The sequence below is a fragment of the Bacteroidia bacterium genome (assembly GCA_019695265.1).
Classification (GTDB): Bacteria; Bacteroidota; Bacteroidia; order JAIBAJ01; family JAIBAJ01; genus JAIBAJ01.
This window is the reverse complement of the sequence record JAIBAJ010000001.1, coordinates 1-57,671: the sequence shown is the minus strand read 5'-3', so window position 1 is coordinate 57,671 and position 57,671 is coordinate 1. Positions and strand designations below refer to the sequence as shown.

45 protein-coding genes and 1 tRNA gene are annotated in these 57,671 nt (G+C 40.4%); 19 read left to right on the top strand and 27 right to left on the bottom strand.

Annotated features, from left to right (window positions below):
- Nucleotides 1-381: 381 nt before the first annotated feature.
- From K1X82_00230 to K1X82_00220, 3 genes are all read right to left on the bottom strand, one after another.
- The gene (locus tag K1X82_00230; GenBank protein MBX7180510.1) at nt 382-1,530 is read right to left on the bottom strand and encodes a geranylgeranyl reductase family protein; all 1,149 of its coding nucleotides are present in this window, start codon (nt 1,528-1,530) and stop codon (nt 382-384) included.
- Between the two features lie 78 nt (nt 1,531-1,608).
- On the bottom strand, nt 1,609-2,952 hold the full coding sequence (locus K1X82_00225) for a hypothetical protein (protein ID MBX7180509.1): 1,344 nt from the start codon (nt 2,950-2,952) through the stop codon (nt 1,609-1,611).
- A gap of 44 nt (nt 2,953-2,996) precedes the next feature.
- Nucleotides 2,997-3,668 carry a TetR/AcrR family transcriptional regulator gene (locus tag K1X82_00220; protein MBX7180508.1) on the bottom strand — a complete coding sequence of 224 codons (672 nt, stop codon included), beginning with the start codon at nt 3,666-3,668 and terminating at the stop codon, nt 2,997-2,999.
- A gap of 121 nt (nt 3,669-3,789) precedes the next feature.
- Here K1X82_00220 and K1X82_00215 point away from each other — a divergent pair, with 121 nt between their 5' ends.
- Both K1X82_00215 and K1X82_00210 read left to right on the top strand, forming a co-directional pair.
- Nucleotides 3,790-6,087, top strand: coding sequence for a biotin/lipoyl-binding protein (locus K1X82_00215; protein MBX7180507.1), 2,298 nt, complete (start codon nt 3,790-3,792; stop codon nt 6,085-6,087).
- On the top strand, nt 6,077-7,462 hold the full coding sequence (locus K1X82_00210; GenBank protein ID MBX7180506.1) for a TolC family protein: 1,386 nt from the start codon (nt 6,077-6,079) through the stop codon (nt 7,460-7,462). The genes K1X82_00215 and K1X82_00210 overlap by 11 nt, the downstream gene beginning before the upstream one ends.
- Before the next feature lie 418 nt (nt 7,463-7,880).
- On the opposite strand, the gene dut is transcribed toward K1X82_00210, so the two are convergent.
- Both dut and K1X82_00200 read right to left on the bottom strand, forming a co-directional pair.
- Nucleotides 7,881-8,312 (bottom strand): dUTP diphosphatase, encoded by a 432-nt coding sequence (dut, locus tag K1X82_00205; GenBank protein ID MBX7180505.1) that lies wholly within the window; start codon nt 8,310-8,312, stop codon nt 7,881-7,883.
- Nucleotides 8,309-9,838: an oligosaccharide flippase family protein gene (locus tag K1X82_00200; protein MBX7180504.1), complete on the bottom strand. Its 1,530-nt coding sequence runs from the start codon at nt 9,836-9,838 to the stop codon at nt 8,309-8,311. Before K1X82_00200 ends, dut begins: the two co-directional genes overlap by 4 nt.
- A gap of 300 nt (nt 9,839-10,138) precedes the next feature.
- Between K1X82_00200 and K1X82_00195 the strand changes: the two genes are divergently transcribed.
- Both K1X82_00195 and K1X82_00190 read left to right on the top strand, forming a co-directional pair.
- Complete coding sequence (locus K1X82_00195) at nt 10,139-10,654, top strand: GNAT family N-acetyltransferase (protein ID MBX7180503.1); 516 nt, start codon at nt 10,139-10,141, stop codon at nt 10,652-10,654.
- Between the two features lie 169 nt (nt 10,655-10,823).
- Nucleotides 10,824-13,208, top strand: coding sequence for an MMPL family transporter (locus K1X82_00190; GenBank protein ID MBX7180502.1), 2,385 nt, complete (start codon nt 10,824-10,826; stop codon nt 13,206-13,208).
- Here the strand turns inward: K1X82_00190 and K1X82_00185 are convergent.
- The gene (locus tag K1X82_00185; GenBank protein MBX7180501.1) at nt 13,205-14,338 is read right to left on the bottom strand and encodes an FAD-binding oxidoreductase; all 1,134 of its coding nucleotides are present in this window, start codon (nt 14,336-14,338) and stop codon (nt 13,205-13,207) included. The genes K1X82_00190 and K1X82_00185 overlap by 4 nt on opposite strands.
- Before the next feature lie 81 nt (nt 14,339-14,419).
- On the opposite strand from K1X82_00185, the gene K1X82_00180 reads away from it, so the two are divergent.
- A complete protein-coding gene (locus K1X82_00180; protein MBX7180500.1) occupies nt 14,420-18,193 on the top strand; it encodes a hypothetical protein in 3,774 nt (1,257 codons plus the stop codon).
- A 492-nt stretch (nt 18,194-18,685) separates the two neighbouring features.
- Here the strand turns inward: K1X82_00180 and K1X82_00175 are convergent, their stop codons facing one another.
- Nucleotides 18,686-19,003: a hypothetical protein gene (locus K1X82_00175; GenBank protein MBX7180499.1), complete on the bottom strand. Its 318-nt coding sequence runs from the start codon at nt 19,001-19,003 to the stop codon at nt 18,686-18,688.
- Complete coding sequence (surE, locus tag K1X82_00170) at nt 18,993-19,769, bottom strand: 5'/3'-nucleotidase SurE (GenBank protein MBX7180498.1); 777 nt, start codon at nt 19,767-19,769, stop codon at nt 18,993-18,995. The genes K1X82_00175 and surE overlap by 11 nt, the downstream gene beginning before the upstream one ends.
- Before the next feature lie 164 nt (nt 19,770-19,933).
- Between surE and K1X82_00165 the strand changes: the two genes are divergently transcribed.
- From K1X82_00165 to K1X82_00155, 3 genes are all read left to right on the top strand, one after another.
- On the top strand, nt 19,934-21,622 hold the full coding sequence (locus K1X82_00165) for a metallophosphoesterase family protein (protein MBX7180497.1): 1,689 nt from the start codon (nt 19,934-19,936) through the stop codon (nt 21,620-21,622).
- Between the two features lie 60 nt (nt 21,623-21,682).
- Nucleotides 21,683-22,978 (top strand): aminopeptidase P family protein, encoded by a 1,296-nt coding sequence (locus K1X82_00160; GenBank protein ID MBX7180496.1) that lies wholly within the window; start codon nt 21,683-21,685, stop codon nt 22,976-22,978.
- A 69-nt stretch (nt 22,979-23,047) separates the two neighbouring features.
- Nucleotides 23,048-24,286, top strand: a complete 1,239-nt coding sequence (locus K1X82_00155) for a right-handed parallel beta-helix repeat-containing protein (GenBank protein ID MBX7180495.1) — start codon at nt 23,048-23,050, stop codon at nt 24,284-24,286.
- A gap of 258 nt (nt 24,287-24,544) precedes the next feature.
- Here K1X82_00155 and K1X82_00150 read toward each other — a convergent pair whose 3' ends face one another.
- The 4 genes from K1X82_00150 to K1X82_00135 are packed head-to-tail and all read right to left on the bottom strand — an operon-like array spanning nt 24,545 to nt 28,013.
- The gene (locus tag K1X82_00150; GenBank protein ID MBX7180494.1) at nt 24,545-25,393 is read right to left on the bottom strand and encodes an SDR family NAD(P)-dependent oxidoreductase; all 849 of its coding nucleotides are present in this window, start codon (nt 25,391-25,393) and stop codon (nt 24,545-24,547) included.
- 1 nt (nt 25,394) lies between these two features.
- Nucleotides 25,395-26,540, bottom strand: coding sequence for a glycosyltransferase (locus K1X82_00145; GenBank protein ID MBX7180493.1), 1,146 nt, complete (start codon nt 26,538-26,540; stop codon nt 25,395-25,397).
- Nucleotides 26,521-27,549, bottom strand: a complete 1,029-nt coding sequence (locus K1X82_00140; GenBank protein MBX7180492.1) for a glycosyltransferase family 2 protein — start codon at nt 27,547-27,549, stop codon at nt 26,521-26,523. Before K1X82_00140 ends, K1X82_00145 begins: the two co-directional genes overlap by 20 nt.
- A gap of 5 nt (nt 27,550-27,554) precedes the next feature.
- Nucleotides 27,555-28,013 (bottom strand): hypothetical protein, encoded by a 459-nt coding sequence (locus tag K1X82_00135; GenBank protein MBX7180491.1) that lies wholly within the window; start codon nt 28,011-28,013, stop codon nt 27,555-27,557.
- Nucleotides 28,014-28,171: 158 nt separating this feature from the next.
- Between K1X82_00135 and yidC the strand changes: the two genes are divergently transcribed.
- Both yidC and K1X82_00125 read left to right on the top strand, forming a co-directional pair.
- Complete coding sequence (yidC, locus tag K1X82_00130) at nt 28,172-30,031, top strand: membrane protein insertase YidC (protein MBX7180490.1); 1,860 nt, start codon at nt 28,172-28,174, stop codon at nt 30,029-30,031.
- A gap of 26 nt (nt 30,032-30,057) precedes the next feature.
- Nucleotides 30,058-30,849: a TIGR00266 family protein gene (locus tag K1X82_00125; GenBank protein ID MBX7180489.1), complete on the top strand. Its 792-nt coding sequence runs from the start codon at nt 30,058-30,060 to the stop codon at nt 30,847-30,849.
- Nucleotides 30,850-31,755: 906 nt separating this feature from the next.
- Here K1X82_00125 and murD read toward each other — a convergent pair.
- From murD to K1X82_00090, 7 genes are read right to left on the bottom strand one after another with little or no spacing between them, the layout of a single operon-like run.
- A complete protein-coding gene (gene murD, locus K1X82_00120) occupies nt 31,756-33,099 on the bottom strand; it encodes a UDP-N-acetylmuramoyl-L-alanine--D-glutamate ligase (GenBank protein ID MBX7180488.1) in 1,344 nt (447 codons plus the stop codon).
- A gap of 1 nt (nt 33,100) precedes the next feature.
- On the bottom strand, nt 33,101-34,363 hold the full coding sequence (mraY, locus tag K1X82_00115) for a phospho-N-acetylmuramoyl-pentapeptide-transferase (protein MBX7180487.1): 1,263 nt from the start codon (nt 34,361-34,363) through the stop codon (nt 33,101-33,103).
- 10 nt (nt 34,364-34,373) lie between these two features.
- Nucleotides 34,374-35,834 carry a UDP-N-acetylmuramoyl-L-alanyl-D-glutamate--2,6-diaminopimelate ligase gene (locus K1X82_00110; GenBank protein ID MBX7180486.1) on the bottom strand — a complete coding sequence of 487 codons (1,461 nt, stop codon included), beginning with the start codon at nt 35,832-35,834 and terminating at the stop codon, nt 34,374-34,376.
- Between the two features lies 1 nt (nt 35,835).
- Nucleotides 35,836-37,977 (bottom strand): transpeptidase family protein, encoded by a 2,142-nt coding sequence (locus K1X82_00105; GenBank protein MBX7180485.1) that lies wholly within the window; start codon nt 37,975-37,977, stop codon nt 35,836-35,838.
- The gene (locus K1X82_00100) at nt 37,977-38,306 is read right to left on the bottom strand and encodes an S-adenosyl-methyltransferase (protein MBX7180484.1); all 330 of its coding nucleotides are present in this window, start codon (nt 38,304-38,306) and stop codon (nt 37,977-37,979) included. The genes K1X82_00105 and K1X82_00100 overlap by 1 nt, the downstream gene beginning before the upstream one ends.
- Nucleotide 38,307: 1 nt before the next feature.
- Nucleotides 38,308-39,204 (bottom strand): 16S rRNA (cytosine(1402)-N(4))-methyltransferase RsmH, encoded by an 897-nt coding sequence (gene rsmH / locus K1X82_00095; protein ID MBX7180483.1) that lies wholly within the window; start codon nt 39,202-39,204, stop codon nt 38,308-38,310.
- Nucleotides 39,204-39,677, bottom strand: a complete 474-nt coding sequence (locus K1X82_00090; GenBank protein ID MBX7180482.1) for a division/cell wall cluster transcriptional repressor MraZ — start codon at nt 39,675-39,677, stop codon at nt 39,204-39,206. Before K1X82_00090 ends, rsmH begins: the two co-directional genes overlap by 1 nt.
- A gap of 235 nt (nt 39,678-39,912) precedes the next feature.
- Between K1X82_00090 and K1X82_00085 the strand changes: the two genes are divergently transcribed.
- From K1X82_00085 to K1X82_00075, 3 genes are all read left to right on the top strand, one after another.
- Nucleotides 39,913-40,275: a hypothetical protein gene (locus K1X82_00085; GenBank protein ID MBX7180481.1), complete on the top strand. Its 363-nt coding sequence runs from the start codon at nt 39,913-39,915 to the stop codon at nt 40,273-40,275.
- 20 nt (nt 40,276-40,295) lie between these two features.
- The gene (locus K1X82_00080; GenBank protein MBX7180480.1) at nt 40,296-45,119 is read left to right on the top strand and encodes a T9SS type A sorting domain-containing protein; all 4,824 of its coding nucleotides are present in this window, start codon (nt 40,296-40,298) and stop codon (nt 45,117-45,119) included.
- 338 nt (nt 45,120-45,457) lie between these two features.
- Complete coding sequence (locus tag K1X82_00075) at nt 45,458-46,153, top strand: ABC transporter ATP-binding protein (protein ID MBX7180479.1); 696 nt, start codon at nt 45,458-45,460, stop codon at nt 46,151-46,153.
- Here the strand turns inward: K1X82_00075 and K1X82_00070 are convergent.
- From K1X82_00070 to K1X82_00060, 3 genes are read right to left on the bottom strand one after another with little or no spacing between them, the layout of a single operon-like run.
- The gene (locus tag K1X82_00070; protein ID MBX7180478.1) at nt 46,150-46,521 is read right to left on the bottom strand and encodes a hypothetical protein; all 372 of its coding nucleotides are present in this window, start codon (nt 46,519-46,521) and stop codon (nt 46,150-46,152) included. The two genes, K1X82_00075 and K1X82_00070, sit on opposite strands and share 4 nt — an antisense overlap.
- Before the next feature lie 3 nt (nt 46,522-46,524).
- Entirely contained in the window at nt 46,525-47,253 is a 729-nt protein-coding gene (locus K1X82_00065; GenBank protein MBX7180477.1) for an FkbM family methyltransferase, read from the bottom strand.
- A 36-nt stretch (nt 47,254-47,289) separates the two neighbouring features.
- Nucleotides 47,290-47,979: a phospholipase gene (locus K1X82_00060; protein ID MBX7180476.1), complete on the bottom strand. Its 690-nt coding sequence runs from the start codon at nt 47,977-47,979 to the stop codon at nt 47,290-47,292.
- A gap of 73 nt (nt 47,980-48,052) precedes the next feature.
- Between K1X82_00060 and K1X82_00055 the strand changes: the two genes are divergently transcribed.
- The gene (locus K1X82_00055) at nt 48,053-49,717 is read left to right on the top strand and encodes a glycerol-3-phosphate dehydrogenase/oxidase (protein ID MBX7180475.1); all 1,665 of its coding nucleotides are present in this window, start codon (nt 48,053-48,055) and stop codon (nt 49,715-49,717) included.
- A gap of 411 nt (nt 49,718-50,128) precedes the next feature.
- On the opposite strand, the gene K1X82_00050 is transcribed toward K1X82_00055, so the two are convergent.
- From K1X82_00050 to K1X82_00030, 5 genes are all read right to left on the bottom strand, one after another.
- The gene (locus tag K1X82_00050; GenBank protein MBX7180474.1) at nt 50,129-50,500 is read right to left on the bottom strand and encodes an SRPBCC domain-containing protein; all 372 of its coding nucleotides are present in this window, start codon (nt 50,498-50,500) and stop codon (nt 50,129-50,131) included.
- A gap of 79 nt (nt 50,501-50,579) precedes the next feature.
- Nucleotides 50,580-51,044 (bottom strand): DUF4920 domain-containing protein, encoded by a 465-nt coding sequence (locus K1X82_00045; GenBank protein MBX7180473.1) that lies wholly within the window; start codon nt 51,042-51,044, stop codon nt 50,580-50,582.
- 24 nt (nt 51,045-51,068) lie between these two features.
- The gene (locus tag K1X82_00040) at nt 51,069-51,512 is read right to left on the bottom strand and encodes a nucleoside deaminase (GenBank protein MBX7180472.1); all 444 of its coding nucleotides are present in this window, start codon (nt 51,510-51,512) and stop codon (nt 51,069-51,071) included.
- Nucleotides 51,509-52,978, bottom strand: a complete 1,470-nt coding sequence (gene crtI / locus K1X82_00035) for a phytoene desaturase (GenBank protein ID MBX7180471.1) — start codon at nt 52,976-52,978, stop codon at nt 51,509-51,511. The genes K1X82_00040 and crtI overlap by 4 nt, the downstream gene beginning before the upstream one ends.
- Before the next feature lie 68 nt (nt 52,979-53,046).
- Entirely contained in the window at nt 53,047-53,424 is a 378-nt protein-coding gene (locus tag K1X82_00030; GenBank protein ID MBX7180470.1) for a hypothetical protein, read from the bottom strand.
- A 121-nt stretch (nt 53,425-53,545) separates the two neighbouring features.
- On the opposite strand from K1X82_00030, the gene K1X82_00025 reads away from it, so the two are divergent.
- The 5 genes from K1X82_00025 to K1X82_00005 all read left to right on the top strand — a co-directional run bounded on the left by K1X82_00025 (nt 53,546) and on the right by K1X82_00005 (nt 57,270).
- Nucleotides 53,546-53,956 (top strand): OsmC family protein, encoded by a 411-nt coding sequence (locus K1X82_00025; protein MBX7180469.1) that lies wholly within the window; start codon nt 53,546-53,548, stop codon nt 53,954-53,956.
- Nucleotide 53,957: 1 nt separating this feature from the next.
- Nucleotides 53,958-55,130 (top strand): amidohydrolase family protein, encoded by a 1,173-nt coding sequence (locus K1X82_00020; protein MBX7180468.1) that lies wholly within the window; start codon nt 53,958-53,960, stop codon nt 55,128-55,130.
- Nucleotides 55,131-55,134: 4 nt separating this feature from the next.
- Nucleotides 55,135-56,040 (top strand): deoxyribose-phosphate aldolase, encoded by a 906-nt coding sequence (gene deoC / locus K1X82_00015; protein ID MBX7180467.1) that lies wholly within the window; start codon nt 55,135-55,137, stop codon nt 56,038-56,040.
- Between the two features lie 102 nt (nt 56,041-56,142).
- Nucleotides 56,143-56,215: transfer RNA gene (locus tag K1X82_00010), tRNA-Phe, on the top strand.
- Between the two features lie 107 nt (nt 56,216-56,322).
- On the top strand, nt 56,323-57,270 hold the full coding sequence (locus K1X82_00005; protein ID MBX7180466.1) for a hypothetical protein: 948 nt from the start codon (nt 56,323-56,325) through the stop codon (nt 57,268-57,270).
- Nucleotides 57,271-57,671: the final 401 nt, after the last annotated feature.

Below are 57,671 nucleotides of genomic sequence, written 5' to 3'. Positions count from 1 at the left end.
ACCACTGTGATTTTCAAAATAGTTCACTATTTCTTTACCCAAAAATTACCTTGAAGCCCCTGTCTTTGTTGTATTTGAAAGCCTCATCACGATTTCTAATGCAGAATTTTGGGTTTAAATAACATTGGTGTTACAAAGACAAGTTGGGTTAGAAACTACCGGTTGAGGTTTCGCATCGGGCAACGATAGAGGCAAGTAGCTCCAAGCCAACGCAGCGTTTAGCGGAGTGGGCTTGGACTACAGCCGAAAGCGTGACCCGAACGCCCATGCAAGCATTTTGGGGTTTAGCAAAGTTAGGGTAAGGCGGAGGGGGCCCGCATAAAACGTATTTTAAAATCTAGCCGATTCGTCATTTGACTTTTTGGCAATCTTTAGGTAGAATTAAATTTTGAAAAACCTAATGAACCAATTCACTACCCATTGTGGTGGTTTGAGCCATGAAATTAGTTTGAACAGAACCGGGAAATGAATTAAAATCCAATAAAAAAAGTAATTGCGTCTGAGTTCCTTACCCAGAGTTTGGTTGATTTTATGGTCATAATTCTGCATAAATGCACTATCAAATCTATTCAATTCCATGCACTTTTGAATATGTTTGGAAGCAAAATATCCACTCCAAATCGCTTTGTCAATGCCATGTCCTTGAAGGGGGTCAATTAAATTGGCAGCATCACCGGTCAACAGAAAGCGATTGCCTGAAATGGATTGTTTCTTAGTCCATAAGGGCAAACCATGTCCGTTTACTGCTCCTTGAATTTCCGCCTTTGCAAATCGTTCTTTAAATGTAGGTAATTGAATAATTTCTTCCAGTTTTTTCCTCACATTGATTGGACTTTCTGCTGATTTTCCTTTCTTATTTAATAATCCAAAGCCTACATTATACCAACCTTGCGGTAATGGAAATATCCAAAAATACCCATCCACACCGGGTATATAATGAAATTCATTTTCACCTTCCTTGCAACCTGTAATCCCGGTATAATAAGCTCTGACTGCTGCAAATACCCCGGCTTTTTCGTTCAACTCCTTTTGTAAACAGCGCTTAACAACCGATTTTGCCCCATCACTTCCTACCACACATCGAGTGGTAATTCGATTTCCATTTTTATCGGTTAAAACCAAATGATTTTCTTCCTCAACAATGGAACTTATGGAGGTGTTTTCAAATATTTGGGTTTGGGTTTCCTTCTTAACTAACTGAAAAATAAAGTCGTCAAAGACCAATCGTTTGCAATTGTAGGCAAACAACTTCCATTCATACCTGAAGGTGGTTTGAAATGGAAAAACGGCACTGGATGATTGAACTGCTGTGCTATTGCTTAATTCTCTTACTTTTTTGCCCCAATCCGGGTTGATTAAATCCAAGGCTTGGAAACTTGGACCGGGAATGGCGTCGCCACAAACCTTGTCACGAGGGAAGCTGAACTTGTCAACCAAGGCCACTTTGAAGCCTTTCCCATGAAGACCCAAAACTGTTGCACATCCTGCCGGACCGCCTCCCACAACTACCACATCAAATTCAGGTTCCATTGCCGGCCAAAATTAAGGTTTTTACTTTTCTAAGGTTTGTCTGCAAAATTTAAGCATACTCTTTTGAGCGCCAATGGTCTACTTGGTTTTTTCTTTTGCCAATTGAATGGCTTTTTCCATGCAAGGATCTAAATCCGAAACTGGCGTTTGCACATCCTGAAGGCAAGGATAGTCCAAAAGGTCGTTTGTAAAGGAGGTTTGATCCATGGATTTTTGGTCCAATACCAATACCGTGGTTGGGATTTCAACCTGAATTTTGGAATGAGGTAAAACAATGGTTTTTGCAAATCCTGAAAATACGTATGGATTTCCTCCGCTTTCGGACCCAATAAAAGTGGCGCGGTTGGCTCTTTTCATAGCTTTTGAAACAATTACTGAATTGGAAAAGCTTCCGCCATTAATCAAAACTATTACTTGTCCTCGAAAGGCGTTTTTTTTGGGTTGGTGATATCCCATCTGTGGGCCAATAGTCTTTCCCCAGTTCTTTTTCCGGTAACTACAAACCATTTCAAAGGGTGTGGTCATCAGATAGGAGAGTAATTCAACCCCGTTTTTTATATCTCCACCTTGGTTGTCGCGTAAATCCAAAATCACATTGTCCAATCTTTGAAGTCGGACGGAATCGAAAAATTGTTTGACTTCTTTCTTAAAATGTTGGTGGTAGGTGGAGCGATAATTGGAGGAATGGAAATCCTTAATTTTTAAATAGGCATACCCTTTCTTAGGCCAAAAGTTCATTTCAATTCCTTTCTCTTGTTGTTTTTCCGGTCCGCATTGCCGAATGGTGCTGATTTGTTGCATGCTCAATCCCTGGCAAAGGATTTTGGATGGAACCTTGTTGGTTTCAAGTTCTACTTCAAACTGGGGTTGAGAACCAAAAAAGAACTGATAATACATTCGAAAGTAGGTATGAATAACCCAATCGGCATAAGCAAAACTGTTTCCATCTCTGCTTAATCTTTTTCGCATTTCCTGGATTATTTGTTGGGTGGGAACTCCGTTAATGGATTTGACCAAAGCAGGTGTTGATATAGTAATTGCCTTATTGTCGTTCCTGGTGATATAAAGTTGATTGTTTTGAAATGCAAAATGAAAGGGAAGGTATACATTGCTTTCTTTTATTTCGGGTAGAAAAAGGGTGTGACCATCCTTTATTTCTTGCTGCAAAACACAAATAGTGGAATAAAACTGCTGATCGGTGAGTGACTGATTGAAGGAATTCATCAAGCTGTCAAAAACAAAATCCAATCTTTCCCTGGAGGTGTACAAATACAATCCGGGATGGGTTTTCTCTAATTGTTGTCTCAAATGCTGAAAATCAGATTTCAACCCTTCTGCCGATATTGTCTGTGCTTTCGGTGTTATGCATGCCAACAGTTGAATGGCCAGGCATATAATAAAAGGTTGAAGTGATAATTTCATGGTTGGCAAACCCAAGAAAAGGCTAGTTATTGCCTCAAACTTACTTAATTCAATAAAGCAGAAAACACCAAATGTTCCAAATAACGGATCAATGGTGTTTTATCGCTTTGTTTTCCAAAATCAGTGAGGGAGGGTAGGTTCTCCATGAAGTAATTCTGGAGGTGAGAAGTTTCAACCAAGGTGCTGGATAAGGATAAGGCAAATGGAAAGTTGGGTTTGAGCTCCAGCATGATCTCCGAAATGTCCTTACACAAGTCTTTATAGGGTTTGAAAAACTGATTGCCGTTGTCCAATCCAACATCCTTGGTTAAATATGTTTTATTTCCTTCTGAAATTGCAATATGATACAAGCCTCTTTGTATAGGGTCTTCCATTAGCGGTTCTGTGCCCCAATCAACCAGCAGTTGAATGACTAATTTCAACTTCTTTTCCGCATTGTCCAGGTTGTTTAGTCTTACCCTGATCTGATACCGAAGTACTGTCCAATACCAATCCACCAGATACACCAAAAGCTTATGTTTGTTTTCAAAATACCTGTAAATGCCGGCCTCCGTAGTTTTGATTATGGTTGCCAGTTTCTTAAAGGTAAATTGCTCAAAACCTATTTCCTGAATTAAAAGCAAACCTTGGCGCACAATCCTTCTGCCTAATTCGGTAGACTCCGGATCACGAACAAATAGCTTGTCGTTCATTCTAACCTTCAATTCTAATTCCATGGTTCTGAAAACGCAGCAAAATTAAAAGAAAATAGTAGTGAATATATAAAAGATGATATATTAACATTTATTTATGATAGCAATACTATCATTTTCAAATCCGTGTGTACTTTTGCAAACCATGATTGAATTAAACAGACTCCTGCAATTGCTCCAACCCCTTCGGGCAAATATTCGTCGAATTTATCTCCTTTCGGCCCTGCAAAGCCTTTTTTATGTAGCGGTTCCTCTCGGAATTCAAGCCGTTGTAACCTATACCATGACCGGTAAGTTATCGTCGTCCTTGTTCTTACTCTGCACACTCACTATTCTTTGTCTGGTTTTTGTTTCTGCATTCCAGCTTTGGCAAATGAGAATAAATGAGACCATTCAGCAAAGTATTTTGGTGTTTTTTGGAGTAAAATTTGCCGAAAAAGTAGCCCACCTTAAATCGGATCTTTACCTCAATGAATACATCCCAAGTAAAATAAACCAGTTTTTCGATGTATTAACCCTTCAAAAAGGACTTACTAAAATTCTCATTGATATTTCATTTGCCGCTATAAGTATCGCCTTTTGTTTACTGATTCTATCGGCATACAGCCCTCTTTTTTTGTCTTTTACCCTTGTAGTTTCGGTGTTGTATTATTTTTTGCTTCGATACTATGGACAACGTTCTATGGAGGCTAGCTTGAATGAATCAAAACGAAAATACCAGTTTGTTGATTGGTTGCAAAATGTTTTTATTGGTTTAAAGAACCAGGATAAAACCATGGATGCTCCCTTTATTTTTCATGAAACCGAAGAAAAATTGAGCCATTACCTGGAAACCAAAACCAAAAATTTTCAAATTCTGGAATTGCAGTTCAAAAGCATTCTCCTATTTAAGGTATTGTTTACTTCACTCATTCTTCTGGTTGGTGTGCTTTTCGTTCAATGGGGTTTGCTTAATATCGGCCAATTTGTGGCTTCTGAAATTTTGGTGGTTCTCATTATTAATGGTGTCGAGAAAATTGTTGTGGAGCTTCGTACCATTTATGATGTTCTAACCGCTACGGAAAAGCTATACCAAGTGCTGGAATTAGATCAACAGGAAGATTATCAAACCCACCTGAAGTACGATGGACTTTACAAACGTTTTCTCGATAGAATTTATAACCACACCTATTCAAAGAAAATTAAAACCATACTTTATACAATCGGTGGAATTTCCATCATAACCCTCTTTCTGCCTTGGAACCAAACCATTCAGTCGGAAGGTGCAGTTACCACCTTGAATCCTACCGATCGCCCCCAAAACATTACCTCCCGTATTTCGGGTCGTATCGAACGTTGGTTTATTAAGGAAGGTGATTTCCTTAAAAAAGGAGATACCATTGCCTTGATTTCAGAAATTAAAGAGGATTATATGGATCCTAAATTGGTGGAAAGAACCCAGGCTCAGGTCAATTCAAAAGAATCTTCCATCCATTCCTATGAAAGTAAAATTAATTCCATCGATGCGCAAATAGATGCCATCAACAAGGCTTATCCGCTTAAAATGCAGCAGGTTAAAAACAAAGTAACCCAAATGCAGGGTAAAGTAAAATCCGATAGTGCAAACTATGCTTCCATCGCCAATAATTACACCATTACTTCGGAACAATTTCAACGTTTTGAATCCCTCCTGAGCAAAGGGGTAATTTCAAAAACTGATTTTGAAAACCGTAAAGCTAAATTGCAAGATAGCCATGCCAAAGTAATTGAGGCTGAAAACAAATTTATGATTTCTAAAAATGACCTTACCAATGCTTACATTGAACTGAATGCCATTAAACAGGAATACAACGAAAAGCTGATGAAGGCCGAATCTGAAAAGTTCTCCACTTTATCAACGCTCTATGATGCCGAAGCGGGATTAACAAAAATGCAAAACCAATTGTCAAACTATAGCATTCGAAATTCTTATTACTATGTGCTTTGCCCCCAGGATGGATTTATTACCCGTACCTTTAAACAAGGTGTTGGTGATTTAACCAAAGAAGGTGAAGCCTTGGTAAGCTTTGTTCCTAACCTGGGTAATTATTCCGTAGAGGTTTATATTGAACCCATGGATCTTCCATTAGTGGAAAAAGGACAATCCATGCAGCTTACGTTCGATGGCTGGCCGGCCTTTGTGTTTAGCGGTTGGCCCGGTATCAGTTTTGGTACCTACCAGGCTACCGTGGTGTCGGTAGATAAGGTAATTTCTCCCAATGGTAAGTTTCGAGTGCTGGCTAAAAAGGATAGTGAATCTTGGCCGGTTTCTATTCAGGTTGGTAGTGGGGTAAAAGGAATATTAATACTGAAAGAAGTTCCGGTAGTGTACGAAATTTGGCGAAAAATCAATGGTTTCCCGCCCGAATTCTATAAACCACAAACCAAAAGCCTGGATTCGAAGGAGGGTAAAAATGAAAAATAAACTCCTTCTGTTCCTGCTTTCCTTCCTGGCACTTCAAACAAAAGCTCAGGAAAACCTCGGCTTTCAAGCATTCCTGGAAAGGGTTAAGTCCAATCACCCTTTGTTTCAAAAAGCCAATAATGTTGGAGAAATGGGCCGTTTGGCTAAACGCTCAGCCCAAGGCGGGTTCGATCCATTCTTGTCGGGCGATTTCGATAACAAAACCTTCGATGGTAAAAACTACTATTCAGTCCTTAATCTCCAGGTTAAACAACCTTTGTTCGCTTCTCAATACCTTTCAGCAGGTTATGGCTTTTCACAAGGGGTTTACCTCAATCCTGAAGAGAAAACTCCCGCTGCCGGATTGCCATTTATTGGAGTGGAAACCGCCCTCGGACAAGGAATGTTCATTGACAAGCGCCGAGCCGAATTGCTGAAAGCTAAAGGCTATGAAAAGTACTACGATGCCGAGAAAAACCGTTTGCAGAACGAACTTCTCTACCAGGCTTCTGTAGCATATTTCGATTGGATTTTTACTCTTAAGGAACTTAGTCTTTCTACTTACTTTCTCGACCTGGCCGATAAACGCTTTCAAGGCATAAAATCCTTGGCCGAAATTGGCGAAAATGCCGCAATCGATTCGGTCGAAGCCTTTATTCTCCTGCAAAGCCGCCTCCTGCAAGTGCAAAGCGTAAAAATGGATTTGAATAAAGTGGAGAATTTTCTGCTTGCTCAAAATTGGTTGGCCCCCAATCAGGAATTCTCCATGCGTGGCACTTTGGCCGTGGAAGATAGTTTGGAACAAACTTATAATTGGATGAAAACCAAATATTTGCAATTGTTGGCCGCCGGACCTCAAGTGAATCCCGAAATTTCTAAGTACCAGGCCTATCAACAAGTTCTGGAGGTGGAAAAAAAGTTTAGAGCCGAAATGATTAAACCCAAGTTGGACGTGAAGTACAATTTTCTTGGTAATTCGCCTTCTTCCAACGCCCTCTTTAATACCTCCAATTACAAGTGGGGGGTGCAGTTTGCTATGCCTTTGCTGCTTCGTTCGGCCCGAAACGATTATAAAATTGCGAAGTTGAATCTCCAAAACAATGCCCTCGATTTAACCACCAAACGGAATGAATTGGACCTGAAGTTGGAGGTAATTCAAAAAAACCTGAACATCCTTAGTCAGCAATTGTCCAATGCAGAGCAAAATGCCCGCCTCAGTAAGCAACTTTTGTCGGCCGAGAAAATGAAGTTTGACTCCGGCGAAAGCAGTCTGTTTTTGCTCAACACCCGCGAAACCCGCTGGATGGATGCGGAATTAAAGCTGGCCGAGTACCGGGCCAAGTTCATCAAAGGGGTGATGGAACTTATTTATGTACGAGGCGATTTGGGCTACTAATTCGGTTGGTTTTTTGAAGATTAAGTTGGTTTTTATGCGGGCCCCCTCCGCCATCCTGGCTTTTTGCAAATCCCCATCATAAATGCATTGGCGTTCGGGTCACGCTTTCGGCTGTAGTCCTCGTCCACCTAGGCTAAAGCCGTAGGTGTCCTGTGGGCTACTTGCCTCTATCGTTGCCCGAGGGTGCAAGCCCCAATAGGACTATTTTGGATAGAACATTTCAAGTTCCTGAAGTGGGTTAAAGTTTACCAAGCTCAGGGGTACCGTCGGGTAGGGATAGAGGCAGTTACCCCACAGGACCACGCGGCGCTAGCAAGTGGGCCGAGGAGTAACGCCGAAAGCCCGACCATGAGCCCGGAAATACTTCGAAAAAGGCACAAAATTTCTGCGAATGGGACCCGCCAAAGGAAACAAAAAATTATTTTCCTGTACTGCCAAATCCTCCTGCTCCCCGATCGGTTTCGCTTAATTCATTTACTTCAACCCATTCGGCCTGAGCATGGGCCGCAATTACCAACTGCGCAATTCGTTCCCCATCGTTCACGATGAAATTTTCGTTCGAAAGATTCACTAAAATCACCTTCACCTCGCCACGGTAATCGGCGTCAACGGTACCGGGAGAATTCAAAACGGTAATTCCTTTTTTGGCCGCTAAACCGCTTCGGGGCCTCACCTGAGCTTCAAATCCCACCGGAATTTCCATATATAAACCGGTTGGCACCAAGGCTCGTTCTAAGGGTTTAAGTACGATAGGTTCATCTAAATTGGCTCGTAAATCCATGCCTGCTGCAGCAGCAGTTTCATACGAAGGCAATGGATGATGAGAGCGGTTTAGGATGCGAACTTTCATGAAATGGTAGTGTTGGAAGTGAAGTTGGGTACAAATTTAAACCAATCCTTAGAAATTATTAGGTAAGAAACCCCAAGGAAAAGTAGTAGGTAAGCGGTGTTGAGTGACATTTGCAATACCATGGAAACCGGCTGCAAACTAATGCTTAGGGCGTATAGACCAAGTGCAAAACCTGGAATGATTAAGAATTTGCCCAAATCGTATTCGATTGGAAAGTACTTCTGTCCCCAAAAATAGGAAACAACCATCATGCTGAAATAGCAGATTAAAGTGGTGTATGCCGCGCCCATGTAACCCAGCCAAGGAATGAGGATAAAGTTTAGAACCAAGGTAAGGATGGCTCCAAAAATGGAAATATAGGAACCAAACAAGGTTTTATCGGTGAGTTTAAACCAAATACCTAAATTGTAATAAATACCTAAACAGAGGTTGGCTAGGAGGAGGTAGGGCACAATGGGAAGTCCTTCGAGAAACTGACTTCCATTTCGACCAATAAAATATTGAATAGCATCCATATACAACATGGTTCCCAGGAAAACCAGGCTACAGCCAAATACAAAATAGGTCATTACCTGGGCGTAAATTTTTCGTCCTCCTCCTTCTTTGTGTCGGTTAAAAAAGAAAGGCTCGGCTGCATACCGGAAGGCTTGAACGCAAATACTCATGATAATGGAGAGTTTGTAACAAGCGCCGTAAACACCCACTTGGTGCATTTTTTCATCGTAGGGCAAGGGTAGCAGGTATTTGAGTAGCACTCGATCAAAGGTTTCATTGACCATTCCTGCCAAACCCATTATGAGAATGGGAAGTGCGTAGCGTATCATCCGATTCCACATTTTTTTTTCGATGTCACGAATGGAAAATCCAAGCTCTGGAAGGAGTAAAAGAAGGGTTAATCCACTGGAAATCAAGTTGGATATGAAGATATAATTAACCAGCTTATATTGACCTAGGTTGGAGGTAAGCCAGGGAAGACTGCCTTGTTGTTTCAGGTAAGGAATACCTAAGATGAAAAAGAGGTTAAAGAATACATAGCTGAGAATGTTGAGGGACTTAATTAATGCAAATCGTACCGGACGGTTGGTTGCACGGAGGCGGGCAAACGGAATGGAGGTAATGGCGTCGATTACCACAATCAAGGCAAACCAAACCAGGTAAACGGCATAGTTTTCGGCCATTTCACTTCCTCCGGAACCATTCAGAAAATGAGCCAATGGCCATCGGAACAACCAAGCCAGAACCAGAAAAACCAGGGAACTGGAAAGCAAGCTAAACATGGCCGTAGCAAAAACAGATTTCTTATTGTCTTCACCTGCGTAAAACCGGAAAAAGGCCGTTTCCATGCCATAGGTTAATAAAATGCTCAGAAATGAAGAGTAGGCATACATTTCGGTTACTACCCCATATTCCTTAGGTATCAGGTTGTAGGTGTAAAGCGGGGTAAGCAGGTAACTCAACATCCGCCCTACAATGCTGCTAACACCATAAATAGCTGTATCGGAAAATAGTTTTTTGAGGGTAGACATTTCGTTAGCAAAGTAAAGGCATTCTTAAACCCAAATGCATGAGGTGCCAGGATTTTTATGAAACCTTAGCACCATAAAATGAGCACTTGTTCCAAAAATAGGAAGGTTTATTATAAAAATTTGCATCGGCATTTGCCATTGCTATTTAACAAATGTTTTTTGCCTATTTCTCAAATAACATTGGTAGTTTAACACACATTAATTTTTTGGGGTTTTTGGGAAAAGGAAAAGTTGCTAAAACTCAGGTTGTAAGGAATACTATTTCCATAGAAATATGTTTAGTTTTGGGCATTAAAAGTCATGGAGATACAATTTGCACAAGGGCAGGATTTAGAAGGTATTTTAGAGATTTACAACCATGCCATTTTAAATACAACTGCGGTATATAACTATCAGGCACATAGCCTGGAAATGCGAAGGCAATGGTGGGAAGAGAAATGTAGATTGGGGCATCCGGTATTGGTGGCTTTGGAACAAGGTAGGGTAGTAGGTTTTGCTTCGTATGGCCCATTCAGAGCTTGGGCAGCCTACCAATATACTATGGAGAGTTCGGTTTATGTGCATCCTCTTCATCAAGGAAAAGGAATAGGGATTGAATTGTATTCCAAACTTATTCAGGAGGCTCAAAAAAACGAAGTACATACCTTAGTGGCCGGAATTGATGCCGAAAATCTGGTTAGCATAGCCTTACATCGGAAGTTTGGTTTTGAACCGGTGGCACATTTCAAACAGGTGGGATACAAATTTGGGAAATGGTTGGATTTGGTTTTTTATCAGCTTCTCCTGGATGGTCCTGCTAATCCTAAGGAAGGATAAGTCTGTTTACCGGCATGAAAATGTATAGTGGATTGACTGTTAAGGAAGTATAAATTAGGTGAAAGGTATATTAAACTTTCTGCCTGTTTTGTTAATCCAAGGTGAATAGGAACCAAGTTAGCTGGTTAGAACATATATTCCACTACCTTCGCGCTCCATTTATGATACCATGTGGCAGGTTATAGGAAGGTTTCTATTGCGAAAACGATTAGTTATTTTGGTGGTAACCATGGCCATCACGGTTTGGTTTGGTTGGCTTGCCTCAAAAAATGAAATTCGGTATGATTTTGCCAAATTGCTCCCAACCGACGATACTACTTACATAGAATATGAACGGTTTAAGAAAACCTTTGGTGAAGATGGAAATGTATTTGTTATTGGTATTTCCGATTCCAACATGTTCCGATTGGATCATTTTCAGAAATGGTATGATTTAAGCCAGGAATTAAAGAATTTGAATGGTGTGGAAGGGGTGGTGAGCGTTGCCAGTGTTTATAACCTGGTTCGAAACGACTCATTGAAGAAGTTTGAGTTTAAGCCTATCTTTACTAAACGTCCGGATAGTCAGGTGGAATTGGATTCGGTTAAGAACCTTGTTTTGTCTTTACCATTTTACCGCGATATTCTGTACAATCCTGAAACTCATAGTTACATGATGGCGGTAACCATGAATAGGAAATTATTGGATAGTAAAGGAAGAAATGATTTTATAGAACGTGTTCAAGAAATTGGAGATAGCTATGGTCAAACTTCAGGCATGGAAGTACACTATTCGGGTTTGCCATACATTCGAACAGTGCTTTCGGTATTGGTTCAGCGCGAATTAAGGGTTTTCATGATTTTGGCTGCTTTGGCATTGGCCTTAATTATGTATTTCTTCTTCCGATCGTTCAGTGTGGTTTTTTATTCCATGCTTACTGTAGGCATTGGGGTAATTTGGTGCATGGGACTTAATGTTTTATTCGGATATAAAATTTCGGTTCTCACTGCTATTGTTCCTACGCTATTGATTGTATTAGGTGTTCCAAACTGTGTTTTCATTCTCAATAAGTATCATTTTGAATTTAAATCACATGGTAACAAGGTTAAAGCCCTTATGCGAGTTATTCACAAAGTAGGGAATTCAACTTTTTTGACCAATGCAACCACTGCAGCCGGCTTTGTAACATTTGCCTTTACTGAAAGTCAGGTAATTATGGAATTTGGGGTGATAAGTACGATTGCAATTATGATTTTATATGTGCATAGTATAACGTTGATGCCCATTGTGCTAAGCTATTTGCCTGCTCCATCCAGCAAGGATACCGATCATTTGGAAAGCAAATACACCAATACCCTGGTAGAATGGATCAGTTATATCATCCATTTTCATCGCAACCTCATTTACATTGCTTCTTTTATCTTGGTTGGACTAGGTGGTTACTATATTTCAAAAATAAAAACCACGGGCAATATCGTGGATGATTTACCGCAAGATCACCGGGTATTAACCGATTTGCACTATTTTGAAGAGAATTATCACGGAGTGATGCCCTTTGAAATTAGTGTGGATACCAAACGTAAAAGGGGAGTTATGAATGCCTCCGTTTTTAGAAAACTGGAGAAGTTGCAAGAGGAGTTAGCTAAGTATAAAGAGTTTGCCCGGCCTTTGTCCATTAATGAAGTATTGAAGTTTTCAAAACAAGGCTTTTACTATGGAGATAGTACGATGTATAGTTTGCCTTCAAGCCAGGAGCAAGTGTTTATTTTGCAATATGTTCAGGTTGGAAAACAAAAGCAAAACATGCTGAAAAGCTTTATCGATAGCAATAGGCAGGTTACAAGAGTGAGTGCTCATATGAAGGATATCGGAACATTGGAATTGCATAGGATAAAGAAGGAATTAAGGCCGAAAATCGATAGCATTTTTGATCCTAAAAAGTACGAGGTTACAATGACAGGTACCAGTATTGTTTTTTTAAAAGGAACTGACTATTTAATTGATGATTTATACTCAAGCTTGTTTTGGGCCTTGGTATTAACTGCATTGCTGATGGCAGGAATGTTCTCGAATTTTCAAATGGTATTTGTATGCCTGGTCCCCAATTTGATTCCGCTTGTATTAACCGCAGCAATTATGGGAATGGCGGATATCGCTATAAAACCTTCTACCATTTTGGTTTTTAGTATTGCTTTTGGTATTGCAGTTGATAATACTATTCACTTTTTAGCTAAATACAGACAAGAATTGAAAAACCACGACTGGAATATTAAAAAGGCCGTAAATGCAGCCTTGAAGGAAGCAAGTATTGGTATTATTTATACCTCCGTTGTTTTGTTTTGCGGTTTTGGGATTTTTAGTTTTTCCACTTTTGGGGGAACCAAGGCCTTGGGTATTCTAACTTCTTTCACTTTGGTTGTGGCCATGTTTTCCAATTTGTTTATTCTTCCGTCCATGTTATTAAGTATCGACAAAGCCAATACCCGGAAAACCTTTGAAGATCCATGGTTACAGTATTACGATGAAGAAGAAGATGTGGATTTGGAGAAATTACACATCAAGAAGGAAAACTAATTCAAAAGTTCAGAAGCTTTTTTACCAACCAGGCTTCCCAGGGCAACACCCATTCCTCCCATTCGAACGGCAACCACTAAACCCGTTTCTAGCTTTTTCAAAATGGTGCCTTTGTTCGGACCTAATCCCATTATTCCACTCCATCGCTGTTCGATTTCGAAGTTTTTTCCGGGAAGGATAACTTGGTGCAAATATTCTTCTAATTGGTTTTGAATAATAGCGCTTAGCTGAAAGTCATAGCTTTGTTCTCCTTCAAAGTCCAAATTCCTTCCTCCTCCAAACAACACCCGGTTTCCTACATTTCGGAAATAATAATAGCCCCGGTCAAAATGGAAGGTGCCTGAAAAAGGCAAATTTTCAATTGGTGAAGTTATTAATACCTGGGCTCTTCCGGGTTGAATTTCTAATTCCGGAATTAATTGTTTGCCAAAGGCATTTGTTGCTACCACAACCTGTTCAGCATGAATGCTTAATCCTTGTTGGAGTTTTATTTCATATCCTGACTTGGATGAAATGAGTTCTAAGCATTCAAATCCATTCAATACCATAATGTTGGATTCAATACATTTTTTCCATAAGGCCACCATGGTTTTACCTGTATGAATAGAGCCTTCTAAACGGTTAAAGAGGATGGATTGTACTTGCTTGAATCCAAATTGATCAATTTTATAGCTGGGTTCAGAATAGGTGTTTTCTTGACCATGAATGCCAGCTAATTGATTATTTAGGTATTCTAATTTGGAATAGCAATTTCGAAAATGCTCAGCTTCTTCGGGTAAAAAAAGTTCATATCCGCCACAAGGACTAAATTCCATGGCTTGATCCCCCAAAGTTTCTCGAAGTAAAAGTAGTCCTTCATACCTGTTTTTTACCAATTCAAATACCTCGGTTTCCGACTGGTTTTCAAGGTCGTCTAAAAGTTCTCCGGCACTTCCAAAACAAGCAAATCCTGCATTTTTGGTACTAGCACCCATAGGTAAAAGCCCACGTTCTAAAACCAGAATCTTTGCCTTTGGAAATCTTAACCTGGCATGATAGGCGGCATTTAATCCGACTATTCCTGCTCCAATCACCAAAATGTCCGGATTAAAGAGCAAATTTTGACTTTCCCAGTAACTTAAAGTGGGAATATTTTGTAAAAGGCTGGCCAATTTTGGTTTCTAATTTGAATTGGACGATATTTGTAAACTTTTATTTGAAATCGAAAATCGATGCAGCACAAACGTAGGCTGAAATTCTTAACATCCTTGTTCCTTTTGTTCTTTTACTTACAAACATGGGGTCAAGGTTTGGATATAAAGGGAGTTGTAAAGGATGGCAAAAAGAATCTTGCCGGTGTTACAGTTAAATACATTGAAAAAGGCAAGGTAGAAGACGAATTTACCACCACCGAAACAGGGAAGTTGTTGTACAAGCTGGCTCTGAATACTGAATATATTGTTGAGTTCTCCAAAGAGGGTTATGTAACCAAAAAGTTGCAATTCATAACCAATATTCCCGATGATAGTACCGCTCGAACTTCAGACTTTTCTTTTGTGGTGGAATTGTTTAAGCCACAGGATAATACAAGTGTAGCCATTTATAACAACCCTGTTGCTAAAATTAGTTGGGATAATAAAACCCAGGATTTTAACTACGACTTGGATTATAGCATGCAATTTCAAAAGAAGCAGGAAGAGCTAGAGAAAGCTGCTGAAAGTGAGGTAGATAAGAAGGAAGCCGAAGCTGCAGCCAAGGCTCAAGCCGAAAAAAAGGCTTTGGAAGAGGCAAAGAAAAAAGAAGCAGCAGCTGCAAAGGCAAAAGCAGAGGAAGAAAAAAGACTAGCAGCAGAAGCCAAAGCCAAAGCCGATGCAGAGGCTAAAGCTAAAGCGGAGGCAGAAGCAGCTGCCAAAGCAGAAGCTGCAAAAAAAGCTGCTGAGGAAAAGGCCAAGGCAGAAGCCGCCGCCAAAGCCCAAGCAGATGAAGAAAAAAGACTAGTTGCCGAAGCCAAAGCAAAAGCCGAAGCAGAGGCCAAAGCCAAAGCGGATGCAGAAGCAGCTGCCAAAGCAGAAGCTGCAAAAAAAGCCGCGGAAGAAAAGGCCAAGGCAGAAGCCGCTGCCAAAGCCAAAGCAGAGGAAGAAAAAAGACTAGCAGCCGAAGCCAAAGCAAAAACCGAAGCTGAGGCCAAAGCCAAAGCGGAAGCAGAAGCTGCCGCAAAAGCAGAAGCTGCAAAAAAAGCTGCTGAGGAAAAGGCCAAGGCAGAAGCCGCCGCCAAAGCCCAAGCAGAAGAAGTAAAAAGACTAGCGGCCGAAGCCAAAGCTAAGGCTGAAGCAGAAGCAGCCTTAAAAGCCTCAGAAGAAAAGGCCAAATCAGAAGCAATTGCTAAAGCTAAAGCCGAAGAGGAAAAGCGACTGGCTGCTGAGGCAAAAGCCAAAGCTGAACTTGAGGCTGCTGCCAAAGAAGAGGCATTGCAAAAGGCTAAACAGGAGAAAAAAAATGCTCAACTAGCTAAAGCCAAAGAAGAAGCAGATGCAAAAAATCAAAAAGAAGCTGAACAAAAGGCGAAAGAAGAGGCCAAAAAGCGGGCAATAGAAGCTGCCAAAGCTAAAGAGGAAGAAGATAAGCGCCTGGCAGCAGAGAATGCTCAAAAAGCTGAACTTTTGTTGCAAGAAAAGGCTAAATCAGAGCAATTGGCTAAGGAAGAAGCCCAAAAACAAGCTTTGATAGCCGCTCAAGCCCAAGCAGAGGAAAGTAAAAGACAGGAAGAAGCCCGGAAAAAAGCAATTGCTGCTGCACAGGCCAAGGAAGAAGAGGATAAAAGACTAGCCGCAGAGAATAAAGCAAGGTTGGAAAAGGAACAAGCCGATAAAGCTTGGCAAATTGCTCAGGAAGAAGCTGATCGAAAAGCTTTGGAAGCCGAAAAAAGATTAAAAGCTCAACAACAAGCCAAGGAAGCCGCTGCTCAAAAGGCAAGTCAGGAAGGTGATACAAGGTTAGCAAGTCCAACGGTTATTTCTAAACCATCCCCCGGACTTACCCCGGCTGAAGAAATGAAGATTCGCCAACAGCAAGCTTGGGATGAGGCTCAGGCAAGGAAAATTAAAGCTGAAGAAAAAAGAAAACAAGAAGAAGAAGCAAGATTGGCTGCTCTTCAAAAAGCCAGAGAAGAAGCAGAAAACAGAAGAAAAGAAGAACAGGAAAAGGAACGTCAATTCCTTGAACAACAGAAAGCAAAAAAAGCCAAAGCAGATGAGGCGAACGAAGAAAGAACGGCTTTGCAAAATGAGGTTTTTGTAGAAAGTACCACCGCGGAAGAGAATAGAAAGGCTGAGGAAGCGTTAAGGGCTGAGTTGGAACGAAAAATTCGTAAAGAATTGGAAACCAAAATGCAGGAGGAGAAGAATGCCAAATTGAAAGAGGAAGAAATGGCAGAAAGGGAAAATGCTAAACTAAAATCCCAATCGGAAAAGGATGCAAGAATGGCTGAATATCAGCGTAAAAAGGAAGAATTACTGGCCACAACAGCCAATTACAGAGAAACCCAGAGAAGTTTAAAAGATAGCATCCGCACCGCTCAAAAAACTGAATTTGAGGCAGATAAGCAATTGTCGCAAGAAAAGGCATTGGCAACTAAAACCGAGCTTCAACTGAAACGCGAAAACCAATTGGCCAATGAAACCAGAATTAAAGATTCGGTGCGTACGGCACAAGCAAATGAGAAGAATCGCCAACAATTAGAGCATCAAAAAAACCTTGAAAATCTAAAACAAACTACCAATCAGTACAGGGAACAACAGAAAAGTGAAAAGGATGCCACCCGAACAGCACAAGTAGAAACATTTAACAACCAAAAGCAAATATCTAAAGAGAAATCGGAAGCTGAAAAAGCTTTGGAAAAGCAACAAAGGGAAGAACAATTGGCAAGGGAAGCCAGAATAAAGGATTCCGTTCGGACTGCACAAGCCAATGAAAAGGCCAGACAGAAGGAAGAACACCAAGTTGCATTGGAAAGCCTAAAACAAAATACCAACCAATACCGCCAGGAGCAAAAAGCAGAAAGGGATTCCAATAGAAATGCGGCCCTGCAAACCTTTAATAGCCAAAAGCAACTGTCAAAAGAAATTTCAGAAGCTGAAAAGGCAATGGAAAAGCAACAAAGGGAAAATCAACTGGCTAATGAAGCTAGAATAAGAGATTCAGTTAGGGCTGCCAATGCTGCCGAAAAGGAAAGGAAATTGAAAGAGTACCAGGAAGCTAAGGCTCAAGCTGATCAAAAGACTCAGGATTACAGGAAGGAAGTAAAAGAAAATAAAGATTCGACAAGAAATGCGCAAGTGGAAGCAAATGCAGCAGCCAAACAAACTTTCATTGAAAAATCTACTGCGGAACGGGAAGCAAATCAAAAACGAAGAGCAGATCAGCTAGCATTCGATACAAGTAAACGAGATTCAGCCAAAAATGCCCAAATGGCTGAGAAGGAAAGGCAAATGGAACTGGAGCGTCAGAGAAAAGAAGAAGCAGCACGATTGGCTGCAGAGCATAAAGAAATAGATGCCAAAGAAAAGGCTCAACGCAACGAGGATCGTTTGAAACGCAATGAGGAACAATGGCAGGCAGCATCAGAGTTTCAGGCAAAGAAAGAATTTGAGAAAAAAGCCAAGGAAATGGCAAAGCAAGACGCCTTGGATAAACAAGCTCAAATCGAAAAGGAATTAAGAGCTAAATTGGAAGCTGAATATTCAGCAAAGAACGGACAAGTTTCGGCGGCGCCTGAAGTAAAGACCAAGGCCGATTATATGGCCGAGTTGTATAAAAAATACCCGGAAGGTGTTTCGGAAGATCTTATTCAGGAAGCGAATAAAACCATTACTAGGGTTATTGTGAATAGAGGTCCTACCAACGTGAATGAATACCAAAAGGTGAAATGGAATTGGGGTGGAATTTACTATTTCAAAAATGGTGAAAATGCTTCGAAGGAGGTTTTTGACCGCGAAACAAAATGGTAGTTTGCCTGAAGGTTGCATAATCAAACTTTCAATGATCATTTTAACCCAAATTCCAAAAGAAGTTTAACTTCGTTTGGAATTTGGGTTAAACCTAGGAAAAGCTTTTCAAAATTGCCTTAAGTTGGACTCGCACCTCGGGCAACGATAGAGGCAAGTAGCCCACAGGCGCACGCGGCGTTAGCCAAGTGGGCCGAGGACTACAGCCGATAGCGTGACCCGAACGCCCTTGCAGAATTCCCGGATTTGAAACCAACTTTTGGGCGGAAGGGGGCCCGCCAAAAACTATTTATCCGTCCAAGAATTCAATAATAATTCAAAATTCTAGGATTCCTTGTCAGGAAGTAGTCGAGAATTATTCAGAATTGACAAGAAAAAGGCTTGTAGAATTGAGCTTGCAGCCTGTCTTCGGTGAAATTAATTCAGTTGCCAATTTCGGGCCGAAAACCTCGGCGGGTGAAGCCTGCAAATATTCCCGTTTCCTTGTGTAAAGTCCTAAGATCCAATAGTATCCAGTTTTAAATACAAAATAATAGCCCCATAAAAAAGCATGGCAAAAATGACTCCTTTGCCACTTTCATCGGCGTCCCATTTTTTAATAAAATAGAAAAACAATCCGGCGTTGGCAATTTGGGCTAATCCAATGAAAGGAGCTAATTGGTTTTCGTAGTACAATCGGGAAATGACCAAATCGGGAACCTTGTTTTGCAGAAGGAACAACCAATACAGAAACATGAAAACCGGCGGAAACAGAAGTCCTAGAATAAAGCCGGTTAGTTTTGAATCTCGTTTAAACTCGAATTTATTTTTCATCAAAATCCCATTGATTGAGTGTTGAAACTGCATGGTGGGCAGTCAGGTCAAACTGAACTGGAACAATGGAAACATAGCCATTTTCGAGGGCCCATTCGTCGGTATCCTCCCCTTTGTCCATATTGATAAATTTACCGGTAAGCCAGAAATAAGGTCGGCCGGTGGGATCTTTTCGTTCGTCAAATTCTTCTTTCCATTTGGCCCGGGCTTGTCTGCAAATTTTCATGCCTTTTACTTGCTCCCAAGGTAGATTTGGGATGTTTACATTGAGCAAGGTGTCTTTAGGCATACCGTTTTTTAGGACCTGTTGAACCACTCGTTTGGCCACTTCTTTGGACGCGGAAAAATCGGCATCGTGAGCATAATTCAGGAGAGAAAAGCCAATGCTTGGAATTCCTTCAATTCCTCCTTCCATGGCGGCACTCATGGTTCCGGAATAAATAATATTGATGGAAGAATTGCTTCCGTGATTGATTCCGCTTACGCACAAATCGGGTGCTTTGTGTAAAATTTGGTTAACAGCCAGTTTAACACAGTCGACCGGTGTGCCGCTGCATTGGTAACCCAAAACTTCACCATGGATTTCGGTTTTATACAATCGAAGAGGTTTGCTAATAGTAATGGCGTGACCCATAGCACTTTGTGGACTATCCGGCGCAACTACCACTACCTCTCCAATTTCTTTCATGGCTTCAACCAAAGCTCGAATTCCAGGTGCAGTTATGCCATCATCATTGGTAACTAATATGGTTGGTCTTTTTGACATGTTTTCTGATTGGTGCAAAGTAAGGCATATTTTAGTCTCCACGCAACCGGGTGGCCCTTCATCCGGCATTTTTATACGGATGTCAACTGAAATTTATACCAAAAACTTTATATTCTCTTTAACTCAATTGCCGATCATTTTCTATATTTGACCATTCCTGTGGCATGAAAAAACTGTTTACCCTTTTGGCCTTGGTTGCCAGCTCAACTCTTTATTCTCAATCCATTATCCGCGGACCTTACCTGCAAAGTCCGAATTGGAATAGCATCAAAGTGATGTGGCGAAGCGATTCGGCCACTTCTTCCAATGTTAAATATGGGTTAAGTCCCGCCGATTTGTCTAGTTCTGCATCTGTACCCGGCACTGCCACCAATCACATAGTAACAATATCGGGTTTGCAGCCATCAACAACCTATTTTTATGCTATTGCTGATTCAGCCGGAGCCATTGTTGAAGGTGGGGATAGTTTGCACCGGTTTAAAACCTGGCCAACACCAGGTACAGTTGAACCAATAAGAGTTTGGGGAATCGGCGATTTTGGAAAGGGCAACGATAAACAAGGTAAATGCCATCGGGCTTACATGAAATATCCGGGAGCAGCAGAAACAGACCTTTGGATTTGGATGGGAGATAATGCTTATGACGATGGCACTGACGAAGAATTTCAAAACAAGGTTTTTGATCCGGTTAATGGGTATGATAGCATTTTTAATTTCCTTCCTTTTATGCCTTCTCCCGGAAACCACGATTACAATTCTGTTTCACCGGTTACTAATGCTCAACCTCCCCTCGAACATAGCGGCCCCTATTTTGATTTGGCCGAAGTGCCTAGAAATGGAGAAAGCGGCGGTGTTGCTTCAGGCCATGAATTATACTATTCGTATGATTATGGAAATGCTCACTTCCTCTCCCTTAATTCGGAAATTGGCTCTTTGTTTGTTCCTTCTGATGACTGGATTGGTGTTAATTTACTTTCCGGTTTTTCTTCTTCTCCCTTTACGCAATGGCTGCACGCCGATTTGCAGGCAAATACCAAACCTTGGGTAATTGCTTATTTCCATCAACCACCCTACACAGCCGGCAGTCACGATGCCGATGCGTTTTGGGAAGTTTACATGAAAGCCATGAGAGAAAATATTACCCCTATTTTGGAACAATATGGTGTGGATTTGATTGTCTGCGGGCATAGTCATGTTTATGAACGTTCTTACTTGCTCCAAGGGTTTTATTCAGATCTGCCTTCGTTTAATCCGGAAACTATGGTTTTGGATGCCGGTTCAGGAAGGGAAGACCAAGACCAGGCCTATCATAAGCACACCTTAGGTTCTAATGCTAATCGGGGTACCGTGTATGTGGTTTGTGGTAATTCCGGAAGCAGCGACGATTCTGCTCCTTTAAACCATCCCGCCATGTACGTCGGTTATGGCTGTGATACCTGCGTTGGTTCCTTTGTAATGGATATCAACGATAATCGCCTCGATGGTAGGCACCTGAATGCTTATGGCGAAATTATCGATCATTTTACCATATTCAAAGATGCCGATTCTACCTCTAATACGTCCATTCATAAATTACCGGTTTCAGCCGGCCCTATTTCCGAAGTGTCTATTTTCCCAAATCCATTTAGCCGGAATGCCGAAATGAAATTTACCCTGGCTGAACGTCAACAAATTCGAATTGAACTGTGCGGCATGGATGAGAAAAATAAACTCTTGCTACAAGCCGAACTGAATCCGGGTGAACATTCCATTGGTCTTAATGCCTCTGAATTGGGATTAACTCCGGGCGTGTATGGCATCATGATTTCTTCTCCCACCCACATGCTTAGCAGAAAGGTGGTGCATGTGAAATAGGAAATTCTGTATTTTTAATTGGTAACCAGGTCAAAATTTTACCTTTGACCAAACTTAAGCATGAAGTATACTTCCATATCTCCGGATTTATTTGTTGAAAATCGTCAACGCTACAAAAACCGATTGAAATCCAATTCGGTGGCCATTTTTCATTCCAATGATCAAATGCCCTTGAATGGTGATGCAGTTTATCCATTTAGACAAAACTCCGACTTTTTCTATCTAACAGGAATTGATCAGGAAAAATCCATCCTTATTTTGGCACCGGATTGCCCTAATCACGATTACAGGGAGGTATTGTTTGTAGTTGAAACCAACGAGCATTTGGCAACCTGGGAAGGTCATAAATATTCAAAAGCCGAGGCAACCCAGGCCTCTGGTATCCGAAAAGTGGTTTGGGTAGAAAGTTTTGAATCCATTCTGAGTTATGTTCTGAATCATGCCGAAAATGTGTATCTGAATCTCAATGAAAATGATCGCTCCGGCTGGATGGTTCCTTACAAAGATTTACGTTTCGCCAATGAATTAAAAGCCAAATTTCCTCTACATAATTACCATCGCTCTGGCCCTATCATGGCCGAACTCAGAGCTATCAAATCTTCAATTGAAGTGGATCTGTTGCGTAAAGCCATCGATATCACTGATAAAGCCTTCCAAAGGGTTATGAAGTTTGTGAAACCTGGCGTGATGGAATATGAAGTTGAAGCCGAAATAATCCATGAATTTATCCGCAATCGGGCAACCGGCCATGCTTATGAACCAATTATTGCTTCCGGCGGTAGTGCTTGTGTTTTACATTATATCGAAAACAATAAGCCTTGTCTGGATGGGGATGTGATTCTGATGGATTTTGGTGCAAACTACGCCAATTACAACGCCGATTTAACTCGTTGTATTCCGGTAAACGGGAAATTTACAAAACGTCAAAAAGAGGTGTATAATTCGGTGCTAAAAGTGCACCGCCAAATAAAAGATCTGATGGTTCCCGGTAAAGCCTTGGATGATTTGAGAAAGGCCGCCGGATTAATGATACAGGATGAACTGCTGTCGTTAGGGCTTATAACCACCAACGATGTGAAAAATGCCAGCCCCGAACGACCTGCCTTTTTTAAATATTACCCTCACGGTATCGGTCATTTTCTTGGCTTGGATGTGCATGATATAGGTGATCGTTTTGCCCCAATTCAACCCGGTATGGTGTTTACCTGTGAACCCGGAATCTATATCAAGGAGGAAAACCTGGGAATTCGAATAGAAAATAATATTTTGGTGACACTGGGAAAACCGGTCGATTTAATGGAGCAAATTCCAATTGAAGCCGATCATATTGAAGATTTTATGGCCTCTGCCCGGTAAGGTATTTTTCAACACCATAATATTCTAAAGAAATATGCTTATTTTCGTCCACCCAACTCATTTATCCTCATGAAAAAACTCCTGTACCTGGCAGCCTCTGCATTTTTAGCTTTCCAAATTACTTCCTGTGGCAACTCTTCCGCAACCGATGATGCCGTATACAAAGAAATTCAAGAGAAATTTATTAATGCTAAACCAGGCGATGTAATCGAATTGCCGGAAGGGAAGTTTAACTTCACCCGAGGTCTTACAATGGAAGGTGTGGCAAACGTTACCATCAAAGGTAAAGGCCCCGATAAAACCATTCTAAGCTTTGCTAATCAATCCGAAGGACCCCAAGGTTTAGGTATAAAAGCTGAAAATTGCACCCTCGAAGGCTTTGCCGTTGAAGATGCAAAAGGTGATGCGATAAAAATCCAAAATTCTAAAAACCTGGTTGTTAGAAATGTGAGGGTTGGCTGGACTCAAGGTCCAAAAATTACCAACGGTGCTTACGGACTTTATCCTGTAACCTGCGATGGTGTTTTGATTGAAAATTGCGATGTGTACGGAGCCTCCGATGCAGGTATTTATGTGGGACAATCCAAAAATGTTATCGTTCGCAACAACAAAGTTCATGAAAATGTGGCTGGTATCGAAATCGAAAATTGCACCGCCGCCGATGTTTATGAAAACGAAGCCTGGAACAATACCGGTGGAATAATGGTGTTCGATATGCCTGAAGTGCCCGTTAAAAACGGAAAAGATGTGTTTGTACACAATAACAATGTACACGAAAATAACCTCCCAAACTTTGCCCCTCCCGGAAATACAGTAGCCTTGGTGCCCGCCGGTATGGGTATGTTGGTTATGGCGTATAATAACGTAGAACTAACTGCTAATAAGGTAATTAACAACAATACCTTGGGCATTTGTGTAGCATCTTTCCTTACCTCAGGCAAAGAATACAACGATACACTTTACAACCCTTTTACCTATGCGGTTTACATCCACGACAATGAAATTAAGCGTCAAACCTGCTTGCCCGATACTTCTCGCCAAATAGGTAGATTATTGGCCGGAGTTTTTGGTAACAACATTCCGGATATCATTTTTGATGGCTTTTACGACCCTTCCGTGGTTGATCCTAAAACCAATTCCGTGGCTGCAGAAAATCGTATTTGTATCAAAAATAACGGTTCTGCAACCTTCGCCAATGTTGATGGACCCAATAATTTCAAAAACGTAAACACCGATATCAAGCCCTTCGATTGTACCTTAAATCCAATTCCTTTGGCTCCTAATAAAGAGTTGGCTACCGGTAAATAGGTCAATTTTTCCCCCGGGTTTTTATTTTTTATTTTGGATGCGGGCCCCCTCCGCCCACCAACTTTGAATCGAAACTTCCTGGTTTAGGTTCAAGGCGTTCGGGTCACGCTATCGGTTGTAGTCCTCGTAGCACTTGGCTAGCGCCGCGTGCTCCTGTGGGCTACTTACCTCTATCGTTGCCCGAGGTGCAAACCCGGTAGGTATTGCATGAAACGAACTTTTTACTGAACCATTACAGTTGCCTTCAGAGGCAGATTTTTACCAATTCACCGGAATTCCCAACTGCCTGCAACTAAATTCCCAGCATTGCTCTTTTAAGCCCGGAGTTTGCGAAAACCTACTTTGCCATTTTTGTTTACATTTATCAAAATATTGTCCGCTTATTCCTTCTACTTCTGCCGAACTCGCCAAATAAATAGAGGTTGCTGCTCCCTTTTCAACCGGAATGGCAACAATGTTTTTTACAAGTCCCCAAAACAACTTGGCATACCAAGCCCCATTTTTGGAAGCAATGTCTGTTTTTACTACTCCCGGATGTAAAGCATTAACCGTAATACCGCTGTTTTTCAATCGCTCCGATAACTCCATGGTAAACAATACATTGCCTAATTTGCTTTGTTCATAGGCTTTGTAACCATTCCAGCTTTTTGAAAGGGAAATATCATCAAAATGTATTTTGCCTTTGTAATGGGAGTGGGATGCGACATTCACAATTCTAGCCTTGGGTGCCGCCTTTAAAAGGGGTAATAATTCATAAGTAAGCAGCATGTAGGCTAAATGGTTGGTAGCCCAGGTTAGTTCAATCTTTTCTTCGGAGAAGGTTTGTTCGGTAAAATAGGTTCCTGCATTGTTTACCAGAACGTCTAAAGCAGTGAGCTTGGATTTTATTTGTTCTGCCAAGGCTCTAACTTGTTTCTGAGAACTTAAGTTGGCTACAAATGCCAGGTGGTTCCCCTTGGGGTTTACCTGGTTTAAGGTGGATACAACAGCTTCGGTTCTTGCCTTGTCCCTGCCAACAATAGCAATGGAATGGCCCTGTCCCGCTAAGTTTTTTGCCGTTTCAAATCCTATTCCTGAAGTTGCTCCGGTAATGAGTATGGTTTTCATCTTATTTAAATGGATTTAGTTTCCCCGTCGCCGTTGTCTTGGAAGGAGGAAGTATATGGAAGTTGCTTGAATTTAAATCTTGAATAAATGCTTCTTTCTTTTCTTCGGCCAATTGATTTAAAAATACTACCTGATTTTTCATCTCTGTTTTCCATGCTTCGCCTTTCTCCAAAACTTGCTCCAATCGTTGGCTGATCAGGAAAGGATTATCGTTGGCCGAAATGGTAAGAAATTCCTTCAAGGCCGGGTTAGTATCCAAAATAGGATTGGTATCCGAACAAAGACAAGGAATACCTAAAGCAAGACTTTCGGTGATTATTTGCCCCCAACTTTCACTAAAGGAAAGGTACATGGTTGCATCGCATTGGGAAAGTACTTTTAAAAAATCCGCATGCCCGCTGTGGTTTTGGTAAACAATTCGGTCACCGGCATTCCAGATTTTAAAATCTTGTTCATTTCCCCAAACAAATACCTTGGAATTTTTAACCAATAATGCTGCTGCAACCTGGTTGTGAATGTTTTTATTGAAATTGCTCACCCCGGGTACCGCAATAATTGGGTATTCCCTGCTTGGTTTGGTTGGTAAGGTTTCCGACGGAAGTTTGGTTTTAAGGTAAAGTGGATAACATCGAACGTTTTTTAAGCCGGCAAAGGTTTCTGCCAATCCTTTTTTTACAAATCCAATTTTATCAATAACCCCTTCCGATACCAAATTGGAGAACTTATTGAAGGAGGCAAGTTTGTGATGGTCATCGGCTAATTCTGTTAAAGCACCATGGAAAATAGCGCCGGTTGGTTTGGCGCTAACATGTTTATACTCATGCAGAATATCCATAAAATAAGGATGTGTTCCGCTAGCGATCACTTGTTCAAATTCTAGTTCTGCCAAAAGCATTATCCAATCCAGATTTTGTTTATCCGATAGCAATGAATTGGAATAATATTGAGGTATCTCCAAACAAGCTTCTCCAAATAAACCTAAAGTTGCATTGAATATTCCTCTGTAATTCATACCGGTGGGCTTGGGCGTAAGAACAAGGTAGGGAAATTTAGCCCTGATTTTTGCCAAATCCTTTTTAATGCTTTCCAAGGAGGCTTTCTGCTCCCGGGCAAGATCAAAACGCTGCTTAATTCGTCGTATTGGCATATTTTAAATAGTTCTTTGCGGAAGAAGGGTTGCGTCGGTAACGCATAGCAATGGTATAAAAATAAGTTTTAAGCAGGTTCCAAATAAAAATTCTTTCTCCCTTGGCTTTGGTATCCATTTCTGTAGTTCGGTTTTGCGCTTTTGCCAGCCGAAACAAGATTTCATCCAATACGTAATTGAATAGGAATAAAAGGCAATACACGAAGAAATAGGCATTTCCTTTGATTTTTTTCATACATAACCATCCGGAAATAATTACTTGAGCCATGCGGTTGCGCGAAGGGTTGGGGCTCCCTCCATCGTAATGCAAAACCTTTGTATCCGCATAGAAATAGTGCTTTAATCCATTTCTGCGAATTCGCTCACACCATTCAATGTCTTCCCCATACATAAAGAAATCTTCATCTAAATACAAATTCAATTCTTTAAATACAGATAAATTGAATAATAAAAAAGCTCCACCAATCCATTCTGATTCATGGTTTTTGGAATGAATGGCTAACCGTTCCTGATAAATGTCTACCTGTTTAATTCCTAATTTAGTTTGAATGGCAATTACCAAAGGATTGGCATTCCAAAGTTTCTTTATGAATGGGGTTCTGGTATTTGAGTTAAATAAAACATGGCCTTCTCCATCCACCATAGCACAGGTGCTTACCCCAACAGGTCCTTTCTTTTCCAATTCCCGATGGCATTGCAGGGAAACGGGTAAGGTTTGCTCGAAAAATTCGGTATCTGAATTGAGTATGAGTCCATAAGTACCCTTGGCGGCCCTTATTCCCATGTTATTGGCCCGGCCAAATCCTGCATTGTAACCGGTTTGAATCCATTTAACCTTGGGGAATTCAGTTTTTACCATTTGTTCACTTTGATCTTTTGAATCATTGTCAACAACTAGGATTTCAATTTCAACCGGTTTTGAATGTTTATAGATAGAGGCAATACAATTCCTAAGTAAATCACAGGTATTGTAATTGACAATAATAATTGAAACTTCCGGCTGATCCAATGCAATTAAGAATTAATTCTGGCAAATGCAATATAATCTAAAACAGGGACTTGTCCGGTAACTACTTTCATGTCGCTTAAGATCTGAGCTCTGTGGTGACTGCCATGATTTGCTAAATGGGTTAGTATATCGGCCAAAGTGTTGGAAAATGGTTCGCCTTTAAGGCTTTTGTATTCCAACAACAAACCCCACTTGCTATCTTCCATGGTATCCAGGTATGCCTGCATGGCTCCCTGATTGTCTATAGCCATTTGTAACACAGTTTCCAATGGCAGTATTTCAAAAATTCCACCGCTAAATGTTGTGCCGCATAGCCTTGATAACCAAATGGATTGGGCAGAAACAAGGTGGGAAATTAATAATTGGGATTTTTCGGTTACCTGATTGGATTGCAGCAAGTAATCCAATAATACCTTGGTCGCCCAAAAGTCGTATCGATACAAGCGTTTGAAATGCTCTTTCATGTGGTTAGTAGGTAGGCAAAGTTAATTTGGAAAGGGTATTAAAAATTCTCCTGGTAGGGTAAAATTTACAACTTCCAAAAATTCTGTATTTTTTTAACAAACAATCGAAAAAACACAGCCTTACCAAACTATCTTTGCCGCCCGATTTTAGACTACGCATGGATAGAAATTCAATCATAGGACTGGTTTTAATTATGGCCATTTTTATTGGCTTTTCCATATATAACCAGCCTTCCAAAGAAGAAATAGAAGCAGCAAAACGAAAGCAAGATTCTATTGCTTTGGTAGAAAAGCAAAAAGAAACCCTTGCTAAAAAAGCTGCTGAAACCGTTGCTAAAACATCTCCTTCTCCCAAGGACTCTGTTTTGCCCGACTCTGTTTTAGTAAAACAATATGGCGCATTTGGGGCCAACCTAATGGGCAAGGAAGAAATTTATACCTTGGAGAATGATTTAATGAAGCTTAATATTAGCTCCAAAGGTGGACGAGTTAAATCGGTGGTTTTAAAGGAGTATGATGATGAAAATAAAAAGCCCTTAGTTTTATTTAGTGGTGATGAAAACAAATTCGGATTAAGCTTTTTTGAAAACAACAAAGTAGTTAATACCGGCGATTTGTTTTTTAAGCCAAATTCCAAACCCATTTTAGTGCAGGGAAATGATTCCTCTTCGTTCGCTATTCGGTTGGAGGTTGCTCCTGAAAAGTATCTGGAATACGTGTATACCCTGAAAGGTTCAGAATATTTGGTTGGATTTAAAATAAACTTTGTTGGATTAAACAATGTTATTGAGCAGCGTAGCAATACCCTGGATTTAGAATGGCTTGTTAACCAACCTCAATTGGAAAAAAGCCTGAAAAATGAGCGTGCTGCCAGTACGGTTTATTGGCAATTTGAGGACGAAGAAACAGACTATATCAATGAAGGTAAATCTGAAAAGCAAACCATACCAAACAAGTTGAATTGGATTGCATTCAAACAACAGTTTTTTAGTTCCGGATTTCTAGCCCCAAAAGCCATTTCAGGTCCTATTAATGTAGAAACCAAGATGGATGAAAATTCGGCCTATGTAAAAACCATTTCAGCTACTTTCCCAATTCCATACAATCATAAACCTTCTGAATCCTATGCTGCTTCCTTTTATTTTGGACCCAACCATTACGAAACCCTTTCCAAATACAACATGCAAAAGCTGGTGCCTTTGGGTTGGGGTATCTTAGGTTGGATAAATCGGGTAGTAATTTGGATTTTTTATGGTTTGGAGAAGTTGAACCTTTCTTATGGAATAATCATTCTTTTATTGACCATCATTGTTAAATTGGTTTTGTTTCCACTTAACTATAAATCCTATTTAAGTGGTGCCCGAATGAGGGTTTTGAAACCTGAAATTGAGGAGCTTAATAAAAAATTTGAGGGCAAGGATCCATTAGAAAAACAACAAGCACAAATGGCTTTGTACCGCAAGGCAGGCGTAAATCCACTGGGTGGATGTTTGCCCATGTTGTTGCAGTTACCTATTACACTTGCAGTGTTTAGGTTTTTCCCCGCTGCCATTGAGTTGCGTCACGAATCATTTCTCTGGGCCACCGATCTGTCAAGTTACGACAGTATTTGGGACTTTGGCTATGTTCCAATTATTAACTCCATTTATGGCGATCACGTAAGTCTGTTTGCAATTTTAATGGCTATTACCACAGTTTTATATTCTATGGTAAATATGCAAATGCAACCCAGTGGAGACGATATGATGGCTAAACAAATGAAGATAATGATGTATGTGATGCCGGTTATTTTCCTTGGGGTAATGAATAGTCAATCCAGTGGTTTGGCATATTACTATACCTTGGGTAACTTATTGACCTTTGGACAACAATATGCATTTCGCTTTTTGGTGGATGAAAAAGCCATTCGGGCAAAAATTGAGGAGAACAAAAAGAAGCCTGCCACAAAATCAAATTTTCAGAAAAGATTAGAGGATATGGCCAAACAACGTGGTTATAACCTTCCCAAAAACAAATAATATTTTACCATTTAATAAAACGTAACATGCAAAACCACGAAATCGATTATAAAATTATTGGAGAGGAAATGCAAGTTGTTGAAATAGAACTTGATCCTCAGGAAACTGCAATTGCCGAAGCCGGCAATTTTATGATGATGGATGAAGCCATTCAAATGGAAACCATTTTTGGAGATGGCTCCCAGCAAAATAGCGGTGGATTTATGAACAAGTTATTCTCTGCCGGTAAACGATTAATTGTAGGGGAGAGTTTGTTTATGACTGCGTTTACCAATGTTGGTCAAGGGAAGAAGAGGGTCATTTTTGCTGCCCCTTATCCCGGGAAAATTATTCCCATGGATTTATCCAAATTGGGTGGTAAAATCATTTGCCAAAAAGACGCATTCTTATGTGCTGCCAAAGGGGTTAGCATAGGAATTGAATTTCAAAAAAGACTAGGAACCGGATTGTTTGGTGGAGAAGGTTTTATTATGGAGAAGTTGGAAGGTGACGGAATGGCCTTTGTTCATGCAGGTGGACATATTATTGAACGCGAACTTCAACCCGGTGAACTATTGAAAATTGACACAGGTTGTATTGTTGGCTTTACTCAGAATGTCGATTATGATATTCAGTTCGTAAAAGGCGTGAAAAACATGGTTTTTGGTGGTGAAGGCTTGTTTTTTGCCACTTTAAGAGGTCCCGGAAAAGTATGGGTGCAGTCCTTGCCTGTTAGCCGATTGGCCGGTAGAATTTTAGAATATGGAACCCACAGGGGAAAGGAAGAAGGTAGCATCTTAGGCGGCCTTGGTAATTTGTTAGATGGAGACGGATATTAGGTCCGCTGTTATTTCATCCTGGTTGAATAATTTCCTTTTTAATACTTTTTATGCGGGCCCCCTCCGCCTGAATAAATTTTTGCAAATCTCTTAATAACTTGCAAGGCGTTCGGGTCACGCTATCGGCTGTAGTCCAAGCCAACTCCGCTTAATCGCTGCGTTGGCTTGGAGCTACTTGCCTCTATCGTTGCCCGATGCGTAACCCATTCGGCTAACTTTTGACCCAACAATTAACGGTGTCTTTTTGTCCTCTTCAAGGAAGGTTCATTGTATTAAGAAAAATAATTGCAACTATTCAGGGTAAATATCCACTTAATACCAAAATTGTCATTTGAAACGAAGGGAACAATTGACAAATTCGGTGGGATGTGGGGAGATTCGGGTTAACCCCGAGCTAGTGTTAGTTAGTGCCGAGGTTACATTATGTTAGACCTAATTTTACCAATAAGGCTAATTCTTAAATAGGTCTTACATAATGTTCTCTCGGTAAAAATTACTTGAAAGCCTTACTAACACTTGTCTCGAAACGTAGTTTAAAATTTCTATTGACAATTTTGGGATAATTTGCAATCGGTTTAAGACTGAATAGCCCGGTAGCACAGCAATACATTATGGTCAATGCGACGTTTTTTGGGTTTGCACCCGGGGCAGGGATTGAGGATGTTACCCCACAGGTGCGTTGCCTTAGCAACGAACCGAGGAGTAACGACGAAAGCCCGACCATGAGCCGTTCTGATTTTTGTAATAGTGTTAACTTTTATGCGAATGGGGCCCCCCAAATACTAAAACAAAGTAGCATATTTATCCCTTTGATGATGAGCATTTGGGCAAAAAAAAATCCAAGTCAAATCAAAGACCACCCCAATAGGTCTACGTTTAACTTGGATTTCCGAAATGAAGACAGGCTTAAAGTGCTCTAACGGCTCTTTTGAATTGCTTTCCGCGGTCTTCGTAATTTTCAAACAAGTCAAAACTGGCGCAAGCTGGAGAAAGGAGAACTGTATCGCCTTTTGTACCCAATTTGTAGGAGTAACGGACAGCATCATCGGCATTATCCGTTTCCACTATGTTGGGTACCAGGTCTTTAAATGCTTCAATGATTTTGGAATTGTCCTTTCCAAGGCATACAATAGCTTTTACTTTGGCTTTTACCAAGTCGCGTAATTCATTGTAATCATTTCCCTTGTCTTGTCCGCCGGCTATCCAAATAGTAGGGGTTTGCATGCTTTCCAATGCATACCAGGTGCTGTTTACATTGGTCGCTTTGCTATCGTTAATGAACTGAATGCCAAATACTTTTGCAACCGGTTCCATTCGATGTTCAACGCTTTCCATATCGCTCATGCTTTGGCGAACGTTTTCATTGCGGATGTCGACCAATTTTCCTGTTACACCTGCGGCCATTGAATTGTAGGTGTTGTGTTTTCCTTGTAGTGCTAATTCTTCTATAAACATGTTAAAAGTTGAGTTTGGGGTTTTTATGATGATTTGATTGTTTTCGAGGTAAGCTCCTTGTTCCACTTTGGTTTTAATGGAAATCGGATAAGCTTGTGCTTTTAGTTGTATGGATTGAAGAGCCTTTGCAGTTATTTCATCGTCGGCACAATAAATAAATGCATCGGTTTCGGTTTGATTTTGTAGAATTCTGAATTTGGAGTTCACATAGTTCTCCAGTTTGTATTCGTAGCGGTCTAAATGATCTGGAGTTATATTGGTGAGAATGCCAATGTGAATTCTGCTATTAATCATGCCATCCAATTGGAAGCTGCTTAGTTCCACAACGTAGTATTCGTAGTTTTCGAGCGCCACTTGCAATGCAAGACTTTTACCAACATTTCCGGCTAAACCTACCGAGTAACCTGCTTTTTCCAAAATATGGTAAGTAAGTAGGGTAGTGGTTGTTTTTCCGTTGGTGCCGGTAATCCCAATAATTTTGGCATTCGTATACCGAAGAGCAAATTCGATTTCGTCAATGATGCTTGTTTTCTGTTCCCGTAATTTTTTTATCAGGGGAGCTTTTTCAGGGATTCCGGGAGATTTGATTATTTCGGAGGCGTTTAGGATTTTATCTTCCGAATGTTGGTTTTCTTCAAATGGAATTTGGTGATGGTTAAGGAAGGTTTTGTACTTCTCCTTTATGGAACCTTTGTCCGAAACGAAAACTTCATAACCCTGCTTTTGAGCAAGCAATGCAGCCCCACAACCGCTTTCACCGGCGCCTAGAATTACGATATATGGTTTAGCCGACATGTTAGCGTAGTTTCAAGGTTACAATGGTTAATACAGCCAGCATGACGCCTACAATCCAAAAGCGGCTTACAATTTTGCTTTCGTGGTATCCTAATTTTTGGTAGTGGTGGTGAAGTGGAGACATTTTGAAAATTCTTCTTCCTTCTCCGTATTTTTTCTTGGTGTATTTGAAATAGCTAACCTGCATCATTACGCTAAGGTTTTCTACCAAGAAAATTCCACATAGAATTGGTATGAGTAATTCTTTTCGAATGGCAATGGCGAATACGGCTATGATTCCTCCAAGTGCAAGGCTTCCGGTATCTCCCATAAATACATAGGCCGGGAATGAATTGTACCAAAGGAAACCAACGCAGGCTCCAACAAAGGCTGACATAAATACCACCAGTTCACCGGTGCTAGGTAAATACATGATATTGAGATAGTCTGCAAAAACAGTATTACCGCTTACATAGGCCAGGATTCCTAACGTGGCACCTATTATCGCAGAAGTTCCGGTTGCTAATCCATCCAGTCCATCGGTAATATTCGCTCCATTGGATACCGCAGTTACAATAAAAATTACGATAGGAATAAAAATTAGCCAAGCATAATCTCTTAAATCTTCACTAATCCAGGTAATTAAATCGGCATAGTCGAATTCGTTGTTTTTGAAGAATGGAATCGTAGTTTTTAAGGATTTTGTATTTTCTTTGGCATAAACCGATTCTTTGAAAAAGGCTGTTTGATTTTGGTTGCCACTGATTTCCTGTGTAGTGATGGATTCTGAACCATGTACCAGTTTCTCTTTTATTACTACATGTTTGTTGAAATACAATGTAATTCCAACAATTAATCCGATACCTACTTGTCCTACGATTTTTAGTCGTCCGGGTAAACCTTCTTTATCTTTTTTGAAAACCTTGATATAATCATCCATGAAACCGATTAAGCCAAGCCAAATGGTAGAGGCTATCATTAGAATGATGTAGACATTGCCAAGTTTGGCAAATAGCAGGGTTGGGATTAGGATAGAAGTTAGGATAATGAGGCCTCCCATGGTTGGAGTTCCTTGTTTTTTCATTTGGCCTTCAAGTCCGAGGTCTCTGACTGTTTCCCCAATTTGTTTAACCCGTAGGAATCGGATAAGATCTTTACCCCAAATCATGGTAATAAGCAAGGAGCTTAATAGAGCCAATGCAGCCCTGAAAGAGATGTATTTAAACACACCGGCACCAGGGAGGTCATACGCTTTGTCGAGGAAATCGAATAAGTAGTAAAGCATTGGTTATGGTTTAGATCAGGTTTTTAAATTCATTTTGTAATTCAAGAAGGTCATCAAAGGGGTGTTTGATGCCTTTGATTTCTTGGTAGTTTTCGTGTCCTTTTCCGGCAACCAGGATGATATCCTTTGGCCCGGCCATCATAACAGCAGTTCTGATAGCCTCATGCCGGTTGGTGATAGTTATGGCTTTTCTAATGTTATCCCCTTCTAATCCTTTCTTCATTTGGGATAAGATTTCTTCCGGTTCTTCATTTCTTGGATTGTCGGAAGTGAGTATAACTTTGTCACTTAGGTTGGCAGCAATTCTTGCCATGATGGGTCTTTTTGCCGCATCGCGATTTCCACCGCAACCTACTACTGTTATTAGGGTTTCCCCTCCTTGTCGCAATTCTTGAATGGTTTTTAATACATTTTCTAATGCGTCGGGGGTATGTGCATAATCTACTATTCCGGTTATTCCATTAAGAGATTTAATGGTTTGGAAACGACCTGGAGGAGGTTCTACCAGACTTAATGCAGTTAGTGCATGCATTTTTTCAATACCCAGGAGCATTGCTGTGGCGTATGCTGCTGTTAAGTTGTATGCATTGAAACTTCCAACCAGTCGGGTATGGATTTCGGTATTATCTATATTAAGTATTAGACCACTGATATGGTTTTCTATGACTTTACATCTAAAATCTGCCATGGATTGTAAAGCATAGGTTTTTTTGCTGGCTTTTGAGTTTTGGAACATTAGGAGACCATTTTTGTCATCCTTGTTTACCAATGCAAAGGCATTTTCACCTAAACCAGTAAAGAATTCTTGTTTGGCATTTCGGTAATTTTCGAATGTTCCATGATAATCCAGATGGTCGTGAGTTAGATTTGAAAATATGCCTCCACTAAATTCAAGTCCAGAAATTCGGTGTTGAACTACTGAGTGTGAGCTAACCTCCATGAAGCAATATTGACATCCTTCAGAAACCATTAATCCGATAAGCTCATTTAGTTTAATGGCATCGGGGGTTGTGTGAGTGGATGGTAATTCCGCTTTTCCAACCATGTATTTCACGGTGGATATCAAGCCGCACTTATAACCAAGTTGTGTAAATAGGTTAAATAGAACAGTTACAGTGGTAGTTTTCCCGTTGGTACCGGTAACTCCAATCAATTTCAATTTGGAGGAAGGTGAATCGTAGAAGTTGGAAGCTATTATTCCTAAAGCCAAGGAACTGTTTTTTACCTGAACATAGGTAATGCCTTCTTTAAATTCAGATGGCATTTCTTCGCAAACAATTGCTATGGCACCTCTTTCAATGGATGAACTAATAAATGCATGCCCATCACTTGCTGTGCCTTTTACAGCAATGAACAGGCTGTATTTCTCCACTGTTCTGCTGTCGAAGCAAATAGAAGTCACGGCGAGATGAGTGGTCCCTACAACCTCTACTAAACCGGCTTTGTATAATATTTCAGACAGGAGTTTCATTCTAAGAGAAATTCAAGGTTATTTTTTGACCTTTCACTAATTTGCTTCCGGGAGGTATGCTTTGAGAGTTAACTTTACCGAAGCCTCTGGTTTCTACTTCCAAACCCAGGTTTTCCAGGATGAATAGCGCATCCTTGATTCCCATTCCATTTACATCAGGTACTTTTTCTACCGGAATGGTCCTTGTTTTTAGTTGCACATAGTTCTGTGTGTTAATCGTTTCAGAAAGTGCATCTGGTTCGCTTGGGTTTTTAGCTGGAATATTGGTTTTAGAAACTAAGGTATTAGCAACGTGAGCATAGGTAGTTTTAATCGCAGGTAGCCCTTGAGTTGCGAATAAACTATCTGTTTCAAGTTCTTTATGAAGTTTAATGGAAGTGGAATAAACCTTATCTGCAATTTCTTTAAAAACAGGACCGGCGATAACATTACCGTAGTATATTCCTTCCGTAGGATTGTTGATTAGTACGATACAGGTATAAAGTGGCTTGTCTGCTGGAAAATATCCAACAAAGCTTGCTCTGTATATTTTTCCATTAGCGCCTTTGTATCCTCTGTTATCATCCGCAACTACCGCAGTTCCTGTTTTGCCTGCAATGGTGTAACTTAATCCTTTCAAGTTACTGGCAGTTCCACCTTTGCTCTGTACCACGCCTTCCATCATTTGTTTTAAAGCTGCAACTGTTGTAGGGCTGCATACCTGGTGATTAATAATTTCAGGTTTGGTTTCTTTAATTACTTCTCCTTTATTCAAAATTCTTTTTATGAAATGTGGTTTTACCATCACACCATTGTTGGCTATAGCATTGTATATGGTAAGAGTTTGGAGTGGAGTAATTAATACCTCATAACCAATACTCATTTCAGGTAAGGTAGGGCAGCTCCACCATTTATCTTCTGTGTTTTTTACGTACGGACTGGCTTCTCCCGGGATGTCTATACCTAGTTTTTGGTGAATTCCGGTGTTATATATATGTTTAATAAAGGTCTGAGGACCCCGAGCTGTTCCTTTGCCAAAATACTTGTTTACCATTCCGGCAAACGCCACATTACTGGATACCTCAAAAGCTCTTTGCAAACTAATTGTGCCATATCCGCCTTCATGACTATCGTGAATGGTTACATCTTTACAAAAGGTGATTTTGCCGCCGGAGGTATTGAATGAATCGGTTGGTTTAATACCTTCTTCCAAAAGAGCCATGGCTGAAAGAAGTTTAAAGGTGGAACCTGGGTCAGTTGCTTTTCCAACAGCAATATTTTCAGCTTCACGGTAAAGCCCCTCTTGGGTTTCATCCTTTTTTAAGTTTGCAATAGCCTTAATTTCTCCGGTAGCAACCTCCATCAGAATAGTACAGCCATAGTCGCAATTGTGCTGTACCATTTGTTTCATTAATGCATTTTCTGCAACATCCTGAATATTTATATCAATAGTTGACACCACATCAAATCCATCTTGTGGTTCTATCTCATTTTCTGAATGAAGCGGTTTCCAAACACCTTTTGCGATTTTTCGCATCAACCTAGATCCATTTTTTCCACATAGTAATTTATCGTAGTAACCTTCCAGTCCAACCGCTACGTTTTTTTTGCCTTTGATGGAATATCCAACTGTCCGGGATGCCAGAATTCCGTATGGTTTTTCCCTTCTTGATTTTTGAATGGCTATAAGGCCTCCTTTGTTTTTACCAAGGTTGAATATGGGTAAAGCTTTTACCTTTTTTAACTGTCCGTAAGTAGCATTTCTTTTTAGGAGGAAATAGTGGTCTTTTCTTTTTCTGGCCTGAACCAGTTCTTGTTTGATTTGCTTGATGGGTTTATCGTTGAAGATTTTATGCAATCCGAGGGCCAAGCTATCTACTTTTTCGTCGAATTCTTCCTTCTTCACCGCACCTGTAGCAGCGTCAAACCGTAGTTCGTATATTGGGTAAGAGGTAGCCAAAAGGTTGCCATCAGCTGAAAAGATATTTCCTCGTTCTGCGATGATTACTTCTTTTCGTGTGGTTAGCACTTTTGCTCTTGCTTTCCAATAATCTCCTTGAGCGAATTGCAGATATGCTACCCTTCCAATTATAGCAAAAGCGAATAGGAACATTCCTGCACCGGTGAGGTACACTCTCCACAGTATGTCGTTTTTGGCTTCCACTAGTTGTTTTTAATAATTATTTTTTTTGGGGGCTCAATACTTTCTTTGAGATTGTTTTGAATAGCGAGGGTGGCTACTTCACTCTGCTTGCTTTTTTTCATCAAATCGCTTTTCCCGGTGATATACTCACTACGAAGTTCTTTGAGGTCATTTCCGGTTTTATTAATTTGAATGATTGTTTTTTCAGCATAGTAGCTGTTGGCTATGTAGAAAATTCCTAAGCCCATCACAAAGAGGATGAAAGGAAGATTCTTCACTACATTTTCTGTAGTTAGAAAACTTCCATCCATAATACTGAGCAAGGTTTTAGAGAATTTGCTTTTACTCATTTTATTTTTTTTCAGCTATCCTAAGCTTGGCGCTTCGGGAGCGGTTGTTTTGTTCTAATTCTATTTCTTCCGGAACTATGGGTTTTGTGGTTAGATTTTTAAAAGGAGATTGGGTGTTTCCAAATACATCCTTAGTTTCTAACCCTTTGGTGTTACCTGTTTTTATAAAGTTTTTGACCATTCTATCTTCCAGGCTGTGATAGGAAATAAAAACCAGTCTTCCTCCCGGTCCTAATAGGCTCGGACTTATTTCCAAAAGGTTTTTTAAAACCTCCATTTCTGCATTAACCTTAATTCGGATGGCCTGAAAAATTTGAGCCAAGAATTTATTTCTATCCTTGGGATGCACGAGTTTTTCTACCAAAGCGGTGAGGGTTAAGGTTGATTCTATTGGTTCCTTCGTTCTGTGAGAAACTATCAAACTTGCCACTTTACCGGCATTGAAAATTTCTCCAAATTCTTTAAAGGTTTCTATAAGATCTTCTTTAGAGGCTTTATTGATAAAATCAAATGCAGAATGATTTGCACTTTGATCCATTCTCATGTCCAAAGGGCCATCCATCCGAATGGAAAATCCACGGGATGCTTGGTCAAATTGGTGGGAGGATACTCCAAGATCGGCTAGAATTCCATCAATTGGAAGCACTTTTAGATATTCCAAATGATTGCCTATAAACCTAAAATTGCTGTGGATGAGCGTAAATCTGGGGTCGTTCAGATCATTTTTCAAAGCATCTGAATCCTGGTCAAATCCAATTAATTTACCATTTGGGCCAAGTTTTTCCAAAATAGCTTTCGAATGCCCCCCTCCTCCAAAGGTCACATCAACATATGTTCCGTTGGGCCTGATGTTTAGTCCATCCAGGCACGCTTGTAAAAGAACGGGTTTATGATACATTACTCCTCTGTGTTTGGCTTTCCTCCACCTAGAACTTCTTCAGCAAGGTTTCCAAAAGCATCAGGGTCATAACTATTCATCAATTCGTTGTATGCTTTTTCGCTCCATATCTCAACCTTATTGTCCACATGGGCAGCTAAAACAACATCCTTTTCGATTCCGGCATAAGCAGCAAGTCGTTTGGGTAACAAAACCCTGTTGCTGGCATCCACTTCCAAGGTGGTAGCTCCATTGCTGTACTGCCGAATAAAGTCGTCGTGCTTTCTGTTGAATCGGTTAAGCCCATTGATGTCAGAAACAATTTTCTCCCAAGCATCTAAAGGGTATAAAACCAAACAACGTTTAAAAACACTACGGTTTACTACAAACTTTCCACGGGTGCTTTCCGGTAATTGCTTCAATAAGCCGGAAGGCAGTGCTAGCCTGCCTTTGGCGTCCATTGTGCAATCATATTCTCCGGTTAAAATGGCCATGAAAAATTTTCAGTTGGTAAAAGTAAGGAGGAAATTCCCACATTTTCCCACTTTCTGCCACTTTGTTAAAAACTTTTTGGATTTTAGGGGTGGAAATCAACTCGAAAGCCCTGTTAAATAAACGGTTTTCGAGGTGGGGGATGTCAAATAAGGTGTTAGCAACCCAAATAATTTCTAGGTTATTGGTATTTGGATTTTTTTAAATATGTTTGCGGATTAAAATTTTTACGATTCAATGAAAAAAGTAGTATCGGTTCTGTTCCTATTGGTTATAGTAGGGATTAGATCAGTTTTAGCTCAAACTGCAACCCCAAAAGCACATTTCGAATTTGTTAAAGTAGTGAGCCCAGAAAGTAAGGATCATACCTTGAAAATGATGCAAGTGATTGATTTGGAGCGTTTTCGTCTATTGGATCAACGCAGGAAGATTGAAGTGTATGATGGAACTATCATTGAACTTTACTCTGCTAATGAATTAAGAGAGAAATACCAGCGTAAACCTTCTCCAACTAATAAGTTGTGGACACCCGGTTTGCCTAGTCTTATCATGAAATATGATGTTGAAACCCAAAGACCAATTATTGTAGAACTGAATTAATATTCCCATACCTAACGAAAATGAATAAATTTTATACTGCAATCGTAGCTTTAGCAGGTTTATATTTTTTAAGTGGATCTGCTCAAGCCCAGCAAACAATTTTGGTTAGCCAAGGTGGAACGGTGAATTCTTGTAGTGCCAACTTTTATGATAGTGGTGGTTCGGGTTCAACCTATTCTGCAAATGAAGATTACACTGTAACCATTTGCGGTGATGGAAGCGCAACTCCAATGTATGCTATTTTTAGTGCGTTCAATTTGGAAAGTAACTACGATTACCTCTATATTTATGATGGTTCTTCAACAAGTGCAACCTTAGTCGGACAGTATACCGGATCCACTTCGCCAGGAACTGTTACTTCAACTAGTGGATGTTTAACTTTTCGTTTTACATCTGATGGATCTGTTCAAAATGCCGGTTTTACTGCAACCATAGGCTGTGGTGCTATTGTGGTTCCTCCTGGGCCCTCTACAACCTGCGCAGGTGCAGGTGGTGCTTGCTTAAGTAGTGCTATCACTTTTCCTGCTGGTACCTCAGGCGGAACAGCAGAAACAGGGCCTAACTATGGATGTCTCTCCACCAGACCTAATCCGGCTTGGTATTATTTCCAGGTTGGAACAAGTGGAAGCATTGCAATCGACCAAAGCAATTCCAGCGGAATTGATGTGGATGGAGCAATTTGGGGACCTTTTTCCGATCCTTCAACCGGATGTTCAAGTCTTTCCGGTTTGGCTCCAATAGCCTGTGATTACGCTGCCAGCGCAACGTTTTCATTAACTATCCCTAATGCTCAAGCCGGTGAATATTACCTCATTCTTATTACCAATTATAATGGTGGTGCAACTAATATTACCTTCAGTCAGAATCCAAGTAGTACCGGAAGTACAACTTGTAATGCACTTTGTAATATCTCAGCTTTTACAGGTTCTGGGGCTTCCTGCACGGCAGGTACAAATACCTATAACGTAACTGGTACCATAACTTTTACTGACCCTCCTTCTACGGGTACCCTAACCTTCTCAGATGGAGCAAATCAAACAGTTATTAATGCTCCTTTTACTTCACCTTATAACTTTACTATCACCGGTGTAACTGCTGATGGAGCTTCTCATACAGTAAATGCTGTTTTCTCTGGGTCGTCAGCTTGTAATGCCCAATTTACTTATACTGCTCCTACTCCGGCCTCTACAAGTGTTACCGGTACTACTACAATCTGCCAAGGAGCATCAACAACACTTTCAGCAGGTGCTGGATTTACATCATACGCTTGGACCGGTCCTAATGGATTTACTGCAACCACTCAATCCATTACGGCAACTGCTGCCGGAACATATACCGTGGGTGCAACTAATTCAGGTGGTTGTACAGGTACAGCATCAGCTACAGTAACTGTCAATGCTGGTCCTACTCCAACTATCACTGGTAATTTAAATGTTTGTAACGGAAGTTCAACAACTTTGGATGGTGGAGCAGGTTTTTCAACTTATGCCTGGACCGGCCCATCCGGATTCACAGCCTCCACTCAAACTATTACAGCTACTGCTGCAGGTACTTATAACTTAACAGTTACTGATGCGAATGGTTGCCAAGGTTCTTCATCGGCAACTGTTGTAAGCGGAAGTGTTACTGTAAATATTACTGGCACCACAACCATTTGCCAAGGAACTACCACCACCTTGGATGCAGGTGCAGGTTATTCTACTTATGCCTGGACAGGACCTAATGGTTTTACCGATGCTAACCAAACTGTAACAGTTGGTTCAGGAGCATATACCGTAAACGTTGTTGATGCTTTTGGCTGTACCGGAACAGGCTCAGTTACAGTAACAGAAACTGTTGTTAACGTTACAGTTACCGGTAACTTAACCGTGTGTCCTGGCGCAACTACTGTTCTTGATGCTGGTCCAGGTTATACCTCCTATGGATGGACTGATGCCTTACCAATACCGGTTCCGCCATACAGTACCACCCAAACTGCTACCTTAGGTGCGGGAACTTATGCCGTAACAGTTACTGATGCCAATGGTTGTGTAGGCTCAGCTTTAGTTGCTGTTATTGAGAATGACACTGTTCCAATTACGATAACAGGCACAACAGCAATTTGCTCAGGTGGATCTACTGTTCTTGATGCAGGTGCTGGTTCTAACTATATTTGGGCAGTTATTACCACAGGTATTACTATCCTTCCTGGTGAAACCAATCAAACTTACACTGCAACTCAACCAGGCATTTATGGTGCTCAAGTTGATTTGGCCTCTGGTTGCATAGGTATTGATACCATTACCGTTGTTCAACTTCCTTCTCCATCACCTACCATTACAGGTTCTTTAACTTATTGTACTACCGGAACCACCTTGGATGCAGGTGCCGGATTTGCTACTTATTCCTGGTCTGATGGAGGTTCTTTTTCAGGTTCAACCCAAACTGTTACCGCTCCAGCAGGAACTTATACAGTAACTGTAACCGATAACAATGGATGTTCTGGAACCTCTGCTCCTGTTACCGTTACTCAAAGCAGTCAGGTTACCTTCGCCATTACAGGAAATACGGTTCTATGTCCCGGCGGTTCTGTAACATTAGATGCCGGAACAGGATATACAACTTATCAATGGGGTACTGCAGTAGGTACAACACCTACTCCTATTCCAGGTGAAACCAACCAAACTTTCACTACAAGCACTCCCGGAATTTATGGGGTTCAAGTAGTGAATTCATCCGGATGTTCAGGTATTGATACTATTATTGTTACCCAAGGAACTGCTCCTGTACCAACTATTACCGGTAGTTTAACCTATTGCCCATCAGCACCGGGAACTACCTTAGATGCCGGTGCCGGATTTACTTCTTATTCTTGGACTCCAAATGGTGAAACTACGCAAACTATAACAGCTGCTAATGGTTCTTACACCGTAACTGTTACAGATGCAAATGGTTGTACAGGTACTTCCGCCTCTGTTACGGTTACTCAGTCCTCAACTATTACTCCTGTCGTGACAGGAACTCTTCAATATTGTCAAGGTGGTAATACCACTTTAGATGCCGGAACAGGTTATACACAATACGTTTGGACTGATTTAAGTAATAATAACATTATTGGTACAAACCAAACTGTTGTTGTAACTCAAGGTCAATATTCAGTCGGAGTTTCTCAAGCAGGTTGTTCTGGAAGTTCAGCTCCTGTTACTGTAACCGAAGTTGCTATTCCAACTGTTACTGCAGTAGCTCAAGGAAGCACTCAAGTATGTCAAGGACAATCGGTAACCTTAACAGCGTCAGGCGCTTCAACCTATACTTGGTCTCCTGGTAACCAAACAGGGGCTTCTATTTCTGTTTCAACCAGTGGTTCTTATACCGTTTATGGTGAAGCTATCCCTGGTTGTGGTGCAACTTCTGCTCCAGTTACTGTAACAATATTGTCAAACCCTTCTGTTTCAGCAGTTGCTAATGGTCCAACTCAATTCTGTAATGGATCTGTAGTGTTAGCTGCTTCTGGAGCTTCCACTTATGTTTGGAATCCCGGAGGAGCAACAACTCCAACAATTACCGTTACTCAGTCCGGTTCTTACACCGTTACCGGAACTGATGCCAATGGATGTTCTGCTACTTCAGGTGCAATAACTATTCAATCTGGATCGACCCTTCAAATTAATATTATTTCAAGTACTGGTGGATCAGTAGTATGTTCCGGTCAACCGGTTGTTTTAGATGGAACTACTGTAGGTGCTGCATCTTATTCCTGGAGTCCGGGTGGTGCTACCTCCCCAACTTTAACCGTTACTAGCTCAGGTACCTATTCCTTAACTGTTACTGACCCCGCTGGTTGTGTGGCCACTTCCTCCCCTTATTCTGTAACGGTCGGTACCACACCTGTGCCAACTGTAACTTCCAGTACCAATAGCTCCTTGTTATGTAACGTGGGAGATCAAATTACCTATACCGTTGTAGGTACTTACACTGCTTACCAATGGTCAACTAGTCCGTCAGATATTACTAATAGCGTTACAATTACTCAACCGGGTACTTATGTAGTTACGGTTACTAATTCCGATGGTTGTGTTGGTTCTTCACAACCTATCTATGTTAGTTTAAGCCCAAGCAGCTTAACCATTGTTCCTGATGGTCCGGTTATATTCTGCGAAGGAACAGGTTCTGAAAATGAAGTTGGTCTAGATGCTACCTCAGGATTTGATTATTATGTTTGGACTTCCGGTTCAACTACTGAAGATATCATTACCAATGTGTCAGGTTCATATTTTGTAACAGCCTATAACGATTGTTATCCTTATGATCCTACTTTGCCGAACAACGGCGGTATCACATCTAACACAATTAATGTAACTGTGATTACCAGCGTTGATCCTTACATAGTTTCATTTGACGATACCCTTCAAGCTATGCCTGCAGCCATCAGTTATCAATGGTACTTTAATGGAACCATTATTCCGGGAGCATTTAATCAGCAATATGTAGCTACACAAACTGGTGCTTATACCGTTGTAACTCAAGATAGCTCTGGTTGTGGATTTGATACGTCATTGGTGTTTAACTTTGTCCTAAAACCAAATACCATTGGAATTGAAGAGTTAAATGGAGTTACTGATTTAAACATGTATCCTAACCCGGCTTCTTCCAGCTTCTTTATCGAAGCAACTTTGGCTCCTTCAACTAAAGTAGAAGTTACCTTTGCAGATATGTTGGGTAAGTCAGTTGTAAATCCAGTGATGCTTGATGGTACAGGTCTGGTGGTGCGTAAAGTAGATTTTTCGGAATTATCCAGAGGTATTTACTTCGTAACTATTAAGGTAAATGAGGCAAGTATTACCAAACGAATAGTGAAAGAATAAACTGCTATTAATTAATAAAAAGGCCGATAGTTTATAATTATCGGCCTTTTTTGTTCACTATCGTACAAAAGCAAATAGCCAAGTGAGGCTTCTAAACTCAGTAATAGCAGAGGTTATATTAAAGAGTATTCCAAAATTTCCATGGATATTCTGAACTCAGGTCGTTTCGTTTGCCGCATCCCTGCAGCGAATAGAAACTATTATTTCGCCCAGGTCTTCCTAAATGAACAAGCTGAGTTAAGTTCCTTTTTGTTTCCATCTCTGGAAGTATTCTAAATTTTTAGTCTATTGCCAAAATCCCATTTCTGAATAGAGTACCTTAGTGTGTTTAAATTCTCATGATTAAGCTTCAAAACCTGAGTAAAATTTATCAAACCAAGGAAGTAGAAACCATAGCCATTTCTGAAATTAATTTAGAGGTGAGGCAAGGGGAGTTTGTAGCTATTATGGGACCTTCCGGTTGTGGTAAATCTACTCTGCTGAATATTATTGGGATGTTGGACAGACCAAGTTCCGGTGAATATTTTTTCCAAAATCAAAATGTAGATATTCTTTCCGAATCTGCTCTTACTAAATACCGTAAACAAAACCTGGGTTTTATTTTTCAGAGTTTTAATTTAATTGATGAATTAACAGTGTTCGAAAATGTTGAATTGCCTTTACTATATCTTGGTTATTCGGCAGGTGAAAGAGCTGTTATGGTTGATGCAGTATTGGATCGAATGCATATGATGCATCGCAGAAACCACCTTCCTCAACAACTTTCAGGAGGGCAACAGCAACGAGCCGCTATTGCCAGAGCTGTTGTTCATCAGCCTACCTTAATTCTGGCAGATGAACCAACAGGAAACCTCGATACCACCAATGGAACGGAGATTATGAAACTTCTAACAGAATTGAATGATCTTGGTACAACTATTATTATGGTTACTCACAGTGAACGAGATGCTGACTATTCGTCAAGAATAATTCGGTTACTCGATGGGCAAATTTTGCATGAGAATTACCTGAATTGGGATAAATCAGTTTTTTAAATTACTTTTTGAATCAGACCACTAAGTTTGAAACTAAGAATTCCATCCATTTTCGTAAGGTTGAATTCTATTTTGGTTCCATTTTCATCCGTCTTCAATTGATATTCAAATCCTAATTTAGAATCTGTTCTGGGATCTATTACAGATAAAAACTTGATGGATTTGGATTCTATAATTCTCCATGTGCCTCCTAAACTCTTTGAAACCAATTCTTCGCACATTCGAATCATGGTAACTCCGGGCACCACCGGTTCGCCAGGGAAATGCCCTTCAAATATCGGGTTTCTTGGATTTAGATCAATGGTTCCTTTCCCAACGGAATCATTGACGTCGATAGATTCAATAGTATAAAAATCTCCTTCTAGCATGATTTAGGGGAAGGCAACAAATGCATATTCTTTGTTCTCCTGATAAATATTAATAAAATCGTTTCTGCTCAATTTTTGTTTTGTTTTGGTATAATCTCCCAATAAACAAATATGTAAACCATAGGAGTGCAATAAATCAAACAAATCCTCCGGTTTGGTTCCATAATAATCACTTGCCCCCAACCCACAATCAAAAATGACAACGGGTTTGTGTTTTATTAATATTTCTCTGGCTCCTTTGAATACATTGTATTCTGCCCCTTCCACATCAATTTTAATCAGGTCAATTTTTACATCCAATGGCACCACTTCATCTAGTCGTTTTACCTGAACAGGAATTTCTTCAATTTCCGGATGGGCAACTTTGTACTGCCTTTTCCTTAAACCGCTGTAGGCAGGAGCATTCTTTACAATGTTAAAGGTGGCCGTGCCATTTTCTTCGGCAAGTGCTAAATCGAAAAATTGGGCCTTACTGCCATAGTTTTTTAATAAATTCTCGTAAAGGTAAGGAATGGGTTCAAAACAAAAATGCTTGCCATTCGGTGAAAATTTTAATATTATATCTAAAATCTCTCCTTTGTGGCATCCTACATCAATACTGTTAGAGTCAGGTTTCAAGGTCGACTGTATCACCTCCCTGGTATATTTGTCGTACCGCTGATTTTGGGTTATTATTATTCCCAAATTGTCCAATACGTACTTCGCAAACTGGCGCAAATCGACAAAATTCATGAACTTCTTACAGGTATTTGGGGGCGAAAGTAGTGTTTAATCTGCTTCTTGTTCTATTTCTAAAAGCTTATTTAAAACTTCCCTGATTATTTCATGTTTACCCTCGAAAGTGGTCACCCTAAAATCTATTCCGGCTTGCTCCATCCATTGGGTTATTTCCTCTGCATTAATCCAGGATAGGTATTCGTCTTGTTTCCCATATACTACATCAACTTCGTAACCATGAAAACGGGAACCAAATTCCTTTAGGTCAATGTCGGGAGGGAAGGTGCCTGCCCACATCACCATGCGTTTGGGTTGTACCTTTCCATAAGCTACCCACCTGCATAAGGTTGAACAACCTTGTGAAAATCCGAAAACTTTTACCTTCACTTCTTTTCCAAGTTGACTTATTACCTGATCATGTAAAGAATCCAGATAGTTTACATAATCCTTTATTTCTGCCTCCCGGTCTTCTTTGGTCATCCAGGTGGCACCAATTCGACTATCCGGAGTGGTTCCTTCCAAATAAAATTTGGATAGTCCTTCCGGTGCAACAACCAAATGGGTTTCAGGATTAAAATGGCTGAAATGCCGAATGAAATACTTCGCCAACTGACCGTATCCATGAATAATAAACCAAACTTCTCTGGTTTTTGCTGATGCATTTCCATGAATAAAATACCTGGCGGTTTTTGAAACAACTAAATGCTTTTCTTCTGCCATACTATGTTTTGAACTTGTCACCAAAAATACGTTCAAAAGTAGTAGGAATGAATAGGCAGGAAACCTTGCTTTTCGCATCTTTGCATACTTTTTTATGACGCACTTGGAAACACCTCGTTTTTCTTCAGCAAATCGTTCTGATTTTGTTCAGCAACTGTCTTCCCAAACCTTTGATGTTTTGGTTATTGGCGGAGGCATTACCGGGGCCGGGATTGCCTTGGATGCCTCGGCTCGGGGTTTAAAAGTTGCTCTTATTGAAAAACAAGACTTTGGTGCAGGAACAAGTAGCCGAAGCACTAAGCTTATTCATGGAGGTTTGCGTTACCTCAAGCAGCTTGAAATTGGGCTGGTTATGGAAGTTGGTCGGGAAAGGGAAATAGTTTACCGAAACGCTCCTCATTTGGTAATTCCTGAAAAAATGCTCTTGCCTGTTATTGAAAATGGATCCTTGGGTGAGTTTTCTACCTCTATTGGACTCTATGTATACGATGTATTGGCAGGTGTTAAGGCTGGTGAACGTCGAAAAATGCTTTCGAAAGAGCAAACGCTGAATCAGGAACCTTTGCTTCGTAAAACAATTCTAAAAGCCGGCGCCTTGTACACCGAATATCGAAGCGATGACGCCAGGTTGGTAATTGAAAATATGAAGGAGGCTGTTAAAAGAGGCGCCATTTGCTTAAATTATGCTCGTTGCCTTGGGTTCGTCTATGATCAAACTAAGTTAAATGCAGCCAAAGTTCAGGATCAAATTACAGGTGTTGAATTTGAAATTAAGGCAGATTATATTATCAATGCTGCAGGACCCTGGGTTGATGAACTTCGTGAGTTGGATAATTCCAGAAAAGGTAAACGGTTGCACCTTACCAAAGGGGTTCATATCGTTTTTCCTTTCGAGAAACTGCCCATACAACAAGCCATGTATTTCGATGCACCCCTTGGTCGTATGGTTTTTGCAATACCTCGAGATGGTTGCACTTACGTCGGAACTACCGACACCAATTATACCGAACAAAAAGAAAGACCTGCAGTTACCCAAGAGGATGTTGCCTATCTGTTAAAAGCAGTGAACGATATGTTTGAAGGGGTGCAGGTAAATGAATCGGATATTATGAGTACCTGGTGTGGTTTGAGGCCTCTCATTCATGAAGATGGTAAATCGCCTTCTGAATTGTCGAGAAAAGACGAAATATTTGAGTCTTCATCCGGTTTATTGTCCATCGCCGGGGGTAAATTGACCGGTTATCGGAAAATGTCGCAACGTATTGTAGACAAGATTTTTGCACGAATTTCGGAGCGAAAAGGGTTGCCATTTGTAGCATGTTCAACCCACCAAATAGCATTGGCCGGTGGATTTTCTTCTAAACAGGAGGTGTTGGAGTTTACCGAAGTTCTGTTTGGGGAGGCTAAGCAAGTGGGCTTTTCTTACCCTATTATTCAAAAATTGGTAGGTAAATATGGGAAAAATGCAAGACAAATTATTGAAATTGCTTATAATTTGGCCAGAGAAATTCCCGTTTCGGAGGATTTGGCTTTGATAGCTGAACTTAGTTATGGCATGAACGAGGAAATGGTTTGCACGCCAAGCGATTTTTTTATTCGACGTTCGGGTATGCTTTATTTCAATCGCCCTCAGGTAAAGGCTAAGCGGGATTCTGTAAATTCTTGGTTATCAAATAAATCGTCTATTCCTTCCGACTTTCTGAAGCAGGCTGAATCAGAATTGGATACCGAAATTCAATCGGTACTGGATTTTATTTAGAATTTATTTTTTGAGTATGATGCGGGCCCCCTTCCGCCCAATTAGTTTTTGTAAGATTTTCTGGTGGTTTGCAATGGGCGTTCGGGTCACGCTTTCGCCTGTAGTCCTCGCCCCCCGAGGCTAGCGCCATCGGGGTTCTGTGGGCTACTTGTCTCAATCGTTGCCCGACTAAACCCAAACAGTTGTTTTTTGCACGAAAGTTGGGGTTTCCGTCGGGCAGGGATAGAGCCAGGTACCCCACAGTACCGAAAGGCCTTAGCCTGAAGGGACGAGGAGTACAGGCGATAGCCCGTCCTTTTCGCCTGCTTTTCATTCAGGAAATTGCAAACTATTGGTGGCGAAAAGGGCCCGCCAAATAAAAATTAATAAAAAAACCGGCAATCAACCGGTTCTTACAGAGGATAGTAAGTTTTACAGCCCAATGGCCTCCATCAAATCTTCAATTTGCTTATTCCACAACTCCTTAGTTTCATTTTTTTCGTCGGGATCTACAAAGTCAACAACTAATAAGGCAACATCCTTGGTGAGATCATCCACTTTTATTTTAAACTCCATAAAGGTGTGGTCGGGTTTATTGGCGAATCGAAACTTAACATGGTCATTTTCCTTCATTCCAAGTAATTTAGCTACTTCGGTGGTTCCATCCCAGTCGAAGGTATAACTATCCTTGGTTATTTTAACTTTCTTGGCGAACCATTGCTGCAAACCTTCATCTGTGCTAATCATTTTGTAAAGGATGCGAGGCGAGGTTTTAATTTCGTACTCCAATTCAATCTTTTCCATCAGTTCAAAAACTTATTGGATGCCAAGGTACGAAATTATTCCATGTAGTAAAAATCCTGTTGAAAGTCAGGTGGTTGGATTACTTTAGTTTCACTCCGCTGGCTTCAAAAACCATTTCAATTTTGGGTTCAGTAATTTTTTCTATTTCTTCTTTGGATTGTCCATCATCTTCGGCAAAATGTTTTAATTCTTCCACGGAAGTGGTATCCATGGATGCTTTTCCATGGATAATGGCTGTTTTTCCTTTACTATCTTTAGGTACAAAAAAGGCATAATCTTTAAAGGTAATTCTAACATCTTCACCCCCCGGATTTTGTAATGTCATCCAACATCCTTTCACTTGGCAAACTGCTGATACCGGTGCAGTAACAGTAGCCTCTACCGGTCCACCGGATTTCATTTTTTCATTCAGTTCTGCCAAAGAAATAGGTGCGGAATCGTCAAATTTTTCTCCAATAAAATCGGAAGCTACTACTTCTTTGTTAGGGTTAGAATTGCAACTAAAGAGGATGGGGAAGGCTAAAAGGTAAATTGCTTTTTTCATTTTTTAAATAAGTGTGTTGTAAAATTATGATCTTTTTTTCTTAAAAAAATCCTTCATTAGTTTTCCGCATTCATTTTCCAAAATTCCTTTGCTGACTTCTGTTTTGGGATGTAGTGAAAAGTTTTGTAAATGAGTATATCCTTTGCGGTTGTCGGATGCCCCGTACACGATTCTTCCAATTTGAGACCAGGTCAATGCCCCTGCACACATTACGCAAGGCTCTACAGTAACGTACATGGTGCATTCAGGTAAGTATTTTCCACCCATGTAATCAGCAGCGGCTGTAATTGCTTGCATCTCGGCATGAGCAGTTACATCATTTAGACGTTCAGTAAGGTTATGGCTTCGGGCAATAATGGTCCCGTTACAGACAACAATTGCACCAATAGGTATTTCATCAAGTGCAAATGCTTTTTCAGCCTCTTTTAAAGCCTGACGCATGAAATAAGTGTCGTCGTATTCAATCATCCGGATTTTTCTTGAACCAATTCGGCCGCAATTTTTCCGGACAGCAAACACAAGGGCATACCTGCGCCCGGATGAGCACTGCCTCCACAAAAGTACAAACCTTTTATGCTTTTTTCAAAATTTGCTTGTCTTAAAAATGCCGACCATATACTATTGCTGCTGTAACCATAAACACTGCCAAATGCTGAATTGTATCTGCTTTCTATTATTCTTGGTTCAAGATGTTCTTCAACTTCTATCAAAGGTTCCAGGTCTGTTTTAAGCATGCGGTTTAACTTGGAAAGTACATTTCGACGGATGTTCTTTAGCAATTCATCCCAATCTTGTCCATTCAAATGCGGAACAGTAGTCATAACAAACCAATTTTCTTTACCCTCCGGTGCATCTCCTTTAATCTCTTTGCTGGTAATATTGACATAAACGGAGGGGTCGTTATACACCTGACCTAAATCAAAAATATGTCGGTATTCTTCTTGACTATTGCCACTAAAAAACATGTTGTGTAAATTTAGTTCCGGAAAATTGCGATTTACTCCCCAGTAAAAAACCACCATAGACGATGACCGTTGATGTTTTTGAATATTGGAGGGGAATTTCTCTTTTGGTAGTAAGTGTTTCCATGTATTCCAGGCATCTGCATTTGAAATAATAGCATCACCAAGTACCTTTCCTTCAGAAATTCGAATGCCTTTGGCCTTACGTTCATGAACAAAAATTTCGCTTACCTTTTTATTGAAATGAAATTTTACACCTTGTCTTAATGCCAAATTATACAAACTATCCACAATTGCATGAATACCATTTTCTGGAATATACATTCCTTCGTTTAATTCGAAATGAGGAATAACACTTAATGTTCCGGGTGCTACGTAAGGGTTGGAACCATTGTAACTGGCATATTGGTTGAAAAGTTGAACCAGTTTGGGGTTTTGAAAGGAGGAAAGATGATACTGGTTTAAGCTTTGAAAGGCTTTAATTTTTCCAAAATGTAAAATTCCGTAGGTGGTTTCCTTGTTGAAATAGTTTTTTAATTGGTGTAAACTACGCTCTAAAAAAACCGGCGATGTTATCCTGGCAATATCTTCAGAGCGTTGAAGGTAAGCAAGCAGTTGGTTTTTATCAATTCCAAGACTTTTGGAAAGTGATTCGGCAGTTTTATAGCGATCGTTATAGGTTTGAAGAATGGTGCCATCTTCAAAAAAGTACTGAAATATTTTTTCAGGTTTCTTAACTCGAAAATGAATATCGGCATTTTCTCCACACAGTTCAAAGAGCTGTTGGATGAATTCCGGTTTAGTTAAAACCGAAGGACCTAGGTCAAAACGGTAATCGCCAATCCATTTGGTTTGTAATTTACCCCCCGGGGTAGCTTGAGATTCATAAACATCTACATCCCAACCGGCCTTTCGTAAACGAATGGCACAGGCCAATCCTGCTAAACCACTACCAATGATGATTGCTTTCAATACCTTTGTTTTGAACAACAAAGGTAAATTTACAGTTTAATACCGGATGGATGAACAAATGGATTTTCTTAAATCCCAAGATTGAGGTATTGGCTTCCAATTCCAAACCAATCCCATTTTTCAATAAAATAGAGCAAAGTGCAACCGCTTCCCATTATTACTAGCGGCCAAATCAAGTGTTTACGGTACGATTGGAAAAATGTGAAATGGTAAACCAATAATACTATCCAAATGATAGATCCCAAACTCCAGGCAACTTTCCAGGTGCACATGGTAAGTAGAATCAAAATTTGATTTTGGAAAATCTCCCCTAAACCCAGGCAAATGGTCCAAACAAATGGGTAAAGACTAAGAGCCACTAACATTTTAATGCCGTAATTAACGTCCAGAGGACGGGAGGAAGTAGAGCTTAGGTGGTTCATTTTTCTTGGTTTTGGGTAAGTCATAACTAGGCCATTTTGATATTATTGTGTTACCCTTAAAAAAAAATCTCCATGCTGAATTTGGCAGTTTCATTGATCCAACTTGCCAATCAAAATTTATCTTTGCTTCCAAAATATAAACCATATGAAAAGACATGCAACCGCCCATTGGGAAGGCAGTGGAAAAGAAGGCAAAGGCACACTTTCTTCACAAAGCACAGTATTGAACAACACCCAATATTCTTTTTCGAGCCGGTTCGAAGAAGGTGTGGGTACAAATCCAGAAGAATTAATTGCAGCAGCCTTGGCCGGTTGTTTTACCATGAAACTGAGTTTTGTACTGGGGGCGAAAAGTTTCACTCCGAATACCTTGGATACCCGGGCAGATTTAACATTTGAAAATGGGGCAGTTACTGGTATTCATTTAAAGCTGGCTGCTTCGGTTGCGGGCATTTCCAATGATGATTTTCAAGCAGCGGCTTTGGAAGCTAAAGAGAATTGTCCAATTGGCAAATTGTTAAACACTTCCATAACCTTGGAAGCTATATTGGTGTAACTTGGTAAGGCGTTTTAGTTCCGATTTCATTTTTGATGGATCGGTTATGCATGAAAATGCGGTTTTGACGGTTACATCGGAAGGAGAGATTGTTTCCATTTCGGAAAATACCGGCCATGTGGATCAGGTTGACTTTTTTCCCGGAATTCTTTGTCCGGGTTTTATAAATGCGCATTGTCATTTGGAATTGAGTCATCTAAAATCAAAAGTTACCGCTGGAAAGGGTTTGGCTCAATTTGTAAAGGAATTAGTACCTAAGCGCCTGGGTCCTGGTTCTGAAATTGATGCAGCTATTAAAGCCGCCGAATCAGAAATGATAAAAAATGGTATTGTAGGGGTTGGGGATATTTGCAATAGCGAAGCCACTTTTCCAACAAAAGCAGTGAGTTCGATTCGATATCATTCTTTTATGGAAATTTTTAGCCCTGATCCAAACAAGGCAAGCGCTATGCTAGATCATGGTAAAACTTTGGAACGTAGGATGAAGCAAATGTATCCAAGAGCCCAGGTTTCGGTAACTCCACATGCTCCATATTCGGTTTCGGATAAGTTGTATGCTTTATTGTCAGAGTATTGTTATACTTCAGAATTTCCAATATCAATTCATAACCAGGAGACTCCAAGTGAAGATGATTTTTTTATGAGTGGTACAGGTGAGATGTTTGAATTAATGAAGGCTTTTTATCCAGGAATGGTTAATTTTATTCCAACCGGCTTCCGTTCTCTACCTTCTCATGTGGTAAAATTGCCGAAATGCAACCCGGTATTACTTGTACACAACACGAATACCACAGCTGATGACATTAGTAGAGCTATGCTTTACACTAATCAACTTTGGTTTTGCCTGTGTCCAAAAGCAAATTTGTTCATTGAGAACAGGCTGCCCGATATGGAGGTTTTTATGGGTTTTTCGAACAAGGTGGTTATAGGTACAGACAGTTTAGCATCGAATGATGGACTAAATGTTTTAGAGGAATTAAAGACAATAAAGCTCAATTTTCCACAGATTAATACAGAGGAATTGCTAAAATGGGGCATTTTTAATGGCGCAGAATTATTTGGTTGGAAGGATTTAGGAAGGTTTGTTCCGGGTGCAATTCCGGGAGTAAATTGGTTGAAGAATGTAGAAAATGGTGAATTAACGTCAAACACAAAAGTGGAAGTGCTACTTTAGCAGCATGCTTACAACACCAATTGATTTTAATACTACTATTCCGATTGACCAAGTTGGAGTAGAGGAGAGGGTGGCACGATTAAATACCCGTAGTATCAAGGCTTCTTCCAAAGTAAGTGGATTAAAGTTAGCCTTGAACATGATTGATTTAACCACTTTAGAAGGTAAGGATACCACCGGCAAAGTTCAGCAAATGTGTTACAAAGCTGCTCACATGCATGATTCTTATCCTGATTTACCTACGGTGGCTGCTGTTTGCGTTTATCCTACCTTTGTCAAAGTAGCAAAAGCGGCTTTACAAGGAACCGGTATCAAAGTTGCTTCCGTGGCTACAGCCTTTCCTTCCGGTCAAAGTTTACGGTCGGTGAAATTGGAGGATACCAAGTTTGCAGTTGATAGTGGTGCTGATGAGGTTGACATGGTTATTTCGAGGGGGCAATTCTTAGCAGGAGAATACAACTATGTTTACGATGAAATTGCTGCAATTAAGGAAGCTTGCGGAAGCGCCCGGCTTAAAGTGATATTGGAAACAGGGGAACTTTCTACCTTAGATAATGTTCGGAAAGCAAGTGATATAGCCATGCATGCCGGGGCAGACTTTATTAAAACCTCGACAGGGAAGATAAGTCCTGCAGCTACCCAACCAGTAACATTGGTGATGTTAGAAGCTATTCGTGATTTTTATGAATTAACCGGAAAAATGGTAGGAATGAAGCCTGCAGGAGGTATTAGTACTGCAAAAGGTGCGCTGCAGTATTTGGTTATGGTAAGAGAAACCTTAGGTCAGGCTTGGTTAACTAATCATTGGTTTAGGTTTGGCGCCAGCAGTTTGGCTAATGATATATTAATGCAATTAGAAAAAGAGCGTTCGGGAGTTTACCAAGGAAAGGATTATTTTTCAATTGATTAGTTGAGTCATCAAGCCGTTTTTTTTTCAATTTTCAAATATTTTTTTGGCTTATTGCAATTTTATTCGATTTAATTCTACATTTGCAGCCCGAAATAAAAACGGGGTGTGGTAGCTCAGTCGGTAGAGCAAAGGACTGAAAATCCTTGTGTCGGGGGTTCGATTCCCTCCCACACCACCTCAAAAAGGCGAATTCTTCATAAGATTTTCGCCTTTTTTTATTGTCATTTTTTTCGTTCCACTCTTCGAAAATATTCCCACTTTTGAAGGCTTTATTGTCTAATTATGGCCCTAACCTTTCATAAAGTTTATCCTTTGGATTATCCAAAAGTCCTTCCGCTTTTGGAAAAATTTGAAACGGCCGGGGATTTAAAAGAGAAATTTCCTCTCCTTTTTCAAACGCATTGGCCTTGTTCGATTGATTTTTGCGGTGTCATGATTCAAGATGAAAACAAGGTGATTGCTTACTTAGGCCTAATTTTTAGTGATCGTATCATCCATGGAAAATCAGAAGTATTTGCAAATCTTACCACCTTAATTATTGATTCTGATTATAGAGGGCAAAAACTAACCCATCGAATTGTACAATACTTGCAATCACTGGGTGATTATTCGCTTACCGCTATAACACCAATCCCAAGTTTATATAGTATGTATAAATCAAATGGATTTAGGGATTTGCAGGATAATAGAGTGGTTTTTTGGAAAGGTTTATTCGGTAAACCGGTTGTAGATTCCTTACTCCTGACCAATTTGGATGAAATAGAGAAGAAATTAACCGGTGAATCTCTCCGTATTTTTAAGGATCACAAAAATTTTAATTGCGATATCTGGCTTTTTTCAAAAGGCAATCAGTCCGCAATGGTGATTTTGAAAAATTTGAAAGGCCAACGGAGAAAGTTCATTACCAATCGTTGGATTGGATACCTAGATTGGGCTCTCCGTAAATTCCTTCGCCTGGATTTCTTTTCAAAACCCATGATTTGTAAGGAAATTCATTATTGCGATAACTATCCTTTCTTAATGACTGAATTAAAGGCATTTCTTAACCTAGCATTCCCCGTTTCACAAGTAGTCGCTATATGCGCAAAAAAGGAACAAGTATTGAAAGGTCGTCCTTCTTATTCTTTTACTTCGGAGTTTTTTCATTCCAGACAAATGTTCTTCTCAAAAACAGTTTCCAACCTAGATTATGATGGGTTATACTCTGAATTATTTGTGATGGATATGTGAAGCCGATTAACCCTCCACAAGAAGGCCTGCTGAAAAGTGCTACCATCATTAATTTTCCATGATTTAAATTCTGTTACGATACCTGTTTGTATTGACTTTTATTGAGAAAAGTGAGGTAAAGGGAGGTTTGAAAATGTTCCCTCTTGCAAAGCTCAATTAGATGCCTTGTCTAGTTGGACTAGCAACTACCTGCATTAGTAGCGCCTCGGGCAACGATAGAGGCAAGTAGCCCACAGGCGCACGCGGCGCTAGCCAAGTGGGCCGAGGACTACAGCCGATAGCGTGACCTGAAAGCCCATACATGTTGTTTTGGGTTTAGTAAAATGATGGTTGGGCGGAAGGGGCCCGCATACTAAGAATTTTAAAATAGAAATGATTCCTTTTGAAGGCCTTTTTCAGTG

Excerpts from the sequence above, each read along its gene's own strand:
- K1X82_00230 (MBX7180510.1), bottom strand. The coding sequence starts at position 1,530 with ATGGAACCTGAATTTGATGTGGTAGTTGTGGGAGGCGGTCCGGCAGGA.
- K1X82_00225 (MBX7180509.1), bottom strand. The coding sequence starts at position 2,952 with ATGAAATTATCACTTCAACCTTTTATTATATGCCTGGCCATTCAACTG.
- K1X82_00220 (MBX7180508.1), bottom strand. The coding sequence starts at position 3,668 with ATGGAATTAGAATTGAAGGTTAGAATGAACGACAAGCTATTTGTTCGT.
- K1X82_00215 (MBX7180507.1), top strand. The coding sequence starts at position 3,790 with ATGATTGAATTAAACAGACTCCTGCAATTGCTCCAACCCCTTCGGGCA.
- K1X82_00210 (MBX7180506.1), top strand. The coding sequence starts at position 6,077 with ATGAAAAATAAACTCCTTCTGTTCCTGCTTTCCTTCCTGGCACTTCAA.
- dut (MBX7180505.1), bottom strand. The coding sequence starts at position 8,312 with ATGAAAGTTCGCATCCTAAACCGCTCTCATCATCCATTGCCTTCGTAT.
- K1X82_00200 (MBX7180504.1), bottom strand. The coding sequence starts at position 9,838 with ATGTCTACCCTCAAAAAACTATTTTCCGATACAGCTATTTATGGTGTT.
- K1X82_00195 (MBX7180503.1), top strand. The coding sequence starts at position 10,139 with ATGGAGATACAATTTGCACAAGGGCAGGATTTAGAAGGTATTTTAGAG.
- K1X82_00190 (MBX7180502.1), top strand. The coding sequence starts at position 10,824 with ATGTGGCAGGTTATAGGAAGGTTTCTATTGCGAAAACGATTAGTTATT.
- K1X82_00180 (MBX7180500.1), top strand. The coding sequence starts at position 14,420 with ATGCAGCACAAACGTAGGCTGAAATTCTTAACATCCTTGTTCCTTTTG.
- K1X82_00175 (MBX7180499.1), bottom strand. The coding sequence starts at position 19,003 with ATGAAAAATAAATTCGAGTTTAAACGAGATTCAAAACTAACCGGCTTT.
- surE (MBX7180498.1), bottom strand. The coding sequence starts at position 19,769 with ATGTCAAAAAGACCAACCATATTAGTTACCAATGATGATGGCATAACT.
- K1X82_00165 (MBX7180497.1), top strand. The coding sequence starts at position 19,934 with ATGAAAAAACTGTTTACCCTTTTGGCCTTGGTTGCCAGCTCAACTCTT.
- K1X82_00160 (MBX7180496.1), top strand. The coding sequence starts at position 21,683 with ATGAAGTATACTTCCATATCTCCGGATTTATTTGTTGAAAATCGTCAA.
- K1X82_00155 (MBX7180495.1), top strand. The coding sequence starts at position 23,048 with ATGAAAAAACTCCTGTACCTGGCAGCCTCTGCATTTTTAGCTTTCCAA.
- K1X82_00150 (MBX7180494.1), bottom strand. The coding sequence starts at position 25,393 with ATGAAAACCATACTCATTACCGGAGCAACTTCAGGAATAGGATTTGAA.
- K1X82_00145 (MBX7180493.1), bottom strand. The coding sequence starts at position 26,540 with ATGCCAATACGACGAATTAAGCAGCGTTTTGATCTTGCCCGGGAGCAG.
- K1X82_00135 (MBX7180491.1), bottom strand. The coding sequence starts at position 28,013 with ATGAAAGAGCATTTCAAACGCTTGTATCGATACGACTTTTGGGCGACC.
- yidC (MBX7180490.1), top strand. The coding sequence starts at position 28,172 with ATGGATAGAAATTCAATCATAGGACTGGTTTTAATTATGGCCATTTTT.
- K1X82_00125 (MBX7180489.1), top strand. The coding sequence starts at position 30,058 with ATGCAAAACCACGAAATCGATTATAAAATTATTGGAGAGGAAATGCAA.
- murD (MBX7180488.1), bottom strand. The coding sequence starts at position 33,099 with ATGTCGGCTAAACCATATATCGTAATTCTAGGCGCCGGTGAAAGCGGT.
- mraY (MBX7180487.1), bottom strand. The coding sequence starts at position 34,363 with ATGCTTTACTACTTATTCGATTTCCTCGACAAAGCGTATGACCTCCCT.
- K1X82_00110 (MBX7180486.1), bottom strand. The coding sequence starts at position 35,834 with ATGAAACTCCTGTCTGAAATATTATACAAAGCCGGTTTAGTAGAGGTT.
- K1X82_00100 (MBX7180484.1), bottom strand. The coding sequence starts at position 38,306 with ATGAGTAAAAGCAAATTCTCTAAAACCTTGCTCAGTATTATGGATGGA.
- rsmH (MBX7180483.1), bottom strand. The coding sequence starts at position 39,204 with ATGTATCATAAACCCGTTCTTTTACAAGCGTGCCTGGATGGACTAAAC.
- K1X82_00090 (MBX7180482.1), bottom strand. The coding sequence starts at position 39,677 with ATGGCCATTTTAACCGGAGAATATGATTGCACAATGGACGCCAAAGGC.
- K1X82_00085 (MBX7180481.1), top strand. The coding sequence starts at position 39,913 with ATGAAAAAAGTAGTATCGGTTCTGTTCCTATTGGTTATAGTAGGGATT.
- K1X82_00080 (MBX7180480.1), top strand. The coding sequence starts at position 40,296 with ATGAATAAATTTTATACTGCAATCGTAGCTTTAGCAGGTTTATATTTT.
- K1X82_00075 (MBX7180479.1), top strand. The coding sequence starts at position 45,458 with ATGATTAAGCTTCAAAACCTGAGTAAAATTTATCAAACCAAGGAAGTA.
- K1X82_00070 (MBX7180478.1), bottom strand. The coding sequence starts at position 46,521 with ATGCTAGAAGGAGATTTTTATACTATTGAATCTATCGACGTCAATGAT.
- K1X82_00065 (MBX7180477.1), bottom strand. The coding sequence starts at position 47,253 with ATGAATTTTGTCGATTTGCGCCAGTTTGCGAAGTACGTATTGGACAAT.
- K1X82_00055 (MBX7180475.1), top strand. The coding sequence starts at position 48,053 with ATGACGCACTTGGAAACACCTCGTTTTTCTTCAGCAAATCGTTCTGAT.
- K1X82_00050 (MBX7180474.1), bottom strand. The coding sequence starts at position 50,500 with ATGGAAAAGATTGAATTGGAGTACGAAATTAAAACCTCGCCTCGCATC.
- K1X82_00045 (MBX7180473.1), bottom strand. The coding sequence starts at position 51,044 with ATGAAAAAAGCAATTTACCTTTTAGCCTTCCCCATCCTCTTTAGTTGC.
- K1X82_00040 (MBX7180472.1), bottom strand. The coding sequence starts at position 51,512 with ATGATTGAATACGACGACACTTATTTCATGCGTCAGGCTTTAAAAGAG.
- K1X82_00030 (MBX7180470.1), bottom strand. The coding sequence starts at position 53,424 with ATGACTTACCCAAAACCAAGAAAAATGAACCACCTAAGCTCTACTTCC.
- K1X82_00025 (MBX7180469.1), top strand. The coding sequence starts at position 53,546 with ATGAAAAGACATGCAACCGCCCATTGGGAAGGCAGTGGAAAAGAAGGC.
- deoC (MBX7180467.1), top strand. The coding sequence starts at position 55,135 with ATGCTTACAACACCAATTGATTTTAATACTACTATTCCGATTGACCAA.
- K1X82_00005 (MBX7180466.1), top strand. The coding sequence starts at position 56,323 with ATGGCCCTAACCTTTCATAAAGTTTATCCTTTGGATTATCCAAAAGTC.